The organism is Roseomonas marmotae, from assembly GCF_017654485.1.
GTDB lineage: Bacteria > Pseudomonadota > Alphaproteobacteria > Acetobacterales > Acetobacteraceae > Pseudoroseomonas > Pseudoroseomonas marmotae.
In genome coordinates this window covers 207,501-261,785 of sequence record NZ_CP061091.1, presented here as the reverse complement: position 1 = coordinate 261,785, position 54,285 = coordinate 207,501, and the positions used below count along the sequence as shown (strand labels likewise).

Sequence of the window (54,285 nt, the reverse complement as noted above, 5' to 3'; positions counted from 1 at the left end):
TGGGCAGCCGGGTCGTGACGGTGGTGCATGACGGCTTCGGCAACCGCCCCCGCCCCACCCAGGGCTTCGTTCGCAATGCGGAGCCGGCGGCGGTGGAGGCGGCGCTGAAGGCCGCCTATCTGCCCACCGATGCCCTCCGCATTCCCTATACCGTTCCCTTCCTGGAGACGGCGGACGGCATCATCGCCTTTGACACCGGCACGGGCGGGCAGCTCGGCAATACGGCGGGGCGGCTCGCGGCCAATATGCAGGCAGCGGGGCTGGACCCCGCGAAGGTGACGCAGGTCATCTTCACCCATTTCCACGGCGACCATATCACCGGCCTGACCACCGCCGACGACAAGCCCGTCTTCCCCAATGCCGAGATCATCGTCCCCGAGGCCGAATGGGCCTACTGGACGGACGAGGCCACGGCCTCCCGCGCGCCGGAGGCCATGAAGGGCGCCTTCGCCAATGTCCGCCGGCGCTTCGATCCCTACAAGGAGCGCATCCGCAGGATCGGCAGCGAGGGCGAGGTGGTGCCGGGCATCGTGGCCCTGGCCACGCCGGGCCATACGCCCGGCCATACCAGCTACCTGCTGGCGGACGGCAATGCCCAGGCGCTGATCCTGGGCGACGTGACCAACCGGCCCGAGTTGAACCTGGCCAATCCGGGCTGGCACCTGGTCTTCGACATGGATGCCGAGCAGGCGGAGAAGGCCCGGCGCGCGATCTTCGACCGCGTCTCCACCGACCGCATCCGCTGCGTCGGCTATCACTTCCCCTTCCCGGCGAATGGCTATGTCGCCAAGGAAGGCGATGGCTACCGCTTCATTCCGGCGGACTGGTCGAGCGTGGTCTGACTGGCTACGCCGCGCCGGAGGGGTGCCGCCCCTCCGGTTCGCGGCTCCGGGCCCGGAGCGGAGGCCGGAGGCAAGGCCCCGGCCCTGTCCTCAGACGTGGAAGCTCTCGCCGCAGCCGCAGCGGCCCTTTTCATTCGGGTTCACGAAGGTGAAGCCGGCGGACATGGCCTTCACCTCGTAGTCCATGGTGGTGCCCAGCAGGAACAGCGTCGCCTTGCGGTCCACCAGCACGGTCACGCCCTTGTCGGTGACGACCTCGTCCCCCGGCCCGGGCGCATCGGCCCAGGAGAGGTCGTAGGACATGCCGGAGCAGCCCTTGGTGCTGACGCTCACGCGCAGCAGCCTGCCTTCCTGCCCGCCGGCATAAAGGGCGCGCAGCCGCTCGGCGGCGGCATCGGAGACCTGCATCAACGGCGGCAGGGCGCGGGTGGGGCGGGGGGTGGTGGTCGTGCTCATGATGGCATCTCCCCTCAATACATGTTCAGGGCCAGGCGCGCGTCCTCGCTCATCCGGGACGGGTCCCAGGGCGGGTCCCAGACCACCTCGACCGCGCAGTCCGTCACGCCGGGGATCAGCCGGATGGCTTCCTCCACCTGCTGCGGCAGTTCCTGCGCCGAGGGGCAGGAGGGCGCCGTCAGCGTCATCTCCACCGCCACCTTGCCGTCCTCGCCGATCTCGATCGCGTAGATCAGGCCGAGTTCGTAGATGTTCACGGGGATCTCGGGGTCATAGACCGTGCCGATGGCGCCGATCACCGCATCCTCGGAGACGGCGGGGCGGGTCTCGCCTTCCGGCGTCCAGCTGCCATGCCCGGACGGGGAGGGGGTGCCGGCGGTGGTGGCCGTATCCTCACTCACTGCTTGCCGCCTCCTGCTTGTCGTCCAGTGCGTTGTTCAGCGTGTGCCAGGCCAGCGTCGCGCATTTCACGCGGCTGGGGAATTCGGAAACGCCGCCCAGCACCTGCAGCCGTTCCATGTCCTCAGCCAGCGCGGCGCTGCATTCGGGGCAGGTGCCGGTCATGGCGAGGGTGCGGAACTTCTCGCCCAGCTCCTTCGCCTCGCCCAGCGTCTTGCCGCGCACCGTCTCGGTCATCAGGCTGGCGCTGGCCATGGAGATGGCGCAGCCGCGGCCCTGGAAGCCGAGATCGGCGATGTGGCCGCCCTCATCCAGCTTCACCCAGAGCTCCATCCGGTCGCCGCACATGGGGTTGTCGCCGCGCGCGTGGCGGTCGGCATCCTCCAGCCGGCGGAAGTTCCGGGGCTTGCGGCCGTGGTCCAGGATGACTTCCTGGTAGAGGTCGCGCAGGTCGTCGAACATCTAGGCGAAAAACTCCCTGGCCTTGACCAGCGCCTCGGCCAGGTAATCGACCTCCTCCACGGTGGTGTAGAGGCCGAAGGAGGCGCGGCAGCTGCTCTCCACGTTAAATCGTACGTGCAGTGGCTCGGCGCAATGGCGGCCGGAGCGGACGGCAATGCCGGTCCGGTCGAGCAGCGTTGCAAGATCATGGGCATGCGCGTTGTCGAGCGCGAAGGCGAAGACGCCGCCGCGGTCCTGCGCCTGGCCCAGCAGGGTCAGGCCCTCGATGCGCGAGAGCCTGCCCATGGCGCGGTCCACCAGCAGGCGCTCATGCGCCTCGATGGCGGGCATGCCGATGGCCTGCACGTAGTCGATGGCGGCATGCAGCCCGATGGCCTCGACGATGGGCGGCGTGCCGGCCTCGAACTTCGCCGGCACGGGGGCGGGCAGGAAGCCATCCAGCGTGACCTCGGCGATCATGTCGCCGCCGCCCAGGAAGGGCGGCATCCGCTCCAGCAGCTCCATCCGCCCCCAGAGCACGCCGATGCCGGTGGGGCCATAGAGCTTGTGGCCGGTGAAGACATAGAAGTCGCAGCCGATGGCCTGCATGTCCACGCGCCGGTGCACGGCGGCCTGGGAGCCGTCCAGCAGCAGCTTCGCCCCATGCGCATGGGCCAGATCGGCCAGCCGCTGGGCCGGCGTCACGGTGCCCAGCACATTGGACATGTGGGTGACCGCGAAAAGCCTCACCTTGCCGTCGGCCAGCTTGGCCTCGACATCCGCCAGGTCCAGCTCGCCCGCATCGGTCACGCGGGCCACGCGCAGCTCGATGCCATGGGCATCGCGCAGCATCAGCCAGGGCACGAGGTTGGCGTGGTGCTCCATCTCGCTGATCAGCACGGCATCGCCCGCTTTCAGCACCCCGCGCCCGTAGCTGTGGGCAACGAGGTTGATGGCGGCGGTGGAGGAGCTGGTGAAGACGATCTCCCGCGTATCCGCCGCGTTCAGGAAGCGGGCGACCGCCTCGCGCGCCGCCTCATAGGCGGCGGTGGCGGCTTCGGAGAGGTGGTAGGCGCCGCGATGGACATTGGCATAGCCCGTCTCCATCATCCGCGTCATGGCATCCAGCACCGCGCGCGGCTTCTGCGCCGAGGCACCGGAGTCCAGGAAGACCAGCTTCTTGCCGCGCACCGTCTGCGAGAGGATCGGGAAATCCTCACGCAGGCGCGTCACGTCGAAGCCGGGCGCCACCACCGCACCGTCCATTTACGCCACCTTTTCCCACCAGCCGCCGATGGCGGTGGCCAATGCCTTGCGGGCCGTCTCCTCCTCGATCGCCTCGACGGCTTCCTGCAGGAAGGCCTCGATCAGCATCGAGCGGGCAACGGACTGCGGGATGCCGCGGGCGCGGAGATAGAAGAGCTGGTCCTCGTCCAGCTCGCCCACCGTCGCGCCGTGCGAGCATTTCACGTCGTCGGCATAGATTTCCAGCTGCGGCTTGCTGTCGATCTCCGCCTGGTCCGAGAGCAGCAGCGCCTGGTTCATCTGGTAGCCGTCGGTGCGCTGGGCGATCTGGTGGACATGGATCTTGCCCTGGAACACCCCGCGCGACTTGCCGGAGAGCACCGTCTTCACCGTCTGGCGGCTGGCGCAATCGGGCGCCGCGTGGTCCAGGAAGGTGGTGCAGTCGCCATGCTGGCCATCGGTCAGCAGCTGCGCGCCGTTCAGATGCGCCATGGCCTTCGGGCCATTCAGCGAGACATGCGCCTCGCTGCGCGCCAGCTTCGCGCCCGCATGCAGCAGGAAGCTGTCATAGGTGGCGCCCGCCGCCGCCGTCGCGAAGACGGTGGAGAGGAACACGCCCTCCGCCCCTTCCTGCTGGATGCGCGCATGGGTCAGGTGCGCGCCCTCGGCCAGTTCGATCTCGACGACGGGGTTGTGCAGGTAACGCCCCTCGCCACGGCCGATGGCCCGCTCGATCAGCACCAGCTGCGCGCCGGCGCCGAGGCGGATGACATGGCGCGGATGCACCGCGACGGGACGGTCCGCGCTGGCCTGGATGATCGAGAGCAGCTCGATCGCCCCGGCATTGGCGCCGGCGGGCAGGTCGATCAGCACGCCATCCTCGAAGAGCATGGTGTTCAGCGCGGCCAGCGGCACCTCGTCCAGCTTGGCCACGCTGCCCAGCAGCCCCTCGGCGGCCGGAAGATCGGCGCCCAGGCTCCGCACGGGCGCGTCGGAGAGATCGGCGCGGAAGCGGCCATCGATCAGCACGGCCCGCTGCGGCGCCGTGGATTCCGGCAGCGCCACATCCTCATCGACCGGCGTCAGCGCCTCGCCGAAGCCGGTGCGGGAGAGCAGGGCCAGGTCGGTATAGTGCCAGGCCTCCACCTTGCGGGTGGGGAAGCCATTGGCGCGGAAGGCCTCGGCCGCGCGCGCGCGCAGCGCCGCCACCCAGGGGAGGCGGGTGCCGGGCAGGCGGGGCTGGAGCCCTTCGTAGCGGCGCAGGAAGCCTTCGGGGCCGGGTTCGAAAATCGCGTTCATGCCGCCTGAACGGCCGTGTAGCCGCTCTCCTCCAGCTGCTTCGCCAGTTCCGGCCCGCCGGACTGCACGATGCGGCCGTTCATCAGCACATGCACGCGGTCCGGCACGATGTAGTTCAGCAGGCGCTGGTAATGGGTGATGACGAGCGCCGAGAAGTCCGGGCCGCGCAGCGCGTTGACGCCATCCGCCGCGATCTTCAGCGCATCGATGTCGAGGCCGGAATCCGTCTCGTCCAGGATGGCGAGGCCGGGCTTCAGCAGCGCCATCTGCAGCACCTCGTTCCGCTTCTTCTCGCCGCCGGAGAAGCCGACATTCACGCCGCGCTTCAGCATGTCCTCCGGCATCGACAGCTCCTTCATCCGCTGGCGGGCCAGCTTCAGGAACTGCATGGCATCGAGTTCCGGCTCACCCTTGGTGCGGCGGATGGCGTTCAGCGCGGTCCGCAGGAAATTGGCATTGCCCACGCCCGGCAGCTCGACCGGATACTGGAAGGCCAGGAAGACGCCGGCCGCGGCGCGCTCCTCCGGCTCCAGCGCCAGCAGGTCGATGCCGTTGAAGGTGGCCGTGCCGCCCGTGACCTCGTAGCCGTCACGGCCGGCGAGGACATAGGAGAGGGTGGATTTGCCGCCGCCATTCGGGCCCATGATGGCATGGATCTCGCCCGTCGGGATCTCCAGGTCGATCCCGTTCAGGATCTGCTTGCCATCGATTTCGGCCGTCAGGCCTTCGATCTTCAACATGATGATAAACTCGTCCGTCCTAAAATCTCTGGCTTAGCCGACCGAGCCTTCGAGGCTGATCTGCAGCAGCTTCTGCGCCTCGACCGCGAATTCCATCGGCAGTTCCTTCAGAACCTCCCGGCAGAAGCCGTTCACGATCAGGCCCACCGCGTCTTCCTGGGAAAGGCCGCGCTGGCGGCAGTAGAAGAGCTGGTCCTCGGCGATGCGCGAGGTCGTCGCCTCATGCTCCACCTTGGCGGAGATGCAGCGGTTCTCGATGTAGGGCACCGTATGCGCCCCGCACTGGTCGCCGATCAGCAGGCTGTCGCACTGGGTGAAGTTGCGGGCACCCGTGGCCTTGGGGCTGATCCGCACCAGGCCGCGATAGGTGTTCTGCCCATGCCCGGCGCTGATGCCCTTGGAGACGATGGTCGACTTCGTGTTCTTGCCGATATGGAACATCTTCGTTCCCGTGTCGGCCTGCTGGTAGTTGTTGGTGATGGCGACGGAATAGAACTCGCCCACCGAATCATCGCCCTGCAGGATGCAGGAGGGATACTTCCAGGTGATGGCGGAGCCCGTCTCCACCTGCGTCCAGGAGATCTTGGACCGCGCGCCGCGGCAGGCGCCGCGCTTCGTCACGAAGTTGTAGATGCCGCCCTTGCCCTCGGCATCGCCGGGGTACCAGTTCTGCACCGTGCTGTATTTGATGGTGGCATCGTCCATCGCCACCAGTTCCACCACCGCCGCGTGCAGCTGGTTCTCGTCGCGCATCGGCGCCGTGCAGCCCTCCAGGTAGGAGACATGCGCGCCCTCATCGGCGATGATCAGCGTGCGCTCGAACTGGCCGGTGCTCTTGGCGTTGATGCGGAAATAGGTGGACAGTTCCATCGGGCAGCGGACGCCCTTCGGGATGTAGACGAAGCTGCCATCCGTGAAGACCGCGCTGTTCAGCGCCGCGAAGAAGTTGTCGCCCTGCGGCACCACGCTGCCGAGGTACTGGCGCACCAGCTCCGGATGCTTCTGCACCGCCTCGGAGATGGAGCAGAAGATGATGCCCTCCTTCTCCAGCCGCGCGCGGAAGGTGGTGGCGACGCTGACGCTGTCGAAGACCGCGTCCACGGCGATGGGCAGGCGCTCGCCATCCAGCTCGGCGCCCTCGACGCCGGCCAGCAGCGCCTGCTCCTTCAGCGGGATGCCCAGCTTGGCATAGGTCTTCAGCAGCTCGGGATCGACCTCGTCCAGCGACTTCGGCCCGGCCTTCTTCACCGGCGCGGCGTAGTAGTAGGAATCCTGGTAGTCGATGGGCGGATACTTCACCGCGGGCCAGCGCGGCTCCTCCATCTTCAGCCACATGGCATAGGCCTTCAGCCGCCAGTCGAGCAGCCACTGCGGCTCGTTCTTCTTGGCGCTGATGAAGCGGACGATATCCTCGTTCAGCCCCTTGGGGGCGAACTCCATCTCGATATCCGTCTCGAACCCGTATTTGTAGGTCCCCTCGGTGACGGACTGGACGGCGTCGATGGTTTCGGTCACGGCAGGCATGGGTCGGGGTCCCTACTCAACAGCCAGGGAGGCCGGCATGGCCGGCACAGGATTGGGCGAAGCGGGCTTGTGGCCATGCGACTGGCAGGTGCGCGTGGCCGGCCCGGCGAGGTCGGCGAGGCTGATGGAGGAGAGCGCGTGGCGCACCGCCTCGTTCACGGGGTCCCAGCGGCCGCGCACGGGGCAGGTCGCCTCCGTCTCGCAGCCGCCGGAGGCGCCATCGACGCAGGCGGTGAGCGCGATCGGCCCATCCACCGCCAGGATGACGTCGGACAGCGCCATCCGGGCCAGCGGGCGTCCGAGCCGGTAGCCGCCGCGCGCGCCGCGCAGCCCTTCCACCAGCCCGGCATGGGCCAGGGCCTTCAGCACCTTGGCCACCGTCGGCTCGGCAATGCCGGTGCCCAGGGCCAGGGAGGGGGCGGTCTGCACGCCTCCCTCGGCTTCCAGCCGGGCCAGCACGACCACCGCGTAATCGGTAAGCTTCGACAGCCGCAGCAAAACCGGGCCTCTCCTTGGAAACTGGACCTCATTCGTCCGGTTTCTGGCAGATGCGCCTGAGACCCTTGAATGTCAAGGAAGCGGGGCTTGGTGTTTGCCATGATCGCAGGGCGGTGCCACCCTGGATGCATGCCGAAAACCGTCGCCTTTCCCCGCCATGCCGCCAGCCTGATCCTGTGGCGCAGCCGGGCCGGCGGAGAGATCGAGATCCTGATGGGCCTGCGCCATGCAGGCCACCGCTTCATGCCCAGCCGGCTGGTCTTTCCCGGCGGACGGGTGGATTTCGGGGACCGCACCGCCCCCGCCGCCACCGAGCCCTTGCCGGCCACGCTCGCGGCGCTGGAACGCGCCGCCCCGCCCCGGCTGGCGCGTGCCCTGGCCATGGCCGCGGCGCGGGAGCTGGAGGAGGAGACGGGCCTGACCCTGGCGCCGCCCGGCCAGGCCGCCCCGGCGCTGGATGTGCTGGATTATGTCTGCCGCGCCGTGACCCCGGCCAGCATGTCCATGCGCTTCAATGCCCGCTTCCTCTCCGCCCCGGCCGAGGCCGCGCGCGGCAGCCTGGCCGGCTGCGGGGAGCTTGAGCGGATCGACTGGTTCACGCTGGAGGAGGCGGCCGGCGCGCCTCTTGCCCCCATTACCGCCCGGGTGCTGGAGCAGTTCGCCGCCTGCATGGCATTGCCTCCGGCCCAGCGCGCCGCGCGCCCGTTGATCTGCTTCCAGGGCCATGACCGGATGCTGCCGGAGCGCCAGTCAGCCCCCGCCCGGCGGCCGGCCTCCCGGGTGGGCTGAGACGAGATGACTTGCCGGATGGCCGGGCCATCGTCATCCTCCGCGCCCCTGGCTTTGCAGGGAGAGGGAGAGGCCGATGCGCCTGGCAGTGCTGAAGGAGAGGCGTGCGGGTGAGACCCGTGTCGCCGCGACGCCGGAGACGGTGAAGAAACTGATCGGCCTGGGCATTACCAGCGTGGCGGTCGAGAGCGGCGCCGGGCTGGCCTCGGGCTATCCCGATGCCGCCTATCAAGAGGCTGGGGCCGAGATCGTCCCCGATGCCGCCGCGGCGCTGGCCGGGGCCGGCATCCTGCTGAAGGTCCGCGCGCCCCTCGCCGCCGGAGAGGGCGAGGTGGACGAGCTGGCCCTGATCCCGCGCGACACGCTGCTGCTGGGCACGCTGGAGGCGCTGGGCAATCCGGAGCGGGCGAAGGCCTATGCCGAGGCCGGCCTCCAGGCCTGCTCGATGGAGCTGCTGCCGCGCATCACCCGGGCGCAGAGCATGGATATCCTCTCCTCCCAGGCCAATCTCGCCGGCTACCGCGCCGTGATCGAGGGCGCGGCGGCCTTCGACAAGGGCTTCCCCATGCTGATGACGGCGGCGGGCACCATCCCGGCCGCCAATGTCTTCGTCATGGGTGCGGGCGTGGCGGGGCTGCAGGCCATCGCGACGGCCCGGCGCCTGGGCGGCCGTGTCTCCGCCACCGATGTGCGCCCGGCGGCCAAGGAGGAGATCAAGTCCCTCGGCGCCAGCTTCGTCGGCTATGAGGACGAGGAGAGCCGCGCGGCCCAGACGGCCGGTGGCTATGCCAAGCAGCTTTCCGCCGAGTTCTATGCCAGGCAGGCCGAGGTGGTGGCCACCCATATCGCCAAGCAGGACGTGGTGGTGACCACCGCGCTGGTGCAGGGCCGCAAGGCGCCGACCCTGGTGACGGAAGCCATGGTGGCCAGCATGAAGCCCGGCAGCGTGATCGTGGATATCGCGGCGGACGCCGGCGGCAACTGCGCCCTGACGGTGCCGGGCCAGGCCATCGTCACCGGCAATGGCGTGAAGATCCTGGGCTACGGCAACTGGCCCGGCCGCATCGCCGGGGCCGCCAGCGCTCTCTACGCCCGCAACCTGCTGACCTTCCTGACCACCTTCTGGGACAAGGACGCCAAGGCGCCCCGGCTGCCGGAGGATGACGAGATCGTGCGCGGCGTGGTGCTGACGCGCGGCGGGGCCGTGGTGCACCCGCAACTGACCCAGGCCGCCTGAGGAGGGGCGAGAGATGAACCCGACCGACCTCGCCAACCAGGCGACGGCGACCGCCGAGCGCGCGCTGGCCATGGCCGCCCAGGCCCGCATGATGGCCGAGAACACGCTGGCGCCCATGGCACCGGTGGCCCAGGCCGCCGAGCCCTTCCTGATGCTGCTGACCATTTTCCTGCTGGCCTGCTTCGTCGGCTACTACGTGGTCTGGAACGTGACCCCGGCGCTGCATTCGCCGCTGATGGGTGTCACCAACGCCATTTCCTCCGTCATCATCGTCGGCGCCATCCTGGCCACGGGCCTGGGGGACAGCTGGATCGCCAAGGTCTTCGGCTTCCTGGGCGCGACGCTGGCGGCGGTGAACATCTTCGGCGGCTTCCTGGTCACCCGACGGATGCTCGCCATGTTCTCCGGCAAGAAGAAGGGCTGAGCCGATGGCACAGTCCCTGACGACGCTCGCCTATCTCGTCGCCTCCGTCCTCTTCATCCTCGCGCTGCGCGGGCTGTCGCATCCCACCACCAGCCGGCGCGGCAATCTCTACGGCATGATCGGCATGGGCATCGCCATCGTGGCGACGCTGCTGCGGCCGGGGATGGAGCTGGGCGGCATCGTCATCGTGCTGGCGGGGCTGGCCATCGGTGGCACCATCGGCACCATCCTGGCCAGCCGCATCCAGATGACGGCGCTGCCGCAGCTGGTGGCCGCCTTCCACTCCCTGGTGGGCCTGGCCGCCGTCTTCGTCGCGGCAGCCGCCTTCTACAATCCCGAGAGCTTCGGCATCGGCCATGCCGGCGCCATCCATGGCGGGTCGCTGGTCGAGATGTCGCTCGGCGTCGCGATCGGCGCCATCACCTTCTCCGGCTCCGTCATCGCCTTCGCCAAGCTGCAGGCGCTGATGTCCGGCGCGCCCATCACCTTCAAGGGCCAGCACTGGCTGAACCTGGCGCTCGGCATCCTGCTGGTGGTGCTGATCATCGCCTTCGTGGCGACGGGCAGCGGCGTGCTCTTCTGGCTGATCGCCATCCTGGCGCTGGCGCTGGGCTTCCTGCTGATCATCCCGATCGGCGGCGCGGACATGCCGGTCGTGGTCTCCATGCTGAACAGCTATTCCGGCTGGGCGGCGGCGGGCATCGGCTTCACGCTGCAGAACCTGCTGCTGGTGGTGACCGGCGCGCTGGTCGGGGCCTCCGGTGCCATCCTGTCCTACATCATGTGCAAGGGCATGAACCGCAGCATCTTCAACGTGCTGCTGGGCGGCTTCGGGGCCGGGGCGGGCGGCGCGGCGGCGGGCGGCGGTGCCGCGCAGCCGGCGCGCCCCGTGAAGTCCGGCAGCCCGGAGGATGCCGCCTACATCATGAAGAACGCGGGCAAGGTCATCATCGTGCCCGGCTACGGCATGGCGGTGGCCCAGGCCCAGCAGGTGCTGCGGGAGATGGCGGACCTGCTGAAGAAGGACGGCGTCGAGGTCTCCTACGCCATCCATCCCGTCGCCGGCCGCATGCCCGGCCACATGAACGTGCTGCTGGCCGAGGCGAACGTGCCCTATGAGGAAGTGCACGAGCTGGAGGAGATCAACCCGGAATTCGCCGAGGCCGACGTGGCCTATGTCATCGGCGCCAATGACGTGACCAACCCGGCGGCCAAGACGGACAAGTCCAGCGCCATCTATGGCATGCCCATCCTGGATGTGGAGAAGGCCAAGACCGTCTTCTTCGTGAAGCGCGGCATGTCCTCCGGCTATGCCGGAGTGGAGAACGAACTGTTCTTCCGCGACAATACGATGATGCTCTTCGGCGACGCCAAGAAGGTGACGCAGCAGATCGTCCAGGCGCTGCAGAAGTAGGCACGAAAAGGCCGGGGGAAGGAATTCCCCCGGGCCCCCATCTTTTTTCTTCGGGTTTCGGCTGGCGCCTTGGAGGCCGGGGAATGAATTCCCCGGCCTCCGTCGCCTTCAGGGCGTGCTCAGCGCCGCCAGCTGCTGCGCCGTCTCCCGCGCCCCCATGGTCTCGGCCAGCATCTGCGCCGTGGCGCCGGAAGTGTCCCGCCGATGCGGATCGGCGCCATAGGCCAGCAGCTGCGTCACGATGTCCCGGCGGTTGAACATGGCTGCCACCATCAGCGGGGTGCGCCCGTCCGGGCCGCAGCCATCCACCGCCGCGCCTTTCTCCAGCAGCAGGCTCACCACCTCCGGGAAGCCCTTGAAGGCGGCCCCGGCGAGCGGGGTCTGGCCGCGGTCGTTCACGCGGTTGGGGTCGGCGCCGAAATGCAGCAGCAGGCGCACCATCTCCAGATGCCCGTGGTAGCTGGCCAGCATCAGCAGGCTGTCGCCCTTGTCGTTGGTCATATTGGCCGGCAGGCCACGCGCCAGCAGCTTCCGCATGGCCTCCGGATCGCCGCCGCGCGCGCATTGGAAGACCTGGGCGGCGAATTCCAGCGTCTCGTCATCCCATTGGGGCGTGGCGTCACTCGGGGGCATGGGCGGGGCTCCGGCAGGTTGCGCGATGGACAAGATAGGCACCGGATTCCGCGGCGGGAGGGCCGCTCCGCCGGAGTTGCGGTCCACCCCCGCTTGTCAGGAGCGCGAGCCTGGCCGAGAGGCATGGGACCATGCCCACCAGCCCGGGCGCGGCATCCGCCGCCCGGACCCGCCGAGGAAGAATGCCCGATGCCGTGCTCATTCCTGCCCCGCCTCTCCGCCGCCGCTACCCTGGCGGGGATGGTGCTGCTGCCATGGGCCGGCGGTGCCCTGGCCCAGGCGGAGCAGGACGGCTCCTTCAACCTGACCAACCGCAGCAACCGCGCCATCGAGCGGCTTTACGCCTCGCCCTTCGAGAGCGAGGCCTGGGGTGAGGACCGGCTGACGGGCCGCCCGCCCCTGGAGGACGGAGCCAGCATGGCCGTGCGGATGCCGCCCGATGGCGGCTGCCGCACCGATCTGCGCCTCGCCTTCGCCGGTGGCGTGGTGGAGGAGCGGCGGGATATCGACACCTGCGCCGACCGCGACGTGGTGATCGGCACCCCCGCCCGCACCGGTGCCCTGCGCGCGGGGCGGGAGGATGGCGCCACCCGCAGGGGCCGTCCCGGTCTGCTACTGCGGAATGGTTCCGGGCGGGTGATGCTGGAATTCTACGCCAGCCCCAGCAGCCAGGATGACTGGGGCCGCGACCACCTGGGGCCGGATACGCTGCGGCCGAATGGCCGCCGCGCCATCCGCCTGCCGGCCGGCCCCTGCGAATACGACCTGCGGGCGGTCTGGCGCGGCGGCCGCAGCGAGGAGCGGCGGGAGGTCGATCTCTGCGCGGAGCGGGAGATCACCTTCCGCTGACGGGACGCCGCCGGAACACGGCCGGCGGCGCCGTCAGGCCCGCCGGGTGCTCATGGCGAAGAACAGGGTGCAGGCTAGGTTGGCCAGCGCCAGGAAGGCGAGCGCCGCGCCGATGCCCCAGGCCGCGGCGACGGGGCCGGAGGCACCCTGCAGGACGGCCGTGCCCAGGAAGAACGACAGATTGACCGCCGAGAGCGCCTTGCCCGCCTGCTCCGGCGGCACGACGGCGCGGGTCATGGCGAAGGCCAGCGGCTGCACGGCGATGGCGAGGCCGAAGGCGAAGAACATCGCCGCGTCATAGCCCGCCGGCAGCATGGGCAGCCCCAGGAGGCCAGAGAGCCAGCCGCCCGGCCCGCCCGCCACCACCAGCAGGATGCAGAGGCTGGCGGCCACATGGCCGAGGATCAGCAGCAGGCGGCGATGGCCGATCCTGCGGTCCAGCACCCCGCTCAGCACCGGCCCGGCGATCAGCGCCAGGGTGAAGAGCAGCAGCACATTGCCGGCCTCGATGCGGGTGAGGTGCTTGATCTCCATCAGCCAGGGGCCGCCCCAGAGCCCGCGCAGCCCCATGATGACGGCGAAGGAGGCGAAGGCCAGCAGCACCAGCCCCCGCAGCCGGCGGGAGAAGCCGAGCCGCACCACTTCCCGCGCCTCGGCCAGCAGGGAAGGACGAGGGCCAAGCGGCATGGCCGGTGGCACCGGGGCGGGCACCAGCCGCACCACGAGCAGCAGGACCACCAGCGCCAGCCCCGCCGAGACCCAGAAGCCCATGCGCCAGCCCGCATGTTCCACCACCCAGGCCAGCGGGCTGGCCGAGAGCAGCATGCCGACATTGCCGGTGCCCTGGATCAGTCCGGACCAGAGCCCGAATCGGGCGGGGGTGAGGTGCTTGGCCGCCAGGGTCATGGGGCAGAGCAGCCCGCCGCAGCAGCCCAGGCCCAGCAGGATCTGCGTCAGCAGGAAGCCCAGCGGCCCGCCGATCATGGCCGAGGCCGCAGCCCCTAGCGTGACGACGGTCAGCAGCACCAGCGCCACCGGCTTCACGCCGAAGCGGTCCAGCGCCACGCCCAGCGGGATCTGCCCGGCGGCGAAGGCGAGGTGATAGGCGCCTGTGAGCGAGGCCAGCCCCTCCGGCGTGGTGCCGATATCGAGCGACAGCACATCGGCCGAGATGGCCGGCAGCGTGCGCAGGAGGTTGGAGATCATATGGCCAAGCGCCAGCACCAGCAGCGGCGCCACGAAGGCGGCCGAGCCCTCTCGGGAATCCATGTCGTTATCCGTTCTCGCGCCGTGTGGTCGTGGCGGGTGCTATCGTGTCAGCACCGCTGCCCTTGTCCAGAGGGCGAGCACCGTCATGGCCAAGCCGGCCAGCAGAAAGGCGCCGGTATAGCCCGCCCGCGCCATGACCAGCCCGAAGCAGATCGAGCCCAGCGCCTGCCCCAGGAAGAGCGCCATGGCGAAGGCGGAGACGGCGGTGGCGCGCGCCTCGGGCAAGGCCTCGGTGCTGCGGGCCTGCAAGGTGCCGTGGAACATGAAGAAGGCGAGGCCCAGGATGGCCTGGAGGCCGGCCACCACCCACCAGTTGGGCGCCAGCCCTACGGCCGCCAGCCCCGCCGCCAGCACAAGCCCGCCGGTCAGCAGCAGCCGCCGCTCCCCGAAGCGCGCCAGCAGCAGCCGCGCGATGCGCGTGTAGAGGAAGGAGCCCAGGCCGAAGACCGCCACCACCAGTCCAGCCTGCCAGGCTTCCAGGTGGAAGACCTGGATGAGGTAGGAGCCGATGAAGGGGAAGGCGCCGCCGAAGAGCAGCAGCCCGTCGAAGAAGGAGGCCAGCAGCAGCCGCCGCCCGGCGGGGCGCCGCAGAAGCATCAGGTAGCGGGCGATGCCGCTGCCGGCGGCGGAGGAGGGCTCCGGCCGCCAGAGCTTGCGCCCCAGCACGGCCATGATGCCGGCGGCGGTGAGCACCGCCTGGACGCCCACCAGCAGGAAGACGGCGCGCCAGCCCAGCGCCTGCCCGGCCACGCCGGCCAGCGGGCCGGTCAGCAGCTGCGCCATCACCATGCCCGTCAGGAAGCGGCCCAGCGTCGCCTGGCGATCGGCATAGGGGACGTTGTCGCCGATCCAGGCCATGGCCAGCGGCACGATGGCGCCGGCCAGCCCGCCCGCGATGGCGCGCAGCACCACCAGTTGCCCCAGGCTGGCGGCCGAGGCGCAGACGGCGGTGGCGAGGCCGTAGAGCAGCAGCCCCGTCACCAGCACGCGCAGCTTGCCGAAGCGGTCCCCCAGTGGTCCCAGCACCACCTGGCAGAGGCCATAGGGCAGGGCGAAGGCGGAGATGACGATGGCGGCATCCGCCACCGTCACCATCAGGTCGCCGGCGACGGTGGGCAGCAGCGGGTCCAGCAGCCGCATGCCGCAGCCGCTGGCGAAGGCCGCCAGGGCCAGCAGCGGCAGCACGGCCAGGGAGGCCGTATTGGTGCCGGCCGGGGCGGGGGCCGTGGAGGCTGCCTCCTCCGCTGGCCGGCTCACGCTTACGCCGCCACGGAGGCGGCGGGCTTCGCGGCGCGCTTGCGCTCGCTCTCGGTCTTCAGCTGGCCGCAGGCGGCCAGGATGTCCCGCCCGCGCGGCGTGCGGATGGGGGAGGAATAGCCGGCCTCCGACACCACCCGCGCGAAGCGGTGGATGGCGTTGTTGGAGGAGGTCTCGTAGGGGCTGCCGGGCCAGGGGTTGAAGGGGATCAGGTTCACCTTGGCCGGGATGCCTTTCAGCAGCCGCACCAGCTCCCGCGCATCGGCCTCCGAGTCGTTCACGCCCTTCAGCATGACGTATTCGAAGGTGATGCGCCGGGCATTGGAGGCCGCCGGGTAGCGGCGGCAGGCGGCCATCAGCTCCTCGATCGGGTATTTCCGGTTCAGCGGCACGATCTCGTCGCGGATGTCGTTGCGGACCGCGTGCAGGGACACGGCCAGGCCCACCGCCAGCTCCTGCCCGCACTTGTCCATCATCGGCACCACGCCGGAGGTGGAGAGGGTGATGCGGCGGCGGGAGAGGGCGATGCCCTCATTGTCCATGACGATCCGCATCGCCTTGGCGACGTTCTCGTAGTTATAGAGCGGCTCGCCCATGCCCATGATGACGATGTTGGACAGCAGGCGCGGCGTGCCGTCCGTCGGGCTCGGCCATTCGCCATAGCTGTCGCGCGCCGCCATGAACTGGCCGACGATCTCGGCCGCGCCGAGGTTGCGCACCAGCTTCTGCGTGCCGGTGTGGCAGAACTTGCAGCTCAGCGTGCAGCCGACCTGGGTCGAGATGCAGACGGCGCCGCGGTCCTCCTGCTGGTCGGGGATGTAGACGGTCTCGACCTGCTGCCCGTCGCGGAAGCCGAAGAGCCACTTGCGCGTGCCGTCCGTGCTGGTCTGCTCCAGGTTCACGCCGGGGCGGCCGACGACGAAACGCTCCGCCAGCTTGCGCTGCATCGGCTTGGCGATGCTGGGCATCAGGCTGAAGTCGGTGACGCCCTGGTGGTAGATCCAGTGCCAGATCTGCTTGGCGCGGAAGGGCTTCTCGCCGATCGCCACCATCTCAGCCACCAGCTCCTCCCGCGACAGGCCGACCAGGTCGCGCCGCCCATCCGCCAGGGTGGCGGGCGGGGGCGAGAACAGGGCGGCCTTGGCCAGGATGCGGTCACGCTCCGCCGCCGTCAGGTCGGCGCTGCCTGCCTGGGGGGCGGTGGCGGCTTCGGCGGTCGCGGGCTGGGTCATGTCAGAATTCCAGATTGCGGCTCAGCGCGGGCATTCTTTGCTGATCGCCTCATAGGCGGCGGTGAAGCCGGAGAGGGAGAAACTATCGGTCGCCTTGCCGCGTCCCTGCGGACCCGTGCCGGTGGCCACGGCCTCGGCGCCGCCCCTGAAGGCGGCGACGGCCTTGGCACCCTCCCGCGCGAAGGCGTTGTCCTGGGCGGTGTAGAAGGGCAGCGTGGTGGCGCCCACCTTCACCTCGACATCGGCATTGCGGGCATAGGTATAGCCGGCGCGCAGCGCCACCTGGTCCCGCCCCTGCTGGCGGTGCGTCACCGTCAGCATGACATTCTGCCGCTTGCCGGCGCCCTCGCTCTTGCTGGCGCGGGTGAAGGCGTAGCAGACCTTCTTGCCGGCCTCGGCATAGGTCGCCGCCGTCCAGTCCTGGAAGGTGCCGAGCGCGCGGGGGCCGGCCTGGGCCGGCTTCTGCTGCGCCAGAGCTTCACCGGAGCCCACCAGCGAACCGCCAGCGGCGCCCAGCAACAGAAGGAGGGGGAGGAGCCATTTCATGACCTCCAGATAAGGTCTCAGGGGGCCGTGTCGCAACCGCACAAAGCGCCCGGCCGATACGCGTCTGCCGCTGAACGGCGCGGCGAAACCCGGGCCGTGCCCAGGCATTCTCCAGGGCTGGCCCCGGAGGCCGGACAGGGAGGCCCGCCTTGCCACCACCCACGCCAACGCTTCCGCCGCCCCGGGCGGAGAGCATGAGCGCCTCGCTCCAGCGCAATATCGAGGCGATGAAGGAGCGCCGGCTGCAGGAGGCAGCCCATGCGACGCGGGAGGAGCGGGTGGCCCAGGCCATCACCGCCTTCACCGGCAGCATGCGCTTCGTCTACCTGCACATGGCGCTCTACGGTGGCTGGATCATCGTCAATCTCGGCGTGATTCCGGGCCTGCCGCGCTTCGACCCGTCCTTTGTCATGCTGGCCATGGTGGCCTCGGTGGAGGCCATCTTCCTCTCCACCTTCGTGCTGATCAGCCAGAACCGCATGGCGACGGCGGCGGACAAGCGCGCCGACCTCGACCTGCAGATCAACCTGCTGGCCGAGCATGAGCTGACGAAGCTGGCGGAAGTGGTGGCGGCCATCGCCGACCGGCTGGGCGTCGAGGCCTCGTCCGACCCCGAGATCCGCGAGATCACGAAGGACGTCTCGCCCGAGGCGGTGCTGGATGAGCTGGAGGAGGCCCGCCAGAAGACGGAGTAGGACGGCGGCCGGCGGCGCGGGGATGTCCCCGCGCCGCCGGCATCACGGGGTCAGAGGACCGGCAGCGGCTCGGCCGTGCCGAAATCCACGCCCTTGGTGCCCATCGCGCTCCAGGCGCGGTCATACTGGGCCGGCGCCTGGAAGGCCTCGGCGCGGCCCAGGGCGGCGGCGGCATGCAGCGGCCAGTAGGGGTCGCGCAGCAGGGCACGGGCCAGGAAGATCATATCCGCCTGCCCGGCCTGCAGGATCTCCTGCGCATGCCGGGGCTCGGTGATCAGTCCGACAGCAGCCACCGGCACCTCGGCGCCCTTCCGCACGGCCTCGGCGCCCGGCACCTGGTAGCCCGGCTCCAGCGGGATCTTGGCCGGCAGCAGCGCGCCGGAGGAGACGTCGATCAGGTCGATGCCCAGCGCCTTCACCTGGCGGGAGAGTTCCACCGTCTCCTCCGTCGTCCAGCCGCCTTCCAGCCAGTCGGTGTGGGAGAAGCGGATGCCCAGCGGCAGGTCGTCCGGGATGGTGGCGCGCACCGCCTTCACCACTTCCAGCACGATGCGCGTGCGGCCGGCGAAATCCCCGCCCCAGCCGTCATTGCGCTGGTTGGACAAAGGCGAGAGGAACTGGTGCAGCAGATAGCCATGCGCCGCATGGATCTCGATGAAGCGGTAGCCGGCCTCGACGGCGCGGCGGGCGGTGGCGGCGAAGGCGGCGATGGTGGAGGTGATCTCCTCCTCCGTCATCGCGCGCGGCTCGCGCAGGCCGGGGAAGGCGACCGCGCTGGGGGCCAGTGGCGTCCATCCATGCGCCGCGTCCTCGGCGACGCCGCCATGCCAGGGCGGGTTGGTGCTGGCCTTGCGGCCGGCATGGGCGATCTGCGTGCCCGGCACCGCGCCGGCCGAGGCGATCACACGGGCGAGGCGCGCATGGCCCTCGGTCTGCGCGTCGCTCCAGAGGCCGAGATCCTGCGGGGTGATGCGGCCTTCCGGCGTCACCGCCGTCGCCTCGGTCACCACCAGCCCGGCGCCGCCGATGGCGCGGGCATGCAGATGCGACAGGTGCCAGTCGGTCGCCTTGCCGGCGGCCTCGCCACGGGGGTCGCAGGAATACTGGCACATCGGCGCCACGCCGATGCGGTTGCGGATGGTAACCCCGCGCAGCACGATGGGGGAGAAGAGATCGGTCAAGACGGTGTCTCCGGTCAGAATAGGGCGCGGGGAGCCGCCGGCGCGGCCGGTGGCATGGCCATGGAGATGGCGACGGGCGGCGCGCCGAAGGGCGGCAGCCGGCCCAGGCGGTTCTCGAATACCGCAAACCAGGCGGGTTGTCCCGCCGGGCGGGGTAACAGCCGCCCGGCGGCATCGGCGGGGAAGAGCGAGAGCGTCACCGCATCCGCCACATTGCCACCCACCGCCCGCACGACACGGCCGCCGGCGCCGGCCTCGCTGGCGACGACGATGTCGCAATGCATGGGGCGGAACTCCCCAGCCTCGGCCAGCCTCTCCCGCCAGCCGGCCAGCGGGCGGCGGGAGCGGTCGGCGCAGACGAGGTCTCCGGGCGCGGGGGCATAGGCGCCGGGGTCATGCGGGATGAAGGGCGCCTGGGCCGGGAAGGCGGCAGCATCGGCCAGCAACCCGTCGATATAGAAGGCATGGGCGGCGGAGGGGCGGAATTCCCGCTCATCCACCCCGGCATTGCGCATGACGTAGCTGATGAAGGCGGCGGACCAGGCGGGCTCGCCCCAGACATCGCCGGGCGCGCCGGGATGCGCCAGCACGGTGGCGTAGCGGCTGCGGTTGCGGTCGATGGCGGCGCGGCCCTCGCCCTCCACCGCGCGCCAGTAGGCCAGCACGCGGGGAAAATTGCCCAGGCGCGACTCCTGCCCCGGTCCCGCCGTAGCGGCGCGGGGGGCGCTGGCCTCCACCACGATCCGCCCCCAGTCCTGCCATTCCGCCAGGGCGATGCCCAGCATCCGCTCCCGTGCCGATTCCGGGTAGGGCAGGGGCGGGGTGGGGGCAGCAGGCGGCGGCTGGGTGGCGCAGGCGGCCAGCAGCAGAGCCAGCGGCAGGGCCAGAGAGGCAGGGTGGAACAGGGCGCGGATACCCGGTTTCATGGCGCGGCGGTTCCTCCGTCGAAGGGGAGGGCGCTTATCGCCGCGCCGCCGCGGGCTTCCAAGGGTGCCCGCCCCGGGCGGCACGCGATTGTGCGGGCTCAGCTCGCCAGGCTCTGCGCCGGGGCCGGGCCCTCCAGCACTGTCTCGTCGGGGGAGAGCAGCGCGAGCAGCACCGGCGCCTGGGTGCCGGCATGGCCCTCGGTGGCGATGGGGGTGGGCAGCACCTCCAGCTCGCTGCCGGAGACGCGCACGCGGCCGCGCAGCAGGCGGAAGCAGGCGTCGAACAGCGCCTGCAGATGCTCCCGCTGCCCCGGCTCCAACGGCACGGCGCCGGCCCGGTCCGCCAGGCCCAGCACATTGGCCGCCCGCATCAGCAGGCCCAGCTTGAAGGACCAGAAGCCGTCATCGGCGAGGCGGGTGCCATCGGCGCGGCGGATCTGCAGCAGCGGATGCTCCTGCGCGCGGGCCTCCCCGCCATGCAGCGGCGGGCCGAGGCGCAGCGCCATCAGCCCGCGCCGGAGCGCGGCGGCGATCTCCTCGCCCGGCAGATCGCGCCGCCGAAGCGCCAGGCGGGCCAGCGCCAGCAGCGCGGCGGCATGGCCGTCGAGCATCGTCTCGCCCACCGCCTCGGTGAAGGCGCCGCCGTCCTCCGCCGCCTCCTGCCGCGCCAGCAGCGCCTGCAGGCCGAGGCGCAGCAGGGCCGCGTAGTCCGGCGCCGCCCCGGTGGCGGGGGGCAGGCGGGGCGTGTGCAGCATCAGGTCCAGCGACAGCAGCGTGAAGGCCAGCGAACGCAGCGCGACCCGCCCCGGCAGCAGCGCGGCAGGGGGCGCGCCCTCCGGCGGCGCGTCGGCCATGGCGGCGAAGAGGGCCAGCAGATGCCGGTCGTACCAGCCGCGCAGCTCTGCCAGCCGCTCCGGCGCCAGGGCCTGGGTGCCATAGGCGCCGCTGGCGGAGAAATGGATCTGCGCCGCGATGGCGTTCAGCGCCGCGCCGTAATCGGGGCTGAGGCCGGCATCGCCCCCGGCCAGGGGCGCCGGATCGGCGAGCAGCCTAGCATAGGCGGCCTCCGCGCCCGCCAGCGTGCCGGCCGTCACCAGGCGATGCTCCTCCACCGTGAAGCCCTGGCCCCCGCCCAGCTCCGACAACTCGTAGCGGGAGAGCAGCCAGTGCGGCCGGGACGCGCCCCCGCTCTCCCGCGTCGCCAGCTTGATGCTTCGCAGCCGGGCACCGGACGGCATGCCGATATGCACGCCCATGGCGGCGCCGGGCGGTGCCTCCTCCACCAGGCTCAGCGTCTCGGCCGGGCCCAGATGCAGGTTGGCCAGCGCCTCCGCCTGCATGGACAGCGGGCGCAGGCCGCCGCCCTCGCCCAGGACGATGCGGGTGATGGGCCGTTCCGGCGGCCCGCCGGAAAGCTCGTCCAGCGCCGTGGTGAGGCGCACCCCTTCCAGGGTGACGCCTGGCGCCGCCTTCAGCGTGACCCGCAGCAGCAGCCGGGGATCGCCGGCGCGGATCGTGTACTCGTAGCGCAGCGTCGCCACCACGCCCTCGCGCCGCAGCAGCCCGTGCGGGGCGCGCAGCTCGCTCTCATGGAACAGCGCCACGCCATCGGGCTGCGGCACCAGCCCATAGCGGCGGATGGTGTCCTCCACATCCAGGCAATGGCTGCGCCGGCCGATGCGGAATTCCACCAGATGCCCGGTATGCAGGACCTCCCGCCCGCCGGCGGGCTGGCCGCGCAGCTCCTGCCGCACCAGCCCGCGCGAGAGGTCGCCGCTGAACTCGTGGCTGCCGGTCACCACATGGAAGTCGAGCGGGTCGATATTGCTCACCACGCATTCCGGGCGGGCCGTGCGCCGGTGCAGCAGCCCGTCCTCGCTCATGGCCAGCAGGAAGCCGGTCAGCCCTTCCGCCAGTCCGTGCCAGCGGGGCCGGACGGCGGGAAGGGCCAGCAGTTCCAGCGCCCCCGCCGCATCCGCCGTCCAGCAGGAGTCGCCGGAAAGGGGGGAGGTGCCCCGTTCCCGCAGCGCCACCGCCTTCCGGTCGCCCAGCTGCATCTCCTGCGCCAGGTTCCGCTCGAGATAGGCGATTAGGCGATCCCGCTCGGGTGGGCGAAGCATATCGGGCATGGCTGGTTCCGCTGGGCTGTCGGGTCGCGGGCATCCTAGCCGCCGATGGCGCGGCTGTGCAGGGGCGGTGGCGCGATCAGCCCCAGGCGGCGTCCACCGCCAGGGCCAGCACGACGTAGCGCCCGAGCTTGCCGATGCCCACCAGCAGCAGGAAGACCCAGAATCGTTCCCGCATCACCCCCGCCACCAGGGTCAGCGGGTCGCCCACCACCGGCAGCCAGCTCAGCAGCAGCACCCAGCGGCCGCGGCGGGCGTACCAGCCCTGCGCCCGCGCCAGCGCCGCCGCTGAGACCGGGAACCAACGCCGCGTGCCGAAGCGGGCGATGCCCAGACCCAGCCCGTAATTCACCACCGAGCCCGCGATGTTCCCCACCGCCGCCGAGGCCACCAGGGCCAGGGCGGGATGGCCGTTGAGGAGGAGGGTGGCCAGCAGCGCCTCGGACTGCGCCGGCAGCAGGGTGGCGGCCAGGAAGGCGGCGAGGAACAACCCGCCGCAGGCGGCCAGAGTCTCCTGCATGCGCGGGCGGCGTCAGGCCTGGGGCTCGGCCGGCTTCCGCCGCAGCCGCACACGCTCCGGCCCGAAGCCCTGCATGGCCACGACCTCCAGCAGCAGCATGCCGCCTTCGGCGTCCGGCGCCTCCACCTCGTCCCCCAGCACCGGCAGGCGGTCCAGCCGGCCCATCAGGTAGCCGGCGACGGTGGAATACTGCCCGGCCTCCTCGGCCAGCCGGGTGCCGAGCTGCTGGTCCAGGCTGTGCAGGTCCAGATGGGCATCGAGCATCCAGGCGCCATCGCCCTCCCGCTCCAGCCGCGGCTGGCCCCCGGCGCCTTCCTGGAACTCGCCGGCGATGGCCTCGAAGATATCGGTGGGCGTCGCCACCCCCTCCAGCGTGCCGTATTCGTCCAGCACCACCGCCATCTGCACGGAGGCACCGCGCAGCCGCTCCATCAGCCGCAGCACGTCCATCCGGTCATGCACCAGCAGCGGCGGGCGGATGGAGCGCTGGGTGTCGATCGCGCCCCGCTCCAGCAGGTCGCGCAACAGGTCCTTGGCCAGGGCGACGCCGACGATCTCCTCGATCCGCCCGCGTGAGACCAGGAAGCGGGAATGGCCGCTCTCCAGCATGGCGCGGCGGTGCTCCTCCGGGCTGTCGTCGATATCCAGCCAGACCACCTCGCTGCGTGGCGTCATGATGGAGCGCACGGGCCGCTCCCCCAGCGCCATCACCCCCTGCACCATGGAGCGTTCCTGCGGTCCGAAGACGGGCGACGGCGCCGCATCCCCCTCCTCCGCGCCGGCGGCGGCCTCCGCCTCGGGCCGGCCGCCGCCGAGCAGGCGGAGCACCGCCAGGGCCGTGCGGTCCCGCAGGTCGCCGGTGCTGAGATGCCGGGCATGGCCGCGGCGGGCGAGCTGGTTGAAGGTCTCGATCAGGATGGAGAAGGCGATGGCGGCGTAGAGGTAGCCCTTGGGAATATGGAAGCCGAGGCCCTCCGCGATCAGGCTGAAGCCGATCATCAGCAGGAAGCCGAGGCAGAGGATCACCACCGTCGGATGCGCGGAGACAAAGCGCATCAGCGGCCGGCTGGCCGCGATCATGACGCCGATCGAGACGATGACGGCGATGTACATGATCGAGAGATGCTCGACCATGCCGACGGCGGTGATGACGGAATCGAGCGAGAAGACCGCGTCCAGCACCACGATCTGCGCCACCACCTGCCAGAAGCTGGCCCAGACCCTCGCGCCCTGCCGGGCCTCGTGGCCGCCTTCCAGCCGCTCATGCAGCTCCATCGTGCCCTTGAAGAGCAGGAACAGCCCGCCGAGGACCAGGATCAGCCCGCGCCCCGTGACCTCGGCGCCCAGCAGGGAGAAGAGCGGCGCCGTCAGCCCCACCACCCAGGAGATGCTGGCCAGCAGCGCAAGCCGCATCAGCAGCGCCAGGACGAGGCCGATGACGCGTGCCCGGTTCCGCTGCTCCGGCGGCAGCTTGTCGGCGAGGATGGCGATGAAGATCAGGTTGTCGATGCCGAGCACCAGCTCCAGCACGATCAGCGTCCCCAGGCCCAGCCAGGCAGTGGGGTCGGCGATCCATTCCATCGTCTCTACAAGCTCCTGTCCGGCAAGGGCTCAGCCGTGGTCAGCGCGGCAGGCGGCCTCCCGAGACGGCGGTAAGGACGGGTCGCAGCCTTTGCCAGCCCAGCCAGAGCAGCACCACACCGGCCAGGGCCAGGCCGATGGTCAGCGGGTCCGGCTCCTGCCCGAGCCGCCGCGCCAGCCAGGCGCCGATGCTGCCGGGCATCAGCATCAGCGGCGCCCAGAGGATGGCGGAGAGGATATTGGCGCTCTGGAAGGCGCGTTCCCCCATGCCGGTGACGCCGGCCACCAGGGGCGCCACGGCCCGCACCGGACCCAGGAAGCGGCCGACGAAGACCGCCCACCAGCCCCAGCGGCGGAATACCACCACGCCCCAGGCATAGGCCCGGCGGCAGGAAAGCGGCAGGTGGCGGCGCACCGCGCGCGCGCCGATGGCACGTGCCAGCCAGTAGCCGGTGGCATCGCCCAGGATGCCGCCGGCCATGCAGGCCAGCAGCACGGGCAGCGGGTCGAGCATGCCGGTGCCGATCAGCGCGCCGATGCCCAGCAACAGGGCCGTCGAGGGCACGATGATGCTGACGATGGGAAAGGATTCCAGGAAGGCGATCAAAAAGGTGATCGCCGCGCCCCATGCCGCGTGGGCACGCACCCAGGCCTCGAAGGCCGCTGTCCAATCTTCCAACATGGAGGTGCGGTAACAGGTCGGCGGGGCCGGTGCCAGCGGCGATCATTGGGATGCCGCAAATCTTGTGAACCCTTTTCCGGCCCCGGCAGGTGGCAATCACAGCAGGGGCGGGACAATAATGCTTGATGAGACGAGTATAAATTTTCTTTTGGCGTAAATTTATCAGGATATATAAGCTGATATTGATTTATGATTTAATATTCACATTAAAATTGACCCGCTTTATCTAGAAAGAACCGGCAGCCGCTGCTACCAACCGGGCGAAGACCAAGCTGAGTGTTGCAGGAGCGGGGAACCCTGCCTGCGTGGGACCGCCGGAGAAGCCAGGTGCAGGAAATCCGCTCGCTGACTGGGCTGCGTGGCATCGCCGCCTTGCTTGTCGCCGCCTATCACCTCCAGGAAGTTTTCGATAACGGGGCGGCGCAACAGGCCGAATGGCACCAGCAACTGTATCTGAGCGTCGATGTCTTCTTCGTCCTCAGCGGCTTCATGATCATGCTCCGGTATCAGCACTTCTTCATGAGGCCCTGGCGCTCGCAGGACTTCTCGGATTTCATGCTCCGGCGCATCGCGCGCATCTACCCGCTCTACCTGGTGGTTCTTCTTCTCTATGTCGGCCTGCGGCTGGCCGAGGCCGGATTCACCGGCCATGCCGTTCCGGCGCCCATCACCCCCGATGTCTTCGCGCTGAACCTGTCGATGGCACAGGTCTGGGGGCTGGGCCCTTCCATCATCATCCCGACCTGGTCGGTCAGCGCGGAATTCTTCGCCTATCTCGCCTTTCCCCTCCTGGTGCCGCTCTTCGCCAGGAGCGGCGGCAGGATCCTTCTCGGCCTGGCCTGTGGCATCATGCTGTCGCTGGTCGGCCTGGCCTGGCTGGCCTCATGGCTTGGGGCGGCCGCCGATTTCAGCCTCAACATCTGGAAGCACGACTGGGGCCTGCCCGTGCTGCGCTGCCTGGCCGGCTTCATGGCGGGCATGCTGATCCATCGCGTCTTCGCCAGGGGAAGCCTCGACCGCTGGGCGGGGAATGACGCGCTGGGCATCGCCGTCTGCCTGGCCCTCGTGGCCGGGCTGGCCTGGAAGGTGCCGGACCTGCTGCTCTTCCCGCTCTTCCCTGCGCTTGTGCTCGTATTGTCCTGCAACAAGGGCTGGCTGGCCCGGCTCTTCTCCAATCCGGTCGTGCACAGCCTCGGGCGCTGGTCCTTCGCCCTCTATCTCGTCCACGGCATGCTGCAGCGGATCCCCCTGGCGCTCGAGCCCCGGCTGGCCGGACCCATCGGGCAGGAGGCGGCCATGGCCGTGGCCGTGGCCGTGCATTTCTCCGTCGTGGCCGCGGCATCGGCCGCCTGCTACGCCTTCATCGAGGCGCCGGGCCAGAAGATGTTCCGGCACCGGTTTCCGCGCCCCGGCGACATGCCGCTGCTGAAGCAGGCCGGCAAATCCTGAGGCGGTTCCAGGCCGCGCCGGATCAGGCGCGGCCGCTTTGGCAGGGTGCCGTGGCACCCGCGCCGGAATGGCCCGACCGAAGGCCGGGCACTCCGGCGGCGTCTGTCCTCAGTCCAGGCTCGCGCCCGATTCCTCCACCAGCCCCTTCCACAGCTTCTCCTGCTCCAGCAGGTAGGCGCCATAGGCCTCGGGGGAGGGGTCCACCACGGTGGTGAAGCCATTCGGCTCCATCTTGGCGCGGAACTCATCGGTATCCACGACCTGGGCGATGGCCTTGTGCAGGATGGCGATGCGGTCCTGCGGCACGCCGGCCGGCACGTTCATGCCATACCAGGACTGCATGTCGATGCCGCTGCCCGGCAGCAGCTCCTTCATGCCCGGCACGTCCTTCAGCTCGGGCGAATAGGTCACGCGGTCGGCACTGGCGGCAGCCAGCACGCGGAGGCGGCCTTCGCGCACATTCGACATCGCCAGCGGAATGACGTCGAACATCATGTCGATATTGCCGGAGAGCAGGTCCTGCAGGGCCGGCGCGCCGCCGCGATAGGGCACATGGGTGATGTCCACGCCCGTCGCCTTGCAGACCTTGGCGATGGTCAGGTGGCTGATGGTGCCGGTGCCGGAGGAGCCCATGGTGAGTTTGCCCGGGTCCTTCCGCGCCGCCTTGATGACGTCGTCGAAGGTCTTGTAGGGGCTGTTCGCATTGACCGTCATGAACACCGTGCCGGTGGTCACGCGCGTCACCGGCGCCAGGTCCTTGATCGGGTCGATCGGCATGGACTTGGTGTAGAGGAACTTGTTGGCTGCCAGGATGGAGGCCGAGGCCAGCAGCAGGGTATGCCCGTCCTTCTCCGACCGCGCCGCCTCGGCCGCGCCCAGGTTGCCGCCGGCGCCGCCGCGGTTGTCGACCACCATGGTCTGGCCCAGGACGGACTGGAGTCGCTCGGCGATCAGCCGCCCGGTCAGGTCGACTGAACCGCCGGCGGCGAAGGGCACCACGAGGCGCATGGTGCGGGACGGGAAGGCTGGCTGTGCCCGCAGCACGGCGGGGGCGAAGGGCAGGCTGACGGCGGCGCCCAGTATGGCGCGACGGCGGATAGTCATGGCTTCAGCAGTCTCCGTCTGATTTCCCTTTCATGTCGTCCCTCTCTTTCCCGAGAGCAAGAGGTTGTGTGCCGGTATCAGCTTCCACGGCGGCGCAAAGCATGCATCAGGACCGCCGCCGCCACCGAAACATTCAGGCTCTCCACCGTGCCTGAGCCCGGCAGCGTGACGCGGCGGGCGCAGGCGGCGATGGTAGTCTCGGCCAGGCCCTGTTCCTCGTTGCCCAGCACCAGGGCGATAGGGCGGGGGTCGTCATCGCGCAGGATGGCCTCCGGCGTCTCCCCGCCCCGTGCCACGGCGGCCACGGTCAGGAAGCGGGGCGCCAGCGCGGCGAGTGCCGCCGGCAGATCCGCGGCGCGGTAGAGGGAGAGGGCCTCCAGCCCGCCCTCGCTGGTGCGCCAGGCGGAATCCGAAAGCCCGGCCTGGCGTGGGTCGCCTGAGATCACCAGCGCCTGACAGCCGAAGAAGGCGGCCGAGCGGGCGATGGCGCCGAGATTGTGCGGATTGCCGATGCCGTCCAGCACCGGCAGCAGGTCGGCCGGCAGGGCCTCGGGCGCCGGCAGGGCGGGCACGACGCGGGGCACGGCGATGGCGACGATGCCGCCGTGATGCGCGGTGCCGGCGATCTTCTCCAGCTCCTTCGCCGGAACCTCCCGGTAGGGCTTCCGGGCGCGGGCGAGCTGGGCGCAGAAGGGCCCGGCCTCCAGCCGGCGCGCGGGCACGTAGAACAGCCGCATCACCGCCTGCGGCCGGCGCGCGAAGACCGCCGCGACGGCGGCCGGGCCGCAGATGCGGTCAGGCTCCGGCCCACGGGCCTGGGGCGGGCGCGGCTGAGCGGGGCGGGGCTGAAACGGCTCGGGCTCGGGCGGGCGGGCGGGCCGGGGGGGGAAGGGCGCGCGGCGCGGCGGCTGGGTCATGCGCGCGTCTCTGCCCCTCCGGCGCGGCTTCGCCAAGAGGTTTGCGCGCTTTCGCGCAATGAGCGGAAGCTGCGCGGTGCGAAACACCTTTTCGTGCAGGGGCGGAATGTCCGATGATGGCCAAGGTGCCGCATGACGGCGGCGCCGGATCATGCCGGGGAGGGTTGCCGCATGCTTGCCAGTCCGTCGCAAAGGCCGGCAAGCGGGCCCGCACCGCAGCCCCCGGCTGGCGGCGCCCTTCCGCTCATGCGCCGGGGTTGGGCGGGGCCGGCTGGCTGGCTGGACCGCCTCTTCCCGCGCCCGGTGCCCGGCAACCGCAAACGGCCCGAGGATTTCGTCTATACAACCGAGGAGAAGCCGCCCCTTCCCGTGCTGCTCGGCATGGGGCTGCAGCATGCGCTGCTGGCGCTGATCTTCGCGCTCTATGCCGTCATCGCCGCCCAGGGCATGGGGCTGGATGCCGGGCAGACCATCGGCTTCGTCAGCGCCACCGTGCTGGTGATGGGCTGCGGCACGCTGCTGCAATCCCTGCCCACGCGCTTCAGCGCCGGCATGCTGCTGGTCACCATCCCCGGCCCCAGCCGGCTGCCTATCCACATCGCCGTGACGCTGCAATTCGGGCTGGCCGCCACCATGGGCGCCACCATCATCGCCGGGCTGGCAACGGTGGCCATGGCCCGCCTCATCCCCCGCCTGCGCCCGGTCTTCCCGCCGGAGGTGATCGGCGTGGTGGTGTTGATGCTCGGCATCACCCTCGTCACCGGCGGCGTCTCCCGCAGCGTGGGGCTGACGGGGGAGGGGCAGGCCTTCTCCGGCCCCGCGGCGCTGGCCGCGGCGGCGACCGTGGCCTGCATGGTCGGTATCGCCGTCTGGGGCTCGCCCGGCTGGCGCCGGGTGGCCATGCTGGCGGGCGCGGTGGTGGGCACGCTGGTCGCGGCCCTGACCGGCTCGCTGCCCACAGGCGGCCTGCCGGAGATGCCGCTGCTGGCCGTGCCGGTGCTGGGCCTGCAACTGCCCTGGCCGGAATTCCACCCGGTGGCGGTGCTGGTGATCCTGCTCTCGCAGTTCATCACCATCATGGACCAGTTCGCCAGCACGCTGTCGATGGACCGGCTGACGGATGCCAACTGGCGGCGGGCGGATATGCCGATGGTGGGGCGCGCCATCACCGGCGTGGGCATCACGCAGATCCTCTTCGGCTGCACCGGCACGCTGCCGGGCTCCTCCTCCTCCGCCAATATCGGCCTGGTGCATGCCACCGGCATCGCCGCGCGGCGGGTGGGGACGGTCGCGGGGCTGGCGCTGATCCTGGCCGCCTTCTTCCCGCCCGTGGCGGGGCTGCTGGCGCTGACCCCGGCGCCCGTCGTGGGCGGCATCCTGCTCTATACAGCCGCCTACATGATCACGGCCGGCATGGACCTGATCATGTCGCGCATGATGAACGCGCGGCGCAGCTTCACGGTGGGGCTGGCCGTGGTGCTGGGCACGGCGGTGATGCTGGTGCCGCAGCTCAGCCAGGAGGCGCCGGAGTGGAGCCGGGTGATCCTGGCCTCCGGCCTGACGGTGGGCGCCATCGCGGCGGTGGCGCTGAATGCCCTCTTCCGCATCGGCATCCGCCAGACGCACCGGCAGGTCCTGCCGCCCGAGCGCGAGGCCCAGGCCGCGCAGGAGGCGCTGGAATTCAGCGGCAAGCTCTGGGGCGTGCGGCAGGATACCGTGCTGCGCGCGGGCTATGCCGTGGGGGAGGCGCTGGAGGCGCTGCGGGAGATGGGGGTCGGCGGGCCCGTCACCCTGACCACCAGCTTCGATGAATTCAGCCTGGTCAGCACCCTCTCCTATCGCGGCCGCGCGCTGCGGCTGGAGCCCGGCGCCGCCCCCGACATGGCGGCGATGCTGGAGGCGGAGGAAGAGGATCTGGACGATGCCATGCGTCAGCTTTCCGCGCTGATGATCGTCAGGCTGGCGGACCGGGTGCGCGCCAGCCAGCGCGGCGAGACGGCGGAGCTGCAACTGTCCATCAGCAACTAGGGCCGCCCCGCCCCCGCGGCATCAGCCGGCGCTGAAGGTGATGTCCTTGGCGCCGTCCCACAGCACGCTGCGGCAGATACTGGCCAGCCGGTCCAGGTCTCCGGTGATGGTCAGGAAGTGGTTGCCGGCCAGCTGGCCGGCCTTGCTGGCGAAGCAGCAGGGGCCATAGGCCACCAGGATCTCCGTCTCGCTCATGTTGGAGACATGGCCGGGATGGACGATCACCTGACCCGGCGCCGGGTAGCTGGTGGCGTTCTCGAAGCCCACGCCCAGGTCGCGCTCGCCCATCGGAATCCAGCAGGCCTCGCCGCTCCAGCGCACATGGATGATGCGGTCGCGATAGGGCAGCATGGTGCGGAAGCGCGCCACGGTCTTCGGCGCGGCCTCCTCCTCGAAACGCGCGGAAAAGATCTCGCCGCCGATGTCGATGCGGATGTCGGCCAAGGCTGGTCTCCTGTGCGGAAGAAGCCTCTTCTCTAGCCGCCGTGCCGGCGGCCGGCCAGCGTCACGCGGGCCCTCTGCAACGACCACGCTGGGAAGAGGTTTCCTTGGCAGGGAACATCCAGCACGCCGCCGCGGGGCGAGGGCCCTGTGGGCTGAGGGAGCATCGCCATGATCCGTACCGTCACCGGCCTCTTCGACACGCGCGGGGCCGCCGAATCGGTCATCCACCACCTGATCAGCCATGACGAGGTCGACCGAAGCCGGGTCGTGCTGCACGGCCGGGCCAAGGCGGATGACGGCTTCGAGCATCAGGGAATCTGGATCTCACTCCTGCACCTCTTCGTGCCGGACCAGGACCGGCATGCCTATTCGGAGGCCATCCGCCGCGGCGGCTATGTCGTTTCCGTCGAATTGCCGGAGGACAAGATCCCGCATGTGATGCTCGTCTTCGAGACCCATGGCGCGATCGATTTCGACGCCCGGCAGGCACAATGGCGGGCTGAGGGCTGGAGGGGCTACCAGCCGCCAACCCAGGCCCCGGTCGCCGGGATCGGCGTGGCCACGGGGATGGGCATCGGCAATGTGGCTGGCGGGCCGTCCACCGGCGCCGCCCCGGGCGGCATGGCGGCGAATCCTGAGGCGGCGGCGCGCGGCGGGCGGCGCGACGAGAGCATCGGCGATGGCCGCATCCGCTCCTACATCAAGGATTCCACGCCGCGCTGAGACGCGCGGAGCGGGGCAGGCGGGGCGGGGATATCGCCACCATGCCCGCCGGAACCAGCGGCAGGGCCCGCGCGTTGACAGGGTTCAGCGCGGGAGGTGAGGCGTCATGCCGGCAGAACGGCCCGGGACCGTGCTCCCGCTCAGCGAGGAGAAGATCCATGTCGGGAAGCGGCTCCGGGAATCGGGCCGCGTCCGCGTCTCCGTGCGGACGGAGACGGTGGAGGAGGTGGTGCGGGAGACCCTCCGCAGCCGCAGCGCCGAGGTGACGCGTGTCCCCGTGGGGCAGGAGGTCGACCAGCTTCCCGTGACGCGGGAAGAGGATGGCGTAGTGATCATCCCGGTCGTCGAGGAAGTTCTTGTTGTAGTAAAGAAACTTTTCCTCAAAGAAGAAATTCACCTGCGTTTTCATGAAAATGAAGAAAACGTCGAGCAGGTGGTGGAACGGCGCGTTCAGAATTCGGTTGTTGAGAGGCTGATATCCGACGGGCCGGACAGTTCTGCACATCAGGACTCACCGGAATCAACTCCGCATTCTGAGGAATAAGTAAGATGACGCGAACCATTACTGGCCTTTTCGATACGCGAGAGGCCGCGGAAGCGGTCATCGACCATCTCGTCGCCCAGGACGGGGTGGAGCCCAGCCGGATCACGCTGCAAGGCGGCGAGAGCATCACGGGCACCCTGGCCCCGGGTGCAGGCGAGAATGAGGGCTTCTGGGCCTCGCTGAAGAACCTCTTCCTGCCGGAGGAGGATCGTTACGTCTTTTCCGAAGGCATCCGCCGCGGCGGCTATCTGCTGGCCGTGGAACTCGACGAGAATCAGGTCGCCCATGCCATGGATGTCTTCGAGGCACATGGCGCCGTCGATCTCGATGCACGGGAGCAGGAATGGCGCGACAGCGGCTGGCAGGGCTATCAGCCGGCGGCCGGGGCCGGCACAGCCACGGATACCGGCGGGCGCATGGGCGGTGACCTCCGCACCGGGGCGGCCATGGGCACCGGCATCGGGGCGGATGCTGGCCTGGGCACGGGTGCCGGCGCGCGCGCGGAGAGCGGCCCCGGCACCAGTGCCGGGGTGACGGCGGGCGGCGGCACGGCCGCAGGCTCTGCCCCTGGCGGCGTATCGGCGGGGATGGAGACCAGCGGCCTTCGCGCCGCCGGTACGGTCGGCGCGGGCGAGGCCCGTGTCGGCGAGGAAGGCGTCATCCCCATCGTCGAGGAGAAGCTGCGCGTCGGCAAGCGCGATACCGAGCATGGCCGCATCCGGGTCCGCTCCTATGTCATCGAGACACCGGTCACCGAGCAGGTCTCGCTGCGTGAGGAATATGTGGAGGTGGAGCGCCGCACCGTGGACCGCCCGCTGAGCGATGCTGACAATGCCTTCCGCGAGCAGACCATCGAGGCGGTAGAGCACCGCGAGGAGCCCGTGGTCTCGAAGGAGGCCCGGGTGGTCGGCGAGGTCGCCATCAACAAGGGAGCGACCGAGCATACCGAGACGGTGAAGGAGACCGTGCGGCGCCAGGATGTGGAGGTGGAGGATACCCGCGGCACGAAGGGCACCGGGACGCCGGGCACAACCGGCACCACGGACACGTCGGGCACCGCCGGCAAGGTCTGACCCGGCGCGCGTCACCAGTCGCATGAGGCGCGCGGGCGCCGGCCCAGGAATGCCGGCGCCCGCCGGGGCGTCAGTGCGGCAGGGGCAGGGCGCGGTCCACCAGCACCACGGGCACGCCCTGGCTGCAGGATTCCACGCGGCTGGCGACGCCGAAGGATTCCGCCAGCACCTCGGGCGTCACCACCTCGGCCGGCGCGCCCACGGCCAGCAGCCGGCCCTTGGCCAGCACCGCAACCTGGTCGCAGGCGCGGATCGCCAGGTTGATGTCATGGATGGCGACGATGCCGATCGCGCCGCTCGCGCGCACGGCGTCCCGCACAGCCTGCACCACCGAAAGCTGCCAGCGCAGGTCCAGCGCGCTGGTGGGCTCGTCCAGCAGCAGCAGGCGTGGTTCCCGCACCATCACCTGCGCCAGCCCCACCATCTGCCGCTGGCCGCCGGAAAGCTCGTTCATCCGCCGCAGCGCCAGATGGGTGATGCCCAGCGTCTCGAAGGCGCGGGCGATAGCGGCCTCGGCCTGGCGGTGGCTCAGGTCGCCCCGCACGGCGCGGCAGGCGGAGAGCACGGCCTCATAGGCCACCAGCGGGCTGGAGGGCGGCAGGCTCTGCGGAAGGTAGCCCACCAGCGCCGCGCGGCGGGCGGCGGAAAGGCCGGGGAGGGAGGTGCCGTCCAGCAGGATCTCGCCCTGGGCGCGGCCCAACCCGGCGATGCCGCGCAGCAGCGTGGACTTGCCGGCGGCATTCTGCCCCAGCAGCCCCAGCAGCGTGCCCGGCGGCAGCGGCGGCAGGCTGAAATCTTCGATGACGCGACGGTTGCGATAGCCGGCGGTGACGCCGCGCAGCAGCAGGCCGGGCATGGCGGCGCTCATTGCCCGCGTCCCCGGCCGAAGAGCAGCGCCAGGAAGAGCGGCACGCCCACCAGGGAGGTGACGATGCCCACCGGGATGATCAGTCCGGGCACCAGCAGCTTGGAGGCGATGGAGGCCAGCGACAGCACCAGGGCGCCCGCCAGGGCGGCGCCGGGCAGGAAGAAGCGATGGTCCTCGCCCAGCAGCAGCCGCGCCATATGCGGGCCGACCAGCCCCACGAAGCCGATGGTGCCGACGAAGGCGACCGCCGCCGAGGCCAGCAGGCTGGCCCGCAGCATCACCACCAGCCGCAGGCGCGCGGTGTCGATGCCCAGCGATTCGGCCTGCGCCTCGCCCGCCCGCAGCGCCGTCATCTTCCAGACGTTCAGCATCGAGAAGGGCAGGCAGAGCGCCAGCACGGCGGCCACCACGGCGATCTTTGCCCAGGTGGCGCGGGCCAGGCTGCCCATGCCCCAGAAGACGATCTGCTGCAGCGTCTCGGCATCGGCGACGAACTGCAGCAGCGCCACGGCGGCATTCAGCGCGAAGACCAGGGCGATGCCGAAGAGCACCACCGTATCCACGCCCGTGCCGCGCATCCGCGCCAGGGCCTGCACCAGCACGGCGGCGCCGGCGGCGAAGGCGAAGGCGCCCACGGGCACCGCGAAATGCTGCGGCACGCCGAAGGGCGCGAGGCCCGTCACGATCACCAGCGAGGCGCCAAGCGTGGCCGCGGCCGAGACGCCCAGCGTGAAGGGGCTGGCCAGCGGGTTGTTCAGCACCGTCTGCATCTCGGCGCCCGAGAGGCCGAGCGCCGCGCCCACCAGCACCGCCATGATGGCGTAGGGCAGGCGCACATTCCACAGGATCACCTGGATCGGCCGGGGCAGGCTCTCCGGGTCGATGATGCCGGAGATCACCGTGGACAGCGTCAACTGCGCCGGGCCGGTGGCGATATCGGCCAGCAGCGCGGCCACCAGCGCCAGGGCCAGCAGCGCCAGCAGGATGACGCGCCGGCGGACGAAGCCGGCATAGCCGCTGGCGAGGCTCTCTGGGGCAGGGGCCTCGGCCGCGATGCTGTGTCCGCTCACCGCCCGGCTTCCACCCAGTAGAGGCCGGTCAGCGGCACGGGCTGGAAGCGCTCATAGAGCATCTTCATCGTCGCCTCGGGGTCGAGGTCGGCGAAGAGATCGGGGTGCAGCCACTTCGCCAGGGCCTGCACGGCCACGACATTGAAGGGCGAGTTGTAGAAGTTGTGCCAGATGGCCATGGCGCGGCCCTGCCGCACCGCCTCCAGCTCCTTCACGCCCGGCCGGGCCAGGGCGGCGGCCAGGGTGGCGCGCGCCTCCTCGGCCGTCGCGCCATTGCCGAGGGCGATGCGGGGATGGCCGGGTTCCTGCGCCGCGCCCGGGCGGCCGACGGCGGTGCCCACCCAGTATTGCGGCTGGTCGGTCAGCAGCTTCTCCAGCGAGACCTTGCCGGTGGCGCCGGGCAACAGCGCGGCGCCCAGGTTCTCGGCCCCCGCCGCATCCAGGAAATGCGCCATCATCGTGCGTGCCATGGTGTCGCAGCAATCCTCGGAGAAGCCGACGCGGCTCTCCAGGAAGACGCGCGGCTTCTCCGGCCTGGCCTCGGCCAGCCGGTCCGTCACCAGCTTCAGCTGCTTCTCCCACTCCTCGACGAAGGCCCGCGCCTCCGCCTGCCGGCCCAGGGCCTCGCCCAGCACCAGCATGGAGCGGGGGGTATTGGCCAGCGGGTCGGTGCGGAAGTCGATGAAGACGATCTTGGTGCCCGCCGCCTCCAGCGCGTCGATCACCTGGCGGGACTGGCTGCCCGGGCCATGGCCGGAGACGCCGAAGATGGCGAGATCCGGCACGGTGCCGATGGCGCGCTCGACCGAGAAGGTCTCGGCGGCGCTGCGTCCCAGGCGGGGGATGCTGTCCAGCTTCGGCGCGACGGTCTTGAACTGGGCATAGGTCTGCGGGTCGAGCTGCCGCAGGTCGTCCTGCATGCCGACGAGGCGCGCGGTCGGGTCGCCCTTCTCCAGAATGGCCAGCACGGGGAGCAGCCGGCTCTCGCCGAGGATGATGCGCTCGACCTTGGCCGGTATGTCCACCTGCCGGCCGGCGAGGTCGGTGACGCTGCCCGCCCGGGCGGCCGGCAGCGAGGTGGCAAGCAGGGCAAGGCCACAGACGGCAGTGGCCAGGACGCGGCGAAGCATCGTGCGGATCTCCGGAAGAAGGCAGGGGCCAACCGGATGGCGGGCTAGACCTTATGAGAACGATTTGCAATATCAAACGCTGCCCGGCTCTGGCCTGCTGGCCGGTCCGGATGGAGAATCCGGCATGAGTGTCACCGTCCGCATCCCCACGCGTATCCGCCACCCCCTGCGCTTCCGCCTCCTGCAGGTGCTGCGGGTGGAGCGGCCCACCCCGCATCTGTGCCGCGTCACGCTGGGCGGGCCCGAACTGGAGGGCTTCACCAGCGCCGGTTTCGACGACCATGTGAAGGTCTTCTTCCCCGCGCCGGGGCAGGAGCGCCCGGTGCTGCCCACCCCCGGCCCGAACGGCCCCGTCTTCCCCGAGGGCGAGCGCCCGGACAGCCGCGACTACACGCCGCGCCGCTTCAGCTGGAGCGAGCTGGAGATCGATTTCGTGCTGCATGGGGAGGGGCCGGCCTCGACCTGGGCGGCCCAGGCGGCGCCGGGGCGGTTCCTGGGCATCGGCGGCCCGCGCGGCTCCTTCGTCCTGCCGGAATATGACTGGTATCTGCTGGTGGGGGACGAGACGGCACTGCCAGCCATCGCCCGCCGGCTACGGGAGCTGCCCGCCGGCGCCCGCGCCATCGTGCTGGCGGAGGTGGCGGATGCGGCGGAGGAGCAGCCGTTTCCCTCGGCGGCGGAGGAGCAGCCGTTTCCCTCGGCGGCGGATGTCAGCGTCACCTGGCTGCATCGCGATGGCGCTGCGCCCGGCACGCCCGATGCGCTGCTGGCCGCCCTGGAGGCATTGCGGCTGCCGGCGGGGGAAGGCCATGCCTGGGTTGCCACGGAATCCGCCGTGGCGCGGGCCTTGCGCGCCCTGCTGCTGGAGCGGCACGGGCTGGACAAGGCCCAGGTCAAGGCCGCCGGCTACTGGAAGCGCGGCAGCATGGGCGCGCATGAGCGGATCGAGGATTAGGCGGAACCCGGCCGCCGCCGCGCCAGGCCGGTGATCAGCAGCCCTGAGCCCAGCAGCAGCAGCGAGGAGGGCTCGGGCAGATCCATCGGAACGGCGGGCAGCCTGGGGGCCACCATCAGGTGCCCGATCTCAAGGGGTGCCGGCGCATCCGCAGCGCCGAAGCTGTTCCGGCACCCGGCGTAACAGCCCTTCATCATGCCGGTGCCGGTGGTCATCGTGGCGGTGAAGCCGGCCTGGGTATGGGTCGCATGGGCCGGGGCCGGGCAGGCCAGTTGCAGAATTATGGCCATGGCGAAAACCGGGAGCCAGGCGCGCATATGGGAAGTCCTTGCTGTCAGTCACATCAGGCTGGAGTTCCGCAGGAAAGCAGGATCCGTGCCGGAAGCCTAAGCTGGACCATGACAGTTAGTTGAGAGATGGCCGGGCGGCAACGGCGGCCCTGCCAGATGGGCTGGGATGCCGGCAGCATGGTCCCCGGCCTGGTTCGGGCCGCCGGGTCCACTGGAACGCACCGAAGGCGGGGGCGGGCAGGAAGCCGCGGAGACGCAGCCTGCCGGTACCGGGGAGGTTGAACATCCGCGCTGCGGGAGAGGCCGATACGGCCGCCGGAAAGACGGATCTTCCGGCGGCCTCCGGTTCTTTGGCCCGGCCGACGGCAGGCGGGTGGCGGAATTCCTGCGCCGCCTGCCCTTTTCCTCAGCCCGGCGGCGGGCCGGCGACGGGGCCCTGCGCCCCGGCATGCCCGGCCAGGGCGCGGCGGCGGCTGGCCAGGCCGTAGAGGCGCGGCCCCACCAGCGCGATCAGCGCCAGGATCAGGATGCAGACCGAGACGGGGCGGGTGACGAAGGTGGTCCAGTCGCCCTGGCTGATGGTCAGCGCCTGCCGCATCGCCTGTTCCGCCATCGGGCCCAGGATCATGCCGATGACCACGGGCGCGGTGGGGAAGTCGAAGCGCCGCATGAACATGGCGATGACACCCAGCGTGTAGAGGATGACGAGATCCACCACGCTGTTGCTGATGCCATAGGTGCCGATGGTGGCGAAGACCAGGATGCCCGCATAGAGCTGCGGCTGCGGGATCTTCAGGATGCGCGCCCAGAGCCCCACCAGCGGCAGGTTCAGCACCACCAGCATGATATTGGCGATGTAGAGCGAGGCAATCAGCGTCCAGACCAGCTCGGCCTGGCTGGTGAAGAGCATCGGTCCCGGCTGGATGCCATAGGACTGGAAGGCTGAGAGCATGATGGCGGCGGTCGCCGAGGTCGGCAGGCCCAGCGTCAGCATCGGCACCAGGATGCCGGCGGCGGCGGCGTTGTTGGCGGCTTCCGGCCCCGCCACGCCCTCGATGGCGCCGGTGGTGCCGAACTCGCCGGCGTATTTCTTCCGCACCAGCTTGCGCTCGAAATAATAGCTCAGCATGGTCGGCATCTCGCTGCCGCCGGCCGGCATGACACCGAAGGGAAAGCCCAGCGCCGCGCCGCGGAACCAGGGGCCGACCGAGCGCTTCCAGTCCTCCTTCGACATCGACAGCCGCCCGACCTCGCGCACCTGCGTCTTCGCGTCATGGTGGCGCCAGGCGAGGTAGAGCGTCTCGCCCACCGCGAAGAGGGCGACGGCCACCAGCACCACGTCGGTGCCGTCCAGCAGCTCGATGACGCCGAAGGTCATGCGCGGCTGGCCGGTCTGCAGGTCGATGCCGATCAGCCCGAGCATCAGTCCCAGCCCCAGCGCGGCCAGCCCGCGCAGCGCCGAGCTGCCGAGCACCGCCGAGACGGTGACGAAGCAGAGGATCATCAGCGAGAAATATTCCGCCGGCCCCAGCTTCAGCGCCTGGTCCACCACCAGCGGGCCGAGGAAGGACAGGCCCAGCGTGCCGATCGTACCGGCGACGAAGCTGCCGACCGCCGCCGTATAGAGCGCCGGCCCCGCGCGGCCGTTGCGGGCCATCTTGGCGCCTTCCAGCGCCGTGATAATGGAGCCCGATTCGCCCGGCGTGTTCAGCAGGATGGAGGTGGTGGAGCCGCCATACATGGCGCCGTAGAAGACGCCGCAGAAGAGGATGAAGGCACCCGTCGCCGAGACCTGGAAGGTGATGGGCAGCAGCAGCGCGATGGTCAGCGCCGGGCCGATGCCCGGCAGCACGCCGATGGCGGTGCCGAGGAAGCAGCCGAGCAGCGCCCAGCCCATGTTGGTGAGGGTGAGCGCATTGCCGAAGCCCAGGGCGAGCCCAGTCCAGACATCCATGGCCTACAGGATCCCTTCCAGGATGCCGGCGCCGATATCGACGCCCAGCAGCTTGTCGAAGGCCAGGAAGGCAGCCAGCGCGACGGCCAGCCCGATCAGCACGTCCCGCAGCAGGTTGCGGCTGCCGAAGCCGGCTGAGACCAGCGCGAACTGCACCGTGGCGGCGAAGACGAAGCCCAGCGTGTCGATCAGCACGAGATTGGCGGCCAGCCCCGCGCCCACCAGCCCGAGGGCCCGCCAGTTGGTGGGCGGCGCGTCGCGCACCTCCTCCATGCCGCCCGACCAGCCGCCGCGCAGCGCCTCGACCACCAGCCCCGCGCCGATCAGCGCCACCAGCGCGCCGATCAGGTAGGGCACGAATTTGGGCCCGACCTGCGCATAGAGTGGCGTGGCCGGGATCACGCTGGCCTGCCAGAGGCAGAGCAGGCCCAGCAGCACGACGAAGATGCCGGCCACCAGATCGGGGCCGGCACCGGGCTTCAGCAAGCCCGTCCTTGAAGAAGTCACGCCCTGCCTTCCCTCCGCTGGCGGCCTCAGACGAGGCCGACCTCCTTCAGCACGGTTCCGGTCGCCGCCTCGTCCTGCTTCAGGAACTCGGCGAAGGCGTCGCCGGAGAGATGGGCGCGCTCCCAGCCCTGGCGCTCGCACATCTCGCGCCAGGCCGGCAGGGCATCGAGGTCGGTGAAGAACTTCACCATCTTCTCCTTGTCCGCCGGCTTCATGCCGGGCGGGCCGAAGACGCCGCGCCAGTTGCCCATGGCGATGTCCACGCCGCTCTCCTTCAGCGTCGGCACGCCGTCCAGGCTGCGCGTCTCGCCCGTGGTGGCCAGGGCGCGCATGCGGCCGGCCTTCACCTGCTCGGCGAATTCGGAGATGCCGGAGATGCCGGCCTTGACCTGCGCGCCCAGGATGGCGGCCTGGGCCGGCCCGCCGCCGGCGAAGGCGACATAGGAGCCGTCCTTGGCGGAGCGGCCCTGCGACTTCAGCATCAGCCCCAGCACGATATGGTCGATGCCGCCCGCGCTGCCGCCGGCCACCGAGGTGCCGCCGGGATTCTCCTTCAGCGCCGCCAGCAGGCCCTTGATGTCCTTGATGTCGCTCTCGGCGGGCACGACGATGATACCGGGCTCGGTGATCAGCCGCGCCAGCGGCGTGGTGTCCTTCAGCCCGACCGGGGAGCGGTTGGCCAGCACCGCCCCCACCATGATGGCGCCGCCGATCATGATCGAATCGCCCCGGCTGCGCCGCTGCGCCACGAAGCGCGGCAGGCCCACGGTGCCGCCGGCGCCGCCGACATTCTCGAACTGGAAGCTGCCGACCAGGCCCGCTTGGCGCGACACCTGCTCGATCGCGCGGCCCAGCCCGTCCCAGCCCCCGCCAGGCCCGGCCGGCACGAAGACGTTCATGGAGGAGAAGACCTGCTCCGCCCGCGCGGGGCGGGAGAACAGCGGCAGGCCGGCAGCGACGCCCGTGGCGGCCAGGGTTGCGGTGGCCAGGAACTGACGGCGGACCAGCATGATTCGTTTCCTCACGTTACTTGGATCTGTCTGCGCAGGTTGCGCGAAGAACACGCCGCCGGCAAATGGCAATCCGGCAACCTCGCACGGCTTGCACCGGGCCCTGCGGCCCCGCCATGTTGCATTGCGGCGGCGGGGGTCTGGATGCGTATCTGGCTTGCAGTGGGAAGTGTTCTGGCCTTGCTGGCGGCCCCTGGTTTCGTCTCCACGGGCCTCGCCCAGCGGGCGGGGGCAGGTGCGGGGGCAGCTCCGGCCCCGCGCCCGGCGCAGGACCGCATGGTGGTCGTGGTCAACGAGCTTGGCCTGGCGCTGCGCGAACTCTATGTCACGCCCACCGGCAGCGTGGAGCCGGGCGAGGACCGGCTGGGGACGGAGACCCTGCCCACCGGCGCCAGCCTGCGCGTGCCCCTCGGCCGCCAGACCCTCTGCCTCTTCGATGTGCGCGTGGTGCTCTCGGACGGCACCTCGCGCGAGCGGCGGGGCGTCGATCTCTGCCGCGGCAACCGTGTCACCTTCGGCGACCCCAATGCGCCGCTGCGGGAGGCGGTGGTGGAGAATGCCACCGACCTGACGCTGCGCGAGCTCTACGCCATCCCCTCCGGTACCGCCCGCAACGGGGAACGCGGCCCGGACCGCCTGGGCAGCGAGGTGGTGCCGCCCGACAGCACCTTCATCCTGCGCCTCGGCCGTACCCAGGACTGCGTCTACGACGTCACCGCCGTCTTCGAGGACGAGACGCTGGAGGAGAAGCGCCGCGTCGATCTCTGCCGCCGCGCCCGCCTCTCCTTCGGCGATCCCAGCCTGCCCTGGCGGGAGCTGGAGGTGGCCAATGGCAGCGGCCGCACCATGCGCAGCCTCTTCGCCGACACCACGCCGCTGGAGTCGGGCGAGACGCGGCCGCAGGAGCGCTGGGGGCCGGACCGCATGGGCGCGGTGCCCGTGGAGGCCGGGGATACCTTCCAGCTGCGCCTGCGCAGCCGTGCCTGCCAGGCTGACCTGCGCGCGATCTATGAGGACGACACGGTGGAGGAGAAGACCGGGGTGGAGATGTGCAGCGGCAACCGCCGGGTGCTGTTCGACGGCAGCGGCATCCCGCGGGCGCCGGAACGCGTGCTCACCCTGGTCAACCGCCACAGCGCGGCGGTGGAGGAGGTCTATGCCTCCGACATCAACGACACGGACTGGGGCGACGACCGCCTCACCGGCCCGCTGGAGCGTGGCGGGCGGCAGGAGATCACGCTGCGCAGCGGCTGCGAGGTCGATCTGCGGATCGTCTTCGGCAATGGCGGCGCCGAGGAGCGGCGCGGCATCGATATCTGCGCCGTCGGCATGGTGGTGCTGCGCCCGAACTGGGTGCTGGCCGAGAAGCTGGACCGCAACCCCGGCCCCATCGAGCGGGCCCCCCCGCGCGAGGGCGGCGTGCGGCTGCGCAACAGCGGCCCCGCGCCCATCGTGGAACTCTACGTCCATCCCGCCGGGCAGGACCGGGGCCCGGACCGCCTGGGCTCCACCGTGCTGGGGCAGGGGGAGGCCCTGGACTTCCAGCCACCCGAGGGCGTCGGCTGCACCGCCACCCTGTCCGCCGTCTTCCGCGACGGGCGGGAGGTCAGCCGCCCCGACCTCAACCTCTGTTCCGGGGCCGAGGTGGCGCTGCCATGAGCCGCCGCCCCTCCCTGCTGGCCGCCGCCCTGGCGGGCCTGCTGCTGCTCGCGCCGCCCGCCATGGCCCAGCCTTCCCCGGCGCCGGTGCCCGAGGCCCTGCGGGGCCCATGGTACCAGGGGGAGTGCTCCGCCCCCACGGTCGCGCTGCAACTGACCGCCCGCGCCGCCACCCGCCTGCCCGTGGATGGCCCGGCGCGGCTGATCCGCTTCACGGAATCCCGTCAGGTCGATGGCTGGACCATGGGCGTCGGCCGTGGCGCCGAGGCGCCGCGCATCCTGCTGCGCGGCAATGCCGGGGCGCTGGAGACGGCCGAGCCCGACGCGAAGCTGCGCGACGACCGCCTGCCCGGCCCGACGCCCATCCAGTCCTGGCACCGCTGCCCCGCCGCCCCCGCCGGGCTGGCGGCGCTGCATGGGGAGGGGGTGGCTTTCCTCTCGGCGCTGGAAGCGATGGAGGCCGCCTGTGGCCCCAGCGCGCCCTCGCCCCAGGCCTGCACGGAAGCCCTGATGCGGGAGGGCGACGTCTCCGGCGACAAGGCGCTCTCGGTCGCGGAGATCGCCCGGCTCGTGCGCGGCGCCAGCTGGGTCCTGGCGGCTTCCGAGGATGCGACGCCAGAGACGGTGCTGGCCACCGGTGGCGGCGGGCTATTGGCCGGCGTGGCGGTGGGGCGGCTGCTGATGGAGAGCCTGGATTATGACGGCGACGGCAAGCTCTCCGCCGCCGAGCTGGGCCAGGACCGCCTGGGCTTCGGCCGCGCCACCGGCTCGGCCGCCGGACGACCGGTGCGGCTCCAGGGGCTGCAGGAAGGCGTCATCCTGCTGCGCGGGGTGCTGGAAGGACTGCTGAACGAGCAGGAGTGACAGGGCCAGGGGGCGCCGCCCCCCTGGCCGGGGCGGCATATTAGCCCGCGATGCTGCCGGGGTCCGTATTCGCCCCGCAGACCACCACGCCGACCTTCGCGCCGTCCGGCGGGGCGAAGGCGCCGCAGAGCAGGGCGGCCAGCGCGGTGGCGCCGCCGGGTTCGGCGATCAGACGGCAGCTGTCCCACAGCCGGCGCTGGGCCTCGCGGATGGCCTCGTCCGGCACCAGCACGGACTGGCGGACGTATTGGCGGGCGATGGGAAACATCACCTCGCCCACCTGCCGCGCACCCAGGCTGTCAGCCGCCACGCCGCCGACCGGGGCCGGAGCAGGGTGGCCCTCGCGGAGCGCGGTATGCAGGGTGGGGCAGGCCTCGGGCTCGACGCTGACCAGATGGGCGCGGCCGGCATACCAGGCGGCCATGCCGCCGATCAGCCCGCCGCCGCCGGTGGCCACCAGCACATGGGTCAGTTCTGGCGCGTCTTCCTCCAGCTCCAGCGCCAGGGTTCCCTGGCCGGCCAGGACCTCGGGCTGGTCATAGGCATGCACCAGCAGCGCGCCGGTCTCGGCGGCGCGCGCCTCGCTGGCGCGGCGCGCGTCGTCATAGGCGGCGCCGCCCTGCACCAGCTGGGCGCCATAGCCGCGGATGCGCGCGACCTTGGCGGCGGAGGTGATCTCCGGGACGAAGATCTCGGCCGGCACGCCCAGGCTCCGGGCGGCATAGGCCACGGCCGCGCCATGGTTGCCGCCGGAGGCCGCAATGACCCCGGCCGCCGGCAGCGGTCCGGCCAGCATCCGGTTGAAGGCGCCGCGCGGCTTGAAGGAGCCACTGGCCTGCAGCAGCTCCAGCTTCAGCGTGACATCGCAGGGCGTGCCCAGGGCGCCGGCCGGCAGGCGCAGCAGTGGCGTGCGGCGGATATGCGGGGCGATGCGGCTGGCCGCCGCGCGGATCTCGGCGGCGCCCAGTGCCGGCATGGCGGGTGCGGTGATGGGGTCGGTCATAACGCGGCAGGGTTGCACTGATCCGAAAGGGAGTGCAACCGGGGTGCTCTTGTTTTGCCTGCCCCGAAGATGCCATATTTCTTCATATTTCAGGCGGGAACGGGGGCCCGACTATGTTGCAGCACGGAAGCTGCGCCGCATCCGCTGGGGCAGGGGTCCTGCTCCTGGGCGTGCCCGGCGCCGGCAAGTCCGACCTGCTGCTGCGGCTGATGCAGCGGGGCTGGCAGCTGGTGGCGGATGATCAGGTGGCACTCTCGGCGGTGGCCGACGGGGTGACCGCCGATGCCCCGGAGGAACTGGCCGGGCTGCTGGAGGTGCGTGGCATCGGCATCTTCCAGGGCCTTCCCCATGGCCCCGCGGCACTCCGCATGGCCGTGCTGCTGGTGGGGCGGGAGGAAGTGCCCCGCCTGCCGGAACCCCGAGCCTTCGAGGTCTTGGGCCATTCCCTGCCGCTGCTGGCGCTGCATGCCTTCGACTGTTCCGCTCCGGCCAAGATCGAACTGGCCCTGGGTGTCGCGGAGGCGCGCTATGCCCTGCGCGCCGGCGCCTTCGCGGCCGCATGACCGGAACCAGGCCTCGCCCGGTGGTCCTGGTCACCGGCCTCTCAGGCGCCGGCAAGTCCTCCATCCTGCGGATGCTGGAGGATCTGGGTTTCGAGACGGTGGACAACCCGCCCCTCTCGGTGCTGGAGGAGATTGTCCGGGAGGGCGGCGGCGGCCCGATCGCGGCGGGGGTGGATGCCCGCACGCGCGGCTTCGATCCGGCCGAGCTGCTGGCGCTGCTCTGCCGGCTGCGGCAGATGCCGTCCATCGCCTTGCAACTGGTCTTCGCGACCGCCGAGGAAGGGGTGCTGCTGCGCCGCTATTCCGAGACCCGGCGGCGGCATCCGCTGGCGCCGGGCGGGTCGCTGGGCGCGCGGGTCAGCGACGGCATCGCGCGGGAGGCGGCGCTGGTGGCGCCCCTGCTGGATGCCGCAGATGTGGTGATCGACACCTCCGACCTGCCGCTGCCGGATCTTCGCCGGCAGGTCGAGCAGCGCTTCCGCGACAATGGCGACGCCCTGGGCATGGCGGTGGCGGTGATTTCCTTCGCCTTTCCGCGCGGCCTGCCGCGGGAGGCCGACCTGGTCTTCGACCTGCGCTTCCTGCGGAACCCGCATTACGACCCGGCGCTGCGGCACCTGACGGGGCGGGACCCGGAAGTCGCCGCCTTCATTCAAGAGGATTCCGGCTTTGGTCCATTCTGGCAACGCATGACGGCGCTGTTAGACCCGCTGTTGCCCCGCTACGCGGCCGAGGGCAAGAAATACCTGACGATCGCGCTGGGCTGCACGGGTGGCAAGCACCGCTCCGTGCTGCTGGCGGAGATGCTGGCGGCGCATCTGGGGAGCCAGGGATGGCGGGTGGACCTCACCCACCGGGAAGCGGCCCTGTCAGAACGCTCGCCGAAAGACCATATGAGGGCCGAGGACGGCCCTACCCCAAGCCGGGCCGGGATTGGCCCTGATCCTCTTATTTCCCCTGCGGGTCGGGAGGCCCCATCTTCTTGCAAGCCCCCAGAATGTTGAACGCCTTGATTCGCCAACCCCTTCTTCCGGTGGCCACGCGATGATCGGTATGGTTCTGGTCAGCCACGGCCGCCTGGCCGACGAACTGCGCCTCGCCATGGAACATGTGGTGGGGCCGCAGCGTGGTGTCGCCACGGTCTGCATCGGGCCGGAGGACGACATGGATGGCCGGCGGCAGGATATCCGCGACTGCGTCGCCGCCGTCGATCAGGGCGATGGCGTCGTGATCCTGACGGATATGTTCGGCGGCACCCCCTCCAACCTCGCGACCGCCGTGGCGGAGGAGCCTTCGGGCGTCTGTCCGGTGGAGGTGATCGCGGGCGTGAACCTGCCCTTGATGGTCAAGCTGGCACGCGTGCGGGGTGCCCAGCCCTTGGCGCAGGCGGTTGAATACGCCATGTCTGCGGGACGGCGCTATATTTCCTGCGCCACCCCCGCCCGTTGCCCGCCGCCCGAGCCGATGGGGCTTTGCGGCGCCGACGGCAAGGCCGGAACAAGCTGATGTTCATGCTCCCGCACCTGCGCCCCCTGTTCCTCGCACCCTCGGATTCCTTCCGCGAGATCAATGGCCGGCCGGGCGATGGCAATTCGGCCGAGGCGGCTGCGGACAACCCGATGGTGCTGCGCCGCACCGTGACCATCCGTAACAGCCGCGGCCTGCATGCCCGCGCGGCGGCGAAGCTGGTGACGCTGGCCGAGCGTTTTTCCGCCTGCGTGAATGTCTCCCGCCATGGCCAGACCGTGCCGGCATGCTCCATCATGGGATTGATGATGCTGGGAGCCGGCAAGGGCAGCGAAGTGGTGGTGGACGCGGAAGGATGGGACGCGAAGGAAGCCCTCGATGCTGTGGCCGGCCTGATCGAGGCCGGATTCCATGAAGATTGAGGGTCAGCGGAGCACCGAAGCCAAGGCCGCCGCGGCCGAGTCCGTGAAGAAGCCCGGCGAGGGCGCCAGAAAGGCCGCGCTGCGCCGGCAGCGCGAGATGGTGGTCAAGGGCATCCCCGTCTCTCCGGGCGTGGTGATCGGCGCCGTCTATGACACCAGCGAGGTGCAGGCCGAGACGCCCCGCCGCCAGATCCAGGCCGGAATGGTGGATGGGGAGCGCCATCGCCTGGCCTCTGCCGTCACCGCCAGCCGCAAGCAGGTCTCCAAGCTGAAGGCGCGCCTGGGCGTTCTGCCGGAGGAGGCGCAGGAGGAGCTGGAGCCGCTGCTGGATGCCTATGCGATGATGCTGGGTGACAGCCGGCTGATCCGTGGCGCCCGCCGCCGCATCGGCGAGGAGCTGCTGGCTGCCGAGACGGCGGTGCAGGACGAGGCGGAGTCCATCGCCGCCACCATCCTGGCCGCCAAGGACGACGACAAGGCCGGGCTGAAGCGCCGCGCCGGGGAGGTGCGGGAGATCGCCCGCCGCCTGACCCGCAACCTGACGGCCACCCCCTTCCGCAGCCTGACCAATGTGCCCGTCGGCGCCATCCTGGTGGCGGAGGAGCTGACCCCGGCCGATGCCGCCCTGCTGGACCCCACCCGCATCGCCGGCGTGGCGACGGAGGAAGGCGGGTCGGACGGCCATACCGCCATCATGCTGCGGGCGCTGGGCATCCCGAGCGTGCTGGGCTGCCCCGGCCTGACCGAGGCCGCGACGCGTGGCGACCAGGCGGTGCTGGACGGCGCCGCCGGCACCATCGTGCTGCGCCCCGGCGCCGCCGCGCTGGAGGCCGGGCGGGATGCCCTGGCCGCCTATGCCAAGGAGAAGGCGCGCCTGGCCAAGCTGCGCCGCCTGCCTGCCGTCACCCAGGACGGGGAGGAGGTGGAGCTTCAGGCCAATCTGGAGATCCCGGCCGAGCTGCCGCTGATCGCCCAGGCCGGCGCGCAGGGCATCGGCCTGCTCCGCACCGAGTTCCTCTTCATGAACCGCGAGGACCTGCCGGACGAGGATGCCCAGGTCGCCGCCTATACCCAGATCGTCGAGGCGATGGCGGGCGACTGCGTCACCATCCGCGTGCTGGACTGGGGCGGCGAGAAGGATATGCAGGCCCTGGCGGAAGGCATCGAGCCCTTCCATGCCGGGCCCAACCCGGCGCTGGGGCTGCGCGGCATCCGCATGCTGCTGAAGAAGCCGGAGCTGCTGGAGGCGCAGTTCGCCGCCATCCTGCGCGTGGCCGGCGCCGCCAGCCAGCAGGTCACGGCCCAGGGCGCCCCGGCCGGGCAGATCCGCGTGCTGCTGCCGATGGTGACGGTGCCGGAGGAGGTGCGGCAGGCGCGCGAGATCTATGAGCGCGTCGTCCGCCGCCTGCGCCGCAAGGGCGTGCCGCTGCCGGAGAAACTGCCGCTGCTGGGCGCCATGATCGAGACCCCCGGCGCTGCGCTGGCGGCCGATGCCATCGCGCTGGAGGCCGATTTCTTCGCCATCGGCACCAATGACCTGGCCATGTACACCCTGGCGGTGGACCGGGCCGAGGCCGAGGTCGCCCATCTCTACGACCCCCTGCACCCGGCCGTGCTGCGTCTCGTGCAATTCGCGACGGAAGCGGCGCTGCGGCTGCGCATGCCTGTCTCCGTCTGCGGGGAGATGGCGGGCAATCCCCGTCTGGTGCCGCTGCTGCTGGGCCTGGGGCTGCGTGCCCTGTCGATGAATGCCAGTGCCATCCCCCGCGTGAAGCAAATGGTGCGGAGCCTGAAGATCGACGACTGCGCCCGCCACGCCCGCCGGGTGATGGAGCAGGGCGACCCCAAGCGCATCCAGGAACTGGTGATGGGTTTCGGCCAGGACGGCTGAGGCTCTGCCGCCCTGTCCAGACCGCGCCGCCATCCGCAGGAGCCGGCGTCGGGCCCCTGGAAAAGCCGGTGCATGACTTCCGCATCTCCGGGAGAGGGGAAACCGCAGCAGGCCGTTGTGATCGCGCGCCTGCGGTGCCGGCGGTGCTGTTTCCCTGGAAGGGGTCAGCATCCCGGACGCGCGTGGATGTCGACAATCACATAAAGATATCCTGATATATAGCGGCTTCCCTGGCCTTGCCGCGGCGGGCGTGTTACGCCGCGCTGATCTTCCAAGGGGCCCCCCGATGAGCACGACCGCCTTCTCCGACTACAAGGTGAAAGACATCTCCCTGGCCGAGTGGGGCCGCAAGGAGATCTCGATGGCCGAGGACGAGATGCCCGGCCTGATGGCGCTGCGCGCGGAATACGGCGCCAGCAAGCCGCTGAAGGGCGCGCGCATCGCGGGCTCCCTGCACATGACCATCCAGACCGCCGTGCTGATCGAGACGCTGACCGCGCTCGGCGCCGAGGTCCGCTGGTCCTCCTGCAACATCTTCTCCACCCAGGACCATGCCGCGGCCGCCATCGCCGCCGCCGGCATCCCCGTCTTCGCCTGGAAGGGCCTGACGGAGGAGGAGTTCTGGTGGTGCATCGACCAGACTGTCCGTGGCCCGGATGGCTGGGAGATCAACATGATCCTGGACGACGGCGGCGACCTGACCACCGTGGTGCATGAGAAGTTCCCCGAGCTGCTGCCGGGCATCCGCGGCCTGTCCGAGGAGACCACCACCGGCGTTCACCGCCTCTGGGACATGGCGCGCAAGGGCACGCTGAAGGTCCCCGCCATCAACGTGAACGACAGCGTGACGAAGTCGAAGTTCGACAACCTCTACGGCTGCCGTGAATCGCTGGTGGACGCCATCCGTCGCGGCACCGACGTGATGATGGCCGGCAAGGTCGCCGTGGTCGCCGGCTTCGGCGACGTGGGCAAGGGCTCCGCCGCCAGCCTGCGCAATGCCGGCTGCCGCGTGCTGGTGACCGAGGCCGACCCGATCTGCGCCCTGCAGGCCGCGATGGAAGGCTATGAGGTCGTGACCATGGAGAATGCCGCGCCGCGCGGCGATATCTTCGTCACCGCCACGGGCAATATCGACGTCATCACCATCGACCACATGCGCGCGATGAAGAACCGCGCCATTGTCTGCAACATCGGCCATTTCGACAGCGAGATCCAGATCGGCGCCCTGCGCAACTACGTCTGGGACAACATCAAGCCGCAGGTCGACGAGGTCATCTTCCCCGACGGCAAGCGCCTGATCGTGCTGTCCGAGGGCCGGCTGGTGAACCTGGGCAATGCCACGGGCCATCCGAGCTTCGTGATGTCCGCCAGCTTCTCCAACCAGGTGCTGGCGCAGATCGAGCTCTGGACCAACCACCAGGCCTATGAGAACAAGGTCTACACGCTGCCGAAGAAGCTGGACGAGAAGGTGGCGGCGCTGCACCTGGCCAAGGTCGGCGCGCAGCTGACCAAGCTGTCCCAGGCCCAGGCCGAGTATATCGGCGTGACCCCGGCAGGCCCCTTCAAGCACGAAGAATACCGCTACTGAGACCACGCGGCCGGGGCCCTGCGCCCCGGCGTCGGCGGTGGCCTGGCTGGGCGCCGCGACAAAGCCGCCGCTTCCCCTGCCGGGGAGGCGGCGGTTCGCGTTCCGGAGGTGAAGCTCGGGGAATGAATTCCCCAAACCCCTCCTTTCTTCTTCGATCTGGTGGCACGCCCCGGTTCAGGGCCGAAGCTGAAACTCGAACATAAAAGAAGGGGGCCCGGGGGAATTCATTCCCCCGGCCTTTCTGCAAACCTTCAGCCGCCCGTCGCCATCTTCAGCGGCGGCTCCACCCCTTCCGGGATCGGGCAGACATAGGGCGTGGCTTCCGTCCGCGCCGCGAGATCGGCCTTGGCCGCCGCCAGCAACTCCGGCTTCTCGATCAGGTCCACGGCGGTGCCGGCCATGACCTTGGCCACATGCACCATGCCCTTATGCGCCGCCGGCATCTTGCCCTGCGCCGTCCATTGCCAGGAATGCGCGGGGGTGCCGATGGCGAGCGTCGCGCCGCTGGCCTGCACCGTCGGCACCACCCAGGAGACATCGCCCACATCGGTCGAGCCCAGCAGGCTGGGGCCGCTGCGTTCGGCGATGGGGGGCTGGATCGCATCCGCCAGCGGCTGGTCCTGGCGGGCCTTGAAGCCGGAGCGGTTGTAGTTGCTGGCGATATCGGCCGGCGAGAGAGTCACCTGGATCTCGCGGGCGAATGCACGATCCGCCTCATCGAAGGGCGGCGGGCCAAGGCGTTCGAAATTGCTCTGCATCACCTGCTCCAGCGGCGCATTGCCCAGCAGGTTGGCGGTGGCGGAGAGGATCTGGCTTTCCACCGTGGTCTCGGTCATCAGCGCCGCACCCTCGGCGATCTTCTTCACCCGCTCGATCAGCGCGAACATCTCGTGCAGCGTATGGGCGCGCACGGCGTAGCGCACTTTGGCCTGGCCCTGCACCACATTGGGCGCGATACCGCCGGCATTCAGATAGGCGTAATGGATGCGCGCGTCGGACGGCATGTGCTCGCGCATGTAGTTCACGCCGACATTCATCAGCTCGACGGCATCCAGCGCGCTGCGGCCGAGATGCGGCGCGGCGGCGGCGTGGCTGCTGCGGCCGGTGAAGGAGAAGTCGATCCGCGTCATCGCCAGCGAATCGGCTTCCTGCACGCCAGCCCAGGCGAAGGGATGCCAGGTGATGGCGGCATCCACGTCGCGGAAGGCGCCGGCGCGCACCATGAAGGTCTTGGCGGCGCCGCCTTCCTCGGCCGGGCAGCCGTAGTAGCGGACGCGGGCTTTCAGGCCATTCTTCTCCAGGTGGTCCTTCAGCGCGGTGGCGGCGAGCAAGGAGGCCGCGCCCAGCAGGTTGTGGCCGCAGCCATGGCCATGGCCCCCGGCCTCGACCGGCCGGTGCTCGGCCACGCCGGATTCCTGGGACAGGCCGGGCAGCGCGTCATATTCGCCGAGGAAGGCGATGACCGGCCCTTCCTCGCCCGCCTCGCCCATGACGGCGGTGGGGATGCCGGCGATGTTCCGGGTGACGCGGAAGCCCTGCTTCTCCAGCATCGCCACATGCTCGGCGCAGGAGCGCACCTCGTTGTAGAGCAACTCCGGCATATCCCAGACGCGGTCGCTCAAGGCGGTGAACTCGTCCTTCCGGACATCGACGAGATGCCAGATCGCTTCCGTATTCCGCATGGGGATGCTCCTGCTGCCAGTCGTCCGGGAGTGGCCTCGGCCGGCGGGCCGCGTCAAGCCGGGGCGGAGAGCGGCAGCAGGAAGAGCCAGACCACGCAGGCGAAGCCCAGCAGGAAGAGCGCGGTGCGGAGGCGCGGGATCCCGGCCAGATAGGCGCCGGTATAGGCCAGCCGCAGCAGCACGAAGGCGAAGGCCAGCAGGTCGATCCGCCCCTGCGCGGCGCCGGCCGCCTGCGCCAGGATCACGGCGGCGGCGAAGGGCGCGAAGGCCTCGAAGTGGTTGCGGTGCGCCCAGTCCGCGCGCTGGCGATAACCCTGCTGCTGCTCCAGTGAGGGGCGGACCGCCGCATTGTCGAAGCCGGGCGCGCCGGCCTTGGCCACCACCACTGTCAGGTAGGGCAGCAGGGCGGCCGCCAGGATCATCCAGTTCGCCAGGGTCATGCCGCCGCGCGCTCCATCGCTGTTCTCCAGGGAGGGCAAGGAGACCGGAGGCGGGCGGTGCTGTCCAGCGGACGCGGCCGGGGCGGTGGGGGAGGAGGGGAAGCCGCCCCGGCCGTGCCTTCAGAACCCGGGGCGCGGCTTGCCGTCGGGTCCGATATCCCATGGTGCGCGGCGCGCCTCGCGCTGGGCGCCATGGCGTGTCACGCCGATGTCGCGCAACAGATGTTCATCCAGTTCCTGCAGCTGCAGGCGCGTCTCCACCATGATGAGCATGTGGCGGAGAAGGCCGGCCCAGCCGAAGGCTTGGCTGACATGGCCCGGTATCGTCCGCAGGTTGGAAGCCTGGGCGGGATGGGCGAGCATCGAAAGAACCTTTCATGTTCCGTTCTGGGTGCGGAAGGCTGCACCTCTTGGCGGCGCCGATGCTGCGGTCGGGAGCGAAATAAATAAAACGAATTATTTTGATGTTCGGTATCAAGATAATGGATAATGGGTCATGCTCTTCCTCCCGCCCGGCCTGGACCCGGATCTGCTGCGCTCCTTCGTGCTGATCGCCGAAGGCGGCAGCGTCACGCGCGCCGCCCAGCGGGTGGGGCGCACGCAGTCCGCGGTTTCCATGCAGATGCGGCGGCTGGAGGATGCGCTGGGCCAGCCGCTGCTGCTGCGCGGCCGCGGCGGCTTCTCCCTGACCCCGCATGGGTCCTGGCTGCTGGATCGGGCGCGGCCGCTGCTGGCCATGCATGACGAGATCCTGGCCAATTTCCGCTCCCCCGACATCACCGGCCATGTGCGGCTGGGCACGCCGGACGACTATGTGCTGGTCTGGCTGCCGGAAATCCTGGCCCGGTTCGCCGAGACCCATCCGGCGGTGGAGATGGAGGTGATCTGCGCTCCTTCCTCCGAACTGCTGCAGCGGCTGGAGCATGGGGAGCTGGACCTGACCCTCTTCTCCGCCGGCAATGGGCGGGAACAGGACAGCACCATCCTCTGGCGCGGGCCGCTGTATTGGGTGGGTTCCTCCGCCCATGCGGTGCACCGGATGTCGCCGCTGCGGCTCTCGCTCGCGCAGCCGAGCTGCGTCTGGCGGAAGGCGGCGACGACGGCGCTGGAGGAAGCCGGGATTCCCTGGCGCGTCACCTACAGTTCCAGCTCGCAGATGGGCACGCATGCGGTGGTGCTGGCGGGGCTGGCCATCACCGTCGGCCTGGCGGCGCCGTTGCAGGCCGGGTTGCGGGTGCTCGACGAATCGGATGGCCTGCCGCCGCTGCCGGAATTCGAGATCGCCCTGGCCGCCGGAAGCGATACTCCTGTGGCACGCGCGCTGGAGGAGCACATCATCGGCAGCTTCCGCCATGAGCCAGGCGGCCTGCCGGACCGGGGTGGCTGAGAGGCACCAATCCTACTTGCCGGATGGATGCGCGGATGCTGCACTCCTGCCGATGCGGGGAAGGCGGCCGGATGCGGCGCGCCCCCCCTGCATCCCCCCAGGACGGAACAAAGCCGCCGGGGTCACGGGATGGAGCAGACGAGAATGACGAACACCCATCGGAGAGGCCTGCTGGCCTTGACCGCCGCAGGGCTGGCCATGCCGGGCCTGCTGCGGGCGAGCGAGGCTTGGCCGGACCGGCCTATCCGCCTCATCGTGCCCTGGCCGCCCGGTGGCAGCACCGATACCGTGGCCCGCATCCTGCAACCCCGCCTGCAGGATGTGCTGGGCAAGCCGGTGGTGATCGACAATCGCGGCGGCGCCTCCGGCTCGATCGGCGCCATCGAGGCGGCACGGGCCCCGGCGGACGGCATGAGCTGGATGCTGGCCTATGACACCCAGGCCACGAA

Annotated in this window: 56 protein-coding genes (2 of these 56 running past the window's edge); 23 read left to right on the top strand and 33 right to left on the bottom strand. The window is 70.4% G+C overall.

Going from position 1 to position 54,285, the window contains the following annotated elements; all coding sequences use genetic code 11:
* Nucleotides 1-842, top strand: partial view of an MBL fold metallo-hydrolase gene (locus IAI58_RS01235; protein WP_207447955.1) — the 3' portion only. It extends 169 nt beyond the left edge of the window; 842 of the gene's 1,011 nt are visible here — the last part of the coding sequence; its start codon lies off the left edge, out of view; the stop codon is at nt 840-842.
* A 90-nt stretch (nt 843-932) separates the two neighbouring features.
* Here IAI58_RS01235 and IAI58_RS01230 read toward each other — a convergent pair whose 3' ends face one another.
* Genes IAI58_RS01230 through IAI58_RS01195 form a run of 8 tightly spaced genes read right to left on the bottom strand, consistent with a single transcriptional unit; the run spans nt 933 to nt 7,444 of the window.
* The gene (locus tag IAI58_RS01230; RefSeq protein ID WP_207447954.1) at nt 933-1,298 is read right to left on the bottom strand and encodes a HesB/IscA family protein; all 366 of its coding nucleotides are present in this window, start codon (nt 1,296-1,298) and stop codon (nt 933-935) included.
* A 14-nt stretch (nt 1,299-1,312) separates the two neighbouring features.
* On the bottom strand, nt 1,313-1,699 hold the full coding sequence (locus tag IAI58_RS01225) for an SUF system Fe-S cluster assembly protein (RefSeq protein ID WP_207447953.1): 387 nt from the start codon (nt 1,697-1,699) through the stop codon (nt 1,313-1,315).
* Nucleotides 1,692-2,159, bottom strand: a complete 468-nt coding sequence (gene sufU, locus IAI58_RS01220) for a Fe-S cluster assembly sulfur transfer protein SufU (RefSeq protein WP_207447952.1) — start codon at nt 2,157-2,159, stop codon at nt 1,692-1,694. The genes IAI58_RS01225 and sufU overlap by 8 nt, the downstream gene beginning before the upstream one ends.
* Nucleotides 2,160-3,404: an aminotransferase class V-fold PLP-dependent enzyme gene (locus IAI58_RS01215; protein WP_207447951.1), complete on the bottom strand. Its 1,245-nt coding sequence runs from the start codon at nt 3,402-3,404 to the stop codon at nt 2,160-2,162. It lies immediately after the preceding gene.
* Entirely contained in the window at nt 3,405-4,682 is a 1,278-nt protein-coding gene (gene sufD / locus IAI58_RS01210) for a Fe-S cluster assembly protein SufD (RefSeq protein WP_207447949.1), read from the bottom strand.
* Complete coding sequence (gene sufC / locus IAI58_RS01205; protein WP_207447947.1) at nt 4,679-5,422, bottom strand: Fe-S cluster assembly ATPase SufC; 744 nt, start codon at nt 5,420-5,422, stop codon at nt 4,679-4,681. The genes sufD and sufC overlap by 4 nt, the downstream gene beginning before the upstream one ends.
* 33 nt (nt 5,423-5,455) lie before the next feature.
* Nucleotides 5,456-6,946 carry a Fe-S cluster assembly protein SufB gene (gene sufB, locus IAI58_RS01200; protein WP_207447945.1) on the bottom strand — a complete coding sequence of 497 codons (1,491 nt, stop codon included), beginning with the start codon at nt 6,944-6,946 and terminating at the stop codon, nt 5,456-5,458.
* Between the two features lie 12 nt (nt 6,947-6,958).
* Complete coding sequence (locus tag IAI58_RS01195) at nt 6,959-7,444, bottom strand: SUF system Fe-S cluster assembly regulator (protein ID WP_207447943.1); 486 nt, start codon at nt 7,442-7,444, stop codon at nt 6,959-6,961.
* 129 nt (nt 7,445-7,573) lie between these two features.
* Between IAI58_RS01195 and IAI58_RS01190 the strand changes: the two genes are divergently transcribed.
* From IAI58_RS01190 to IAI58_RS01175, 4 genes are all read left to right on the top strand, one after another.
* Nucleotides 7,574-8,233 carry an NUDIX domain-containing protein gene (locus IAI58_RS01190; protein ID WP_207447942.1) on the top strand — a complete coding sequence of 220 codons (660 nt, stop codon included), beginning with the start codon at nt 7,574-7,576 and terminating at the stop codon, nt 8,231-8,233.
* Between the two features lie 76 nt (nt 8,234-8,309).
* Nucleotides 8,310-9,470, top strand: a complete 1,161-nt coding sequence (locus IAI58_RS01185) for a Re/Si-specific NAD(P)(+) transhydrogenase subunit alpha (RefSeq protein ID WP_207447941.1) — start codon at nt 8,310-8,312, stop codon at nt 9,468-9,470.
* A gap of 13 nt (nt 9,471-9,483) precedes the next feature.
* Nucleotides 9,484-9,894 carry an NAD(P) transhydrogenase subunit alpha part 2 gene (locus tag IAI58_RS01180; RefSeq protein ID WP_207447940.1) on the top strand — a complete coding sequence of 137 codons (411 nt, stop codon included), beginning with the start codon at nt 9,484-9,486 and terminating at the stop codon, nt 9,892-9,894.
* Between the two features lie 4 nt (nt 9,895-9,898).
* Complete coding sequence (locus IAI58_RS01175) at nt 9,899-11,308, top strand: NAD(P)(+) transhydrogenase (Re/Si-specific) subunit beta (protein ID WP_207447939.1); 1,410 nt, start codon at nt 9,899-9,901, stop codon at nt 11,306-11,308.
* 108 nt (nt 11,309-11,416) lie between these two features.
* Here the strand turns inward: IAI58_RS01175 and IAI58_RS01170 are convergent, their stop codons facing one another.
* Nucleotides 11,417-11,941: an ankyrin repeat domain-containing protein gene (locus IAI58_RS01170; protein ID WP_207447938.1), complete on the bottom strand. Its 525-nt coding sequence runs from the start codon at nt 11,939-11,941 to the stop codon at nt 11,417-11,419.
* A gap of 189 nt (nt 11,942-12,130) precedes the next feature.
* Here IAI58_RS01170 and IAI58_RS01165 point away from each other — a divergent pair, with 189 nt between their 5' ends.
* Entirely contained in the window at nt 12,131-12,790 is a 660-nt protein-coding gene (locus IAI58_RS01165) for a hypothetical protein (protein WP_207447936.1), read from the top strand.
* A gap of 33 nt (nt 12,791-12,823) precedes the next feature.
* Here the strand turns inward: IAI58_RS01165 and IAI58_RS01160 are convergent, their stop codons facing one another.
* The 4 genes from IAI58_RS01160 to IAI58_RS01145 are packed head-to-tail and all read right to left on the bottom strand — an operon-like array spanning nt 12,824 to nt 17,094.
* Nucleotides 12,824-14,059 carry an MFS transporter gene (locus tag IAI58_RS01160; RefSeq protein WP_207447934.1) on the bottom strand — a complete coding sequence of 412 codons (1,236 nt, stop codon included), beginning with the start codon at nt 14,057-14,059 and terminating at the stop codon, nt 12,824-12,826.
* Nucleotides 14,060-14,098: 39 nt separating this feature from the next.
* Nucleotides 14,099-15,316 carry an MFS transporter gene (locus IAI58_RS01155; RefSeq protein WP_207447932.1) on the bottom strand — a complete coding sequence of 406 codons (1,218 nt, stop codon included), beginning with the start codon at nt 15,314-15,316 and terminating at the stop codon, nt 14,099-14,101.
* Between the two features lie 2 nt (nt 15,317-15,318).
* Nucleotides 15,319-16,548, bottom strand: coding sequence for a dual-specificity RNA methyltransferase RlmN (gene rlmN / locus IAI58_RS01150; RefSeq protein ID WP_207447930.1), 1,230 nt, complete (start codon nt 16,546-16,548; stop codon nt 15,319-15,321).
* 21 nt (nt 16,549-16,569) lie between these two features.
* Entirely contained in the window at nt 16,570-17,094 is a 525-nt protein-coding gene (locus tag IAI58_RS01145; RefSeq protein WP_207447928.1) for an invasion associated locus B family protein, read from the bottom strand.
* A gap of 194 nt (nt 17,095-17,288) precedes the next feature.
* On the opposite strand from IAI58_RS01145, the gene IAI58_RS01140 reads away from it, so the two are divergent.
* The gene (locus IAI58_RS01140; RefSeq protein ID WP_207447926.1) at nt 17,289-17,789 is read left to right on the top strand and encodes a DUF1003 domain-containing protein; all 501 of its coding nucleotides are present in this window, start codon (nt 17,289-17,291) and stop codon (nt 17,787-17,789) included.
* 50 nt (nt 17,790-17,839) lie between these two features.
* Here the strand turns inward: IAI58_RS01140 and IAI58_RS01135 are convergent, their stop codons facing one another.
* From IAI58_RS01135 to IAI58_RS01110, 6 genes are all read right to left on the bottom strand, one after another.
* Nucleotides 17,840-18,970, bottom strand: coding sequence for an NADH:flavin oxidoreductase/NADH oxidase (locus IAI58_RS01135; RefSeq protein WP_207447924.1), 1,131 nt, complete (start codon nt 18,968-18,970; stop codon nt 17,840-17,842).
* Nucleotides 18,971-18,984: 14 nt separating this feature from the next.
* Nucleotides 18,985-19,896: a DUF2272 domain-containing protein gene (locus IAI58_RS01130; protein ID WP_207447922.1), complete on the bottom strand. Its 912-nt coding sequence runs from the start codon at nt 19,894-19,896 to the stop codon at nt 18,985-18,987.
* A gap of 98 nt (nt 19,897-19,994) precedes the next feature.
* Nucleotides 19,995-22,025, bottom strand: coding sequence for a hypothetical protein (locus tag IAI58_RS01125; protein ID WP_207447920.1), 2,031 nt, complete (start codon nt 22,023-22,025; stop codon nt 19,995-19,997).
* A gap of 76 nt (nt 22,026-22,101) precedes the next feature.
* A complete protein-coding gene (locus tag IAI58_RS01120; protein ID WP_207447918.1) occupies nt 22,102-22,542 on the bottom strand; it encodes a YqaA family protein in 441 nt (146 codons plus the stop codon).
* Nucleotides 22,543-22,554: 12 nt separating this feature from the next.
* A complete protein-coding gene (locus IAI58_RS01115) occupies nt 22,555-24,123 on the bottom strand; it encodes a TerC family protein (RefSeq protein WP_207447916.1) in 1,569 nt (522 codons plus the stop codon).
* A 40-nt stretch (nt 24,124-24,163) separates the two neighbouring features.
* Nucleotides 24,164-24,805, bottom strand: coding sequence for a DedA family protein (locus IAI58_RS01110; RefSeq protein ID WP_207447914.1), 642 nt, complete (start codon nt 24,803-24,805; stop codon nt 24,164-24,166).
* Nucleotides 24,806-25,132: 327 nt separating this feature from the next.
* On the opposite strand from IAI58_RS01110, the gene IAI58_RS01105 reads away from it, so the two are divergent.
* Nucleotides 25,133-26,254, top strand: a complete 1,122-nt coding sequence (locus IAI58_RS01105) for an acyltransferase family protein (protein ID WP_207447912.1) — start codon at nt 25,133-25,135, stop codon at nt 26,252-26,254.
* Between the two features lie 108 nt (nt 26,255-26,362).
* Here IAI58_RS01105 and IAI58_RS01100 read toward each other — a convergent pair whose 3' ends face one another.
* Together IAI58_RS01100 and IAI58_RS01095 are read right to left on the bottom strand one after the other, a co-directional pair.
* The gene (locus tag IAI58_RS01100; protein ID WP_207447910.1) at nt 26,363-27,358 is read right to left on the bottom strand and encodes a Bug family tripartite tricarboxylate transporter substrate binding protein; all 996 of its coding nucleotides are present in this window, start codon (nt 27,356-27,358) and stop codon (nt 26,363-26,365) included.
* A gap of 77 nt (nt 27,359-27,435) precedes the next feature.
* Nucleotides 27,436-28,275 carry a TrmH family RNA methyltransferase gene (locus IAI58_RS01095; protein ID WP_207447908.1) on the bottom strand — a complete coding sequence of 280 codons (840 nt, stop codon included), beginning with the start codon at nt 28,273-28,275 and terminating at the stop codon, nt 27,436-27,438.
* Between the two features lie 246 nt (nt 28,276-28,521).
* Between IAI58_RS01095 and IAI58_RS01090 the strand changes: the two genes are divergently transcribed.
* Nucleotides 28,522-30,303, top strand: coding sequence for a uracil-xanthine permease family protein (locus IAI58_RS01090; RefSeq protein ID WP_207447906.1), 1,782 nt, complete (start codon nt 28,522-28,524; stop codon nt 30,301-30,303).
* Nucleotides 30,304-30,324: 21 nt separating this feature from the next.
* Here the strand turns inward: IAI58_RS01090 and IAI58_RS01085 are convergent, their stop codons facing one another.
* The gene (locus tag IAI58_RS01085) at nt 30,325-30,747 is read right to left on the bottom strand and encodes a DUF3830 family protein (RefSeq protein ID WP_207447905.1); all 423 of its coding nucleotides are present in this window, start codon (nt 30,745-30,747) and stop codon (nt 30,325-30,327) included.
* A gap of 168 nt (nt 30,748-30,915) precedes the next feature.
* Between IAI58_RS01085 and IAI58_RS01080 the strand changes: the two genes are divergently transcribed.
* From IAI58_RS01080 to IAI58_RS01070, 3 genes are all read left to right on the top strand, one after another.
* Entirely contained in the window at nt 30,916-31,470 is a 555-nt protein-coding gene (locus IAI58_RS01080; protein ID WP_207447904.1) for a hypothetical protein, read from the top strand.
* Nucleotides 31,471-31,576: 106 nt separating this feature from the next.
* Nucleotides 31,577-32,014, top strand: coding sequence for a DUF2382 domain-containing protein (locus tag IAI58_RS01075; RefSeq protein WP_207447903.1), 438 nt, complete (start codon nt 31,577-31,579; stop codon nt 32,012-32,014).
* Nucleotides 32,015-32,019: 5 nt separating this feature from the next.
* Nucleotides 32,020-33,087, top strand: coding sequence for a YsnF/AvaK domain-containing protein (locus tag IAI58_RS01070; protein WP_237182468.1), 1,068 nt, complete (start codon nt 32,020-32,022; stop codon nt 33,085-33,087).
* Nucleotides 33,088-33,157: 70 nt separating this feature from the next.
* On the opposite strand, the gene IAI58_RS01065 is transcribed toward IAI58_RS01070, so the two are convergent.
* From IAI58_RS01065 to IAI58_RS01055, 3 genes are read right to left on the bottom strand one after another with little or no spacing between them, the layout of a single operon-like run.
* On the bottom strand, nt 33,158-33,955 hold the full coding sequence (locus IAI58_RS01065) for an ABC transporter ATP-binding protein (protein WP_237182467.1): 798 nt from the start codon (nt 33,953-33,955) through the stop codon (nt 33,158-33,160).
* Nucleotides 33,952-35,025, bottom strand: coding sequence for a FecCD family ABC transporter permease (locus IAI58_RS01060; protein ID WP_207447902.1), 1,074 nt, complete (start codon nt 35,023-35,025; stop codon nt 33,952-33,954). Before IAI58_RS01060 ends, IAI58_RS01065 begins: the two co-directional genes overlap by 4 nt.
* Nucleotides 35,022-36,155: an ABC transporter substrate-binding protein gene (locus tag IAI58_RS01055; protein WP_207447901.1), complete on the bottom strand. Its 1,134-nt coding sequence runs from the start codon at nt 36,153-36,155 to the stop codon at nt 35,022-35,024. The genes IAI58_RS01060 and IAI58_RS01055 overlap by 4 nt, the downstream gene beginning before the upstream one ends.
* A gap of 124 nt (nt 36,156-36,279) precedes the next feature.
* Between IAI58_RS01055 and IAI58_RS01050 the strand changes: the two genes are divergently transcribed.
* Entirely contained in the window at nt 36,280-37,110 is an 831-nt protein-coding gene (locus tag IAI58_RS01050; protein WP_207447900.1) for a siderophore-interacting protein, read from the top strand.
* Here the strand turns inward: IAI58_RS01050 and IAI58_RS01045 are convergent.
* The 4 genes from IAI58_RS01045 to IAI58_RS01030 form a co-directional block, all read right to left on the bottom strand.
* A complete protein-coding gene (locus IAI58_RS01045) occupies nt 37,107-37,427 on the bottom strand; it encodes a PEP-CTERM sorting domain-containing protein (protein ID WP_207447899.1) in 321 nt (106 codons plus the stop codon). The two genes, IAI58_RS01050 and IAI58_RS01045, sit on opposite strands and share 4 nt — an antisense overlap.
* A gap of 379 nt (nt 37,428-37,806) precedes the next feature.
* Nucleotides 37,807-39,354: a tripartite tricarboxylate transporter permease gene (locus IAI58_RS01040; RefSeq protein ID WP_207447897.1), complete on the bottom strand. Its 1,548-nt coding sequence runs from the start codon at nt 39,352-39,354 to the stop codon at nt 37,807-37,809.
* A 3-nt stretch (nt 39,355-39,357) separates the two neighbouring features.
* Nucleotides 39,358-39,840 (bottom strand): tripartite tricarboxylate transporter TctB family protein, encoded by a 483-nt coding sequence (locus tag IAI58_RS01035; protein WP_207447895.1) that lies wholly within the window; start codon nt 39,838-39,840, stop codon nt 39,358-39,360.
* Nucleotides 39,841-39,887: 47 nt separating this feature from the next.
* Nucleotides 39,888-40,871, bottom strand: a complete 984-nt coding sequence (locus IAI58_RS01030) for a Bug family tripartite tricarboxylate transporter substrate binding protein (RefSeq protein ID WP_207447893.1) — start codon at nt 40,869-40,871, stop codon at nt 39,888-39,890.
* A 144-nt stretch (nt 40,872-41,015) separates the two neighbouring features.
* Here IAI58_RS01030 and IAI58_RS01025 point away from each other — a divergent pair, with 144 nt between their 5' ends.
* Together IAI58_RS01025 and IAI58_RS01020 are read left to right on the top strand one after the other, a co-directional pair.
* On the top strand, nt 41,016-42,530 hold the full coding sequence (locus IAI58_RS01025) for a hypothetical protein (RefSeq protein ID WP_208776001.1): 1,515 nt from the start codon (nt 41,016-41,018) through the stop codon (nt 42,528-42,530).
* A complete protein-coding gene (locus IAI58_RS01020) occupies nt 42,527-43,393 on the top strand; it encodes a hypothetical protein (protein ID WP_207447889.1) in 867 nt (288 codons plus the stop codon). Before IAI58_RS01025 ends, IAI58_RS01020 begins: the two co-directional genes overlap by 4 nt.
* 40 nt (nt 43,394-43,433) lie before the next feature.
* On the opposite strand, the gene IAI58_RS01015 is transcribed toward IAI58_RS01020, so the two are convergent.
* Nucleotides 43,434-44,396 (bottom strand): threonine/serine dehydratase, encoded by a 963-nt coding sequence (locus IAI58_RS01015; protein ID WP_237182466.1) that lies wholly within the window; start codon nt 44,394-44,396, stop codon nt 43,434-43,436.
* Between the two features lie 113 nt (nt 44,397-44,509).
* On the opposite strand from IAI58_RS01015, the gene IAI58_RS01010 reads away from it, so the two are divergent.
* From IAI58_RS01010 to ahcY, 6 genes are all read left to right on the top strand, one after another.
* Nucleotides 44,510-44,959, top strand: coding sequence for an HPr kinase/phosphorylase (locus IAI58_RS01010; protein ID WP_207447887.1), 450 nt, complete (start codon nt 44,510-44,512; stop codon nt 44,957-44,959).
* 20 nt (nt 44,960-44,979) lie between these two features.
* Entirely contained in the window at nt 44,980-45,963 is a 984-nt protein-coding gene (gene rapZ / locus IAI58_RS01005) for an RNase adapter RapZ (RefSeq protein ID WP_336512365.1), read from the top strand.
* A 40-nt stretch (nt 45,964-46,003) separates the two neighbouring features.
* Entirely contained in the window at nt 46,004-46,465 is a 462-nt protein-coding gene (locus tag IAI58_RS01000; RefSeq protein ID WP_207447885.1) for a PTS sugar transporter subunit IIA, read from the top strand.
* Nucleotides 46,466-46,578: 113 nt separating this feature from the next.
* Nucleotides 46,579-46,848, top strand: a complete 270-nt coding sequence (locus tag IAI58_RS00995) for an HPr family phosphocarrier protein (RefSeq protein WP_237182472.1) — start codon at nt 46,579-46,581, stop codon at nt 46,846-46,848.
* Entirely contained in the window at nt 46,838-48,739 is a 1,902-nt protein-coding gene (ptsP, locus tag IAI58_RS00990; RefSeq protein ID WP_207447884.1) for a phosphoenolpyruvate--protein phosphotransferase, read from the top strand. Before IAI58_RS00995 ends, ptsP begins: the two co-directional genes overlap by 11 nt.
* 286 nt (nt 48,740-49,025) lie before the next feature.
* Complete coding sequence (ahcY, locus tag IAI58_RS00985) at nt 49,026-50,327, top strand: adenosylhomocysteinase (protein WP_207447883.1); 1,302 nt, start codon at nt 49,026-49,028, stop codon at nt 50,325-50,327.
* 251 nt (nt 50,328-50,578) lie between these two features.
* Here ahcY and IAI58_RS00980 read toward each other — a convergent pair whose 3' ends face one another.
* The 3 genes from IAI58_RS00980 to IAI58_RS00970 form a co-directional block, all read right to left on the bottom strand.
* Nucleotides 50,579-52,009 (bottom strand): amidohydrolase, encoded by a 1,431-nt coding sequence (locus IAI58_RS00980; RefSeq protein WP_207447882.1) that lies wholly within the window; start codon nt 52,007-52,009, stop codon nt 50,579-50,581.
* A 53-nt stretch (nt 52,010-52,062) separates the two neighbouring features.
* Nucleotides 52,063-52,449 carry an MAPEG family protein gene (locus tag IAI58_RS00975; protein ID WP_207447881.1) on the bottom strand — a complete coding sequence of 129 codons (387 nt, stop codon included), beginning with the start codon at nt 52,447-52,449 and terminating at the stop codon, nt 52,063-52,065.
* A gap of 120 nt (nt 52,450-52,569) precedes the next feature.
* Nucleotides 52,570-52,812 carry a DUF1127 domain-containing protein gene (locus IAI58_RS00970; RefSeq protein ID WP_207447880.1) on the bottom strand — a complete coding sequence of 81 codons (243 nt, stop codon included), beginning with the start codon at nt 52,810-52,812 and terminating at the stop codon, nt 52,570-52,572.
* A gap of 133 nt (nt 52,813-52,945) precedes the next feature.
* Between IAI58_RS00970 and IAI58_RS00965 the strand changes: the two genes are divergently transcribed.
* Both IAI58_RS00965 and IAI58_RS00960 read left to right on the top strand, forming a co-directional pair.
* Nucleotides 52,946-53,836, top strand: a complete 891-nt coding sequence (locus IAI58_RS00965) for a LysR substrate-binding domain-containing protein (protein WP_207447879.1) — start codon at nt 52,946-52,948, stop codon at nt 53,834-53,836.
* Between the two features lie 144 nt (nt 53,837-53,980).
* Nucleotides 53,981-54,285, top strand: partial view of a tripartite tricarboxylate transporter substrate binding protein gene (locus tag IAI58_RS00960; RefSeq protein WP_207447877.1) — the start only. It continues 673 nt past the right edge of the window; only the first 305 of its 978 coding nucleotides appear in the window; its start codon is at nt 53,981-53,983; its stop codon lies off the right edge, out of view.

Excerpts from the sequence above, each read along its gene's own strand:
- IAI58_RS01230 (WP_207447954.1), bottom strand. The coding sequence starts at position 1,298 with ATGAGCACGACCACCACCCCCCGCCCCACCCGCGCCCTGCCGCCGTTG.
- sufU (WP_207447952.1), bottom strand. The coding sequence starts at position 2,159 with ATGTTCGACGACCTGCGCGACCTCTACCAGGAAGTCATCCTGGACCAC.
- IAI58_RS01215 (WP_207447951.1), bottom strand. The coding sequence starts at position 3,404 with ATGGACGGTGCGGTGGTGGCGCCCGGCTTCGACGTGACGCGCCTGCGT.
- sufD (WP_207447949.1), bottom strand. The coding sequence starts at position 4,682 with ATGAACGCGATTTTCGAACCCGGCCCCGAAGGCTTCCTGCGCCGCTAC.
- sufC (WP_207447947.1), bottom strand. The coding sequence starts at position 5,422 with ATGTTGAAGATCGAAGGCCTGACGGCCGAAATCGATGGCAAGCAGATC.
- sufB (WP_207447945.1), bottom strand. The coding sequence starts at position 6,946 with ATGCCTGCCGTGACCGAAACCATCGACGCCGTCCAGTCCGTCACCGAG.
- IAI58_RS01190 (WP_207447942.1), top strand. The coding sequence starts at position 7,574 with ATGCCGAAAACCGTCGCCTTTCCCCGCCATGCCGCCAGCCTGATCCTG.
- IAI58_RS01185 (WP_207447941.1), top strand. The coding sequence starts at position 8,310 with ATGCGCCTGGCAGTGCTGAAGGAGAGGCGTGCGGGTGAGACCCGTGTC.
- IAI58_RS01180 (WP_207447940.1), top strand. The coding sequence starts at position 9,484 with ATGAACCCGACCGACCTCGCCAACCAGGCGACGGCGACCGCCGAGCGC.
- IAI58_RS01175 (WP_207447939.1), top strand. The coding sequence starts at position 9,899 with ATGGCACAGTCCCTGACGACGCTCGCCTATCTCGTCGCCTCCGTCCTC.
- IAI58_RS01170 (WP_207447938.1), bottom strand. The coding sequence starts at position 11,941 with ATGCCCCCGAGTGACGCCACGCCCCAATGGGATGACGAGACGCTGGAA.
- IAI58_RS01165 (WP_207447936.1), top strand. The coding sequence starts at position 12,131 with ATGCCGTGCTCATTCCTGCCCCGCCTCTCCGCCGCCGCTACCCTGGCG.
- IAI58_RS01160 (WP_207447934.1), bottom strand. The coding sequence starts at position 14,059 with ATGGATTCCCGAGAGGGCTCGGCCGCCTTCGTGGCGCCGCTGCTGGTG.
- rlmN (WP_207447930.1), bottom strand. The coding sequence starts at position 16,548 with ATGACCCAGCCCGCGACCGCCGAAGCCGCCACCGCCCCCCAGGCAGGC.
- IAI58_RS01145 (WP_207447928.1), bottom strand. The coding sequence starts at position 17,094 with ATGAAATGGCTCCTCCCCCTCCTTCTGTTGCTGGGCGCCGCTGGCGGT.
- IAI58_RS01140 (WP_207447926.1), top strand. The coding sequence starts at position 17,289 with ATGAGCGCCTCGCTCCAGCGCAATATCGAGGCGATGAAGGAGCGCCGG.
- IAI58_RS01130 (WP_207447922.1), bottom strand. The coding sequence starts at position 19,896 with ATGAAACCGGGTATCCGCGCCCTGTTCCACCCTGCCTCTCTGGCCCTG.
- IAI58_RS01125 (WP_207447920.1), bottom strand. The coding sequence starts at position 22,025 with ATGCCCGATATGCTTCGCCCACCCGAGCGGGATCGCCTAATCGCCTAT.
- IAI58_RS01120 (WP_207447918.1), bottom strand. The coding sequence starts at position 22,542 with ATGCAGGAGACTCTGGCCGCCTGCGGCGGGTTGTTCCTCGCCGCCTTC.
- IAI58_RS01115 (WP_207447916.1), bottom strand. The coding sequence starts at position 24,123 with ATGGAATGGATCGCCGACCCCACTGCCTGGCTGGGCCTGGGGACGCTG.
- IAI58_RS01110 (WP_207447914.1), bottom strand. The coding sequence starts at position 24,805 with ATGTTGGAAGATTGGACAGCGGCCTTCGAGGCCTGGGTGCGTGCCCAC.
- IAI58_RS01100 (WP_207447910.1), bottom strand. The coding sequence starts at position 27,358 with ATGACTATCCGCCGTCGCGCCATACTGGGCGCCGCCGTCAGCCTGCCC.
- IAI58_RS01095 (WP_207447908.1), bottom strand. The coding sequence starts at position 28,275 with ATGACCCAGCCGCCGCGCCGCGCGCCCTTCCCCCCCCGGCCCGCCCGC.
- IAI58_RS01090 (WP_207447906.1), top strand. The coding sequence starts at position 28,522 with ATGCGCCGGGGTTGGGCGGGGCCGGCTGGCTGGCTGGACCGCCTCTTC.
- IAI58_RS01080 (WP_207447904.1), top strand. The coding sequence starts at position 30,916 with ATGATCCGTACCGTCACCGGCCTCTTCGACACGCGCGGGGCCGCCGAA.
- IAI58_RS01075 (WP_207447903.1), top strand. The coding sequence starts at position 31,577 with ATGCCGGCAGAACGGCCCGGGACCGTGCTCCCGCTCAGCGAGGAGAAG.
- IAI58_RS01070 (WP_237182468.1), top strand. The coding sequence starts at position 32,020 with ATGACGCGAACCATTACTGGCCTTTTCGATACGCGAGAGGCCGCGGAA.
- IAI58_RS01065 (WP_237182467.1), bottom strand. The coding sequence starts at position 33,955 with ATGAGCGCCGCCATGCCCGGCCTGCTGCTGCGCGGCGTCACCGCCGGC.
- IAI58_RS01055 (WP_207447901.1), bottom strand. The coding sequence starts at position 36,155 with ATGCTTCGCCGCGTCCTGGCCACTGCCGTCTGTGGCCTTGCCCTGCTT.
- IAI58_RS01050 (WP_207447900.1), top strand. The coding sequence starts at position 36,280 with ATGAGTGTCACCGTCCGCATCCCCACGCGTATCCGCCACCCCCTGCGC.
- IAI58_RS01045 (WP_207447899.1), bottom strand. The coding sequence starts at position 37,427 with ATGCGCGCCTGGCTCCCGGTTTTCGCCATGGCCATAATTCTGCAACTG.
- IAI58_RS01040 (WP_207447897.1), bottom strand. The coding sequence starts at position 39,354 with ATGGATGTCTGGACTGGGCTCGCCCTGGGCTTCGGCAATGCGCTCACC.
- IAI58_RS01030 (WP_207447893.1), bottom strand. The coding sequence starts at position 40,871 with ATGCTGGTCCGCCGTCAGTTCCTGGCCACCGCAACCCTGGCCGCCACG.
- IAI58_RS01025 (WP_208776001.1), top strand. The coding sequence starts at position 41,016 with ATGCGTATCTGGCTTGCAGTGGGAAGTGTTCTGGCCTTGCTGGCGGCC.
- IAI58_RS01020 (WP_207447889.1), top strand. The coding sequence starts at position 42,527 with ATGAGCCGCCGCCCCTCCCTGCTGGCCGCCGCCCTGGCGGGCCTGCTG.
- IAI58_RS01015 (WP_237182466.1), bottom strand. The coding sequence starts at position 44,396 with ATGACCGACCCCATCACCGCACCCGCCATGCCGGCACTGGGCGCCGCC.
- IAI58_RS01010 (WP_207447887.1), top strand. The coding sequence starts at position 44,510 with ATGTTGCAGCACGGAAGCTGCGCCGCATCCGCTGGGGCAGGGGTCCTG.
- IAI58_RS01000 (WP_207447885.1), top strand. The coding sequence starts at position 46,004 with ATGATCGGTATGGTTCTGGTCAGCCACGGCCGCCTGGCCGACGAACTG.
- IAI58_RS00995 (WP_237182472.1), top strand. The coding sequence starts at position 46,579 with ATGGTGCTGCGCCGCACCGTGACCATCCGTAACAGCCGCGGCCTGCAT.
- ptsP (WP_207447884.1), top strand. The coding sequence starts at position 46,838 with ATGAAGATTGAGGGTCAGCGGAGCACCGAAGCCAAGGCCGCCGCGGCC.
- ahcY (WP_207447883.1), top strand. The coding sequence starts at position 49,026 with ATGAGCACGACCGCCTTCTCCGACTACAAGGTGAAAGACATCTCCCTG.
- IAI58_RS00980 (WP_207447882.1), bottom strand. The coding sequence starts at position 52,009 with ATGCGGAATACGGAAGCGATCTGGCATCTCGTCGATGTCCGGAAGGAC.
- IAI58_RS00975 (WP_207447881.1), bottom strand. The coding sequence starts at position 52,449 with ATGACCCTGGCGAACTGGATGATCCTGGCGGCCGCCCTGCTGCCCTAC.
- IAI58_RS00970 (WP_207447880.1), bottom strand. The coding sequence starts at position 52,812 with ATGCTCGCCCATCCCGCCCAGGCTTCCAACCTGCGGACGATACCGGGC.
- IAI58_RS00965 (WP_207447879.1), top strand. The coding sequence starts at position 52,946 with ATGCTCTTCCTCCCGCCCGGCCTGGACCCGGATCTGCTGCGCTCCTTC.